Genomic DNA, 57671 nt, shown 5'->3' on the forward strand with positions numbered 1-57671 from the left:
TGGCGATATGCGCATGCGGAAAGGGCGAGGGGTGCATACCCGCAGCGACCAGCCCGGCGAAATGGGCCATATCAACCTGAAACAGCGCATTGACCGAATCCGCAATGGCGCGCATGCGGGCAAAGTCGATGATCCGCGGATAGGCGCTGCCGCCCGCGATGATCAGCTTGGGCTGGTGCTCTTTCGCCAGACGCTCGACTTCGTCGTAATCGATCTGGTGCGTGTCCTTGGTCACGCCATATTGCACGGCGTTGAACCATTTGCCCGACAGGGCCGCCCGCGCGCCATGGGTAAGATGGCCGCCCGCGTCGAGGCTCATGCCAAGGATCGTGTCGCCCGGCTTCACAGTCGCCAGCAGCACCGCGCCATTGGCCTGCGCGCCCGAATGGGGCTGCACATTGGCGAATTCGCAATCGAACAGCTGCTTGGCACGATCGATGGCCAGTTGCTCGACCGAATCCGAAGGTTCGCACCCCTGGTAATAGCGGCGACCGGGATAACCCTCGGCATATTTGTTGGTGAACACCGAACCTTGCGCAGCCAGCACGGCCTTGGACACGATATTCTCGCTCGCGATCAATTCGATCTGCTTGCGCTCGCGCTTCAGCTCGTGATTGATGGCATCGGCGACGGCGGGGTCCGAGGCGGCAATTTCATCGGTGAAGAACCCGCTGCTGCGGATCGCGGTGTCGACGGTCATGATGTCTCTTTCAAGTCTGTATCGGGATCAGGATGGCGTCTGGTTCGGGAATGCGTTCGGATCAGGACTGTGTTTTCGTGACGAATGGCGGTGCGGATAGTTTGTCGACGCGGCCTTCGTGGCGACCGCCTTCGAAACGGCCGACCATAAAGGCTGCGATGCAAGCCTTGGCCATGTCGATGCCCGTCAGTCGTGCGCCAAGGGCGATCGCATTGGCGTCATTATGCTCACGCGCCAGCATGGCCGACAGCGGTTCGCCTACCAAGGCACAGCGCATGGCGGGGTGGCGGTTAACGGCAATGGAAATGCCGATGCCCGATCCGCAAACCGCGATGCCGAATTCCGAAGCGCCCCCCGCGACGGCAAGGGCCAGCTTATAGCCGAAATCGGGGTAATCGACACGTGCATCGCTTTGCGGGCCGCAATCGGTGACGACGTGGCCTTCATCGGCCAGCCAGCGGGCGATATCCTGTTTCAGGTCAAAGCCTGCATGATCGGAAGCGATGGCAATGCGCATGGACGGCCCTGTTTCAGTTTCGGGACTCGGTGGGTTCGGGCACGCGCATAATGTGAACCGGCGCGAATGGCCACCGCAAACGGGGTTTGTCTGCGGATAGCCCGAATTTGTTGCGGGGGCCCTGCCTTTTCCGACCCCGCCTCATCCTGACCCAATGGCCCCAAACGCAAAGGGCCCCGCCAGATGCAAATCCGGCAAGGCCCCTGAATGCGGCGTAATGAACGGCTTACTGGTCCAGAAAGCTGCGCATCTTGCGGCTGCGGCTCGGGTGTTTGAGTTTGCGCAGGGCCTTCGCCTCGATCTGGCGGATACGTTCGCGGGTCACGCTGAACTGTTGGCCGACTTCTTCCAGCGTGTGATCGGTGTTCATGCCGATACCGAAACGCATGCGCAAAACGCGTTCCTCACGCGGGGTCAGGCTGGCAAGGACGCGGGTAACGGTTTCCTTCAGATTCGCCTGAATGGCCGCATCCACGGGGATGATCGCGTTCTTGTCCTCGATGAAATCGCCCAGATGCGAATCTTCCTCGTCGCCGATCGGCGTTTCGAGGGAGATCGGCTCCTTGGCGATCTTCATCACCTTACGCACTTTTTCCAGCGGCATCGAAAGACGCTCTGCCATTTCCTCAGGCGTAGGCTCGCGCCCTTGCTCGTGCAGGAACTGGCGGGATGTGCGGACCAGCTTGTTGATTGTCTCGATCATATGGACCGGAATGCGGATTGTGCGGGCCTGATCGGCAATCGAACGCGTGATTGCCTGACGGATCCACCAAGTCGCATAGGTAGAGAACTTGTAGCCGCGGCGATATTCGAACTTGTCGACCGCCTTCATCAGACCAATGTTTCCTTCCTGGATCAGGTCGAGGAACTGCAAACCGCGGTTGGTGTATTTCTTGGCGATGGAAATCACGAGGCGCAGGTTCGCCTCGACCATTTCCTTCTTGGCGATACGCGCCTCACGCTCGCCCTTTTGCACCATGTTCACGATGCGGCGGAATTCGGGCAGGGCCATGCCGGTCTGGCTGGCGATATCGGCGATTTCGGCGCGGATACGCTCGACCGGATCGGCTTCCTTCTCGGCGAAGGCCGCCCATTTCTTGTCCTTTTTGGACACGGCCGTCAGCCATCCCTCGTCCAGCTCGTGCCCGACATAGGATTGCAGGAAATCGGCGCGCTTCACCTTGTGACGTTCGGCAAGGCGCAACATCTGACCGCCAAGCGCTGTCAGACGGCGATTGAAGGCATAGAGATTATCGACCAGAAATTCGATCTTGGTCGCATGGAACTGCACGCTCTCAACCTCGGCGGTCAGCTCTTCGCGCAGGTTCTCGTACTTGTCTTCCTTGGCTTTCGAGAACGCGTCGCCGCGGCCCATCGCATCGACACGCTCGTTCTGCAGCTTTTCAAAGCTTTTGAACAGCTTGGTGATGCGTGCAAAGCGTTCCAGCGCGTCCGGTTTGAGCGCGGCCTCCATCTGGGCGAGAGAGAGGGTGTTGTCCTCCTCTTCCTCTTCCTTGCGGCGGCTCGAACCTTCTTCGCCGTCCTCGCCGTCTTCGCTCTCATCCTCGTCGTCGTCGTCGTCGTCCTCTTTATAGGACGGGCCGGCGGTTTCTTCCGAAATCTCGCCGTCGCCTTCGTCGTCGTCGGTCAGGTTTTCCGGTGCGGGTTCCTTGGACAGCATCGCATCGAGATCGAGAATCTCGCGCAGCTGCATTTCCTCGTTATTGAGTGCTTCGGACCACTGGATGATGGCGTGGAAAGTGATCGGGCTCTCGCACAGGCCCATGATCATCATGTCGCGGCCCGCCTCGATCCGCTTGGCAATGGCGATCTCGCCCTCGCGGCTCAGCAGTTCGACGGCGCCCATTTCGCGCAGATACATCCGCACGGGGTCGTCGGTCCGCTCGACCGTTTCCTTCTTCTTGGCGGGCGCCTTATTGTCCTTGGGCGCGGTGCCGTCATCCGAATCGGAATCATCGTCATCGCCCGAATCGATTTCGTCGGGCGTATCGTCGCCATCCTCGGAATCGTCGTCGCTCTCGACGATATTGACGCCCATTTCCGAGATCGCGGACATCACATCCTCGATCTGCTCGGACGACATCTGGTCCTGCGGCAGCGCCTCGTTCAGTTCGTCATAGGTGATCACGCCGCGTTTTTTGGCGCGGGCGATCAGCTTCTTGATGGACGCTTCGTTGAGGTCGATCAGCGGCGCATCGCCATCGTTACCGCCGCCGTTTGTCGTTTTGGTTGCCATTACCGCCTATTCATCTGTCTGATCGCCCGCCCGCCGGTCTGATTTCTGACCCGCCGGGGCAGATGATCGTATGATTTCCTGCCAGCCTGATATTTTACTGACTGCCACCTCGCATGGCCGCCATTTGCATTAGGCGGGCATCGAATTCCAGCTTTCTCTTCAACAAGCGTTGCTGCTCGACAAAAGATCCCTCCGGATCCTCGCCAAATCGCGCCGTTGCCAAAGCGAGGGCCGCCTCTATCGCAGGTCGTTCCACCAGCAGAGAGATAGCCTCCGTCAATTCCTTCGCGGCTTCGGCCTGTATTGTCCGATCGGTCAGAAAGGCAAGTTTCATGCCGCCGATCGCATCCCCATTGGGCAGGGCCAGTCCACGTTCGGCCAATATGGCGGGAATATCGGGACTTTCAAGCGATCCCGCCGTGATATGCCCCGTTTCCACAAGTTCGAGCAGCGCATCGAGCACACGCGCCTGTCCGGCATCGTCGGGGCGAAGCTGCGATATTTGCTCGGCGCAGGTTTCCAGCAAGGCAGGATGCCGCATCAGGCCAAGGATGACTGCGCCCATCAACCGGTTCCGAGCCGAGGCAGGGCCAAGCTGACGCAGCAGGGGCGAGGGCGGGGCGGCCGCGCGATCGTTGCGGGCAAAACCCCGCTTGGCCCCTTGTTGAAAGCGCCCGCCCGACTGGCCGTTGTTTCCGAACTGGCGCGGCGCGCGGGGCGGGAAGGCGAATGCGGAAAAACGTTCGCGCAGGTCGCGGGCATAGAGCGCGCGGATATCGGGATGCTGTATCGCGTCGGCATGCGCCATCAGCCGCTCTTTCAGACCCGCCTTTGCCTCGGGCGTGTTCGACGCGGTCGCTGCCTTCTCGTGCCGCCAGATCACGTCCAGCAGGTTTTCGCCCTTGTCCAGCAGCGCCTTCATCGCAGCGGGTCCGTCGCGGCGGATCAGATCGTCGGGGTCCAGCCCTTCCGGCAGGGTCACGATCGACAGGCTGTGACCGGGCCTGAGCATCGGCAGCGCCCGCTCTGCCGCGCGCATGGCCGCGCGCTGGCCCGCCGCGTCGCCGTCGAAGCACAACACCGGCACAGGCACCATGCGCCACAAAAGCTCGATCTGCTGCTCTGTCAGTGCCGTACCCATCGGGGCGACCGCCTCGGCAATGCCCGCACCGGCCAGTGCGATCACATCCATATAGCCTTCGACCACGACCAGCCGGTCGCTTTGGCGCGAAGCGGCGGAGGCGCGGTGGATATTGTAAAGCGTGCGCCCCTTGTCGAAGACCGGAGTATCGGGCGAATTCAGATATTTCGGCGCATTCTCGACCTTGGACAATATGCGCCCGCCAAAGCCGATCACCCGTGCGCGGCGGTCCTGAATCGGCAGCATCAGCCGCCCGCGGAACCGGTCATAGGGTTCCTTCCCCTCGACCGTGATCAGCAGGCCCGCTTCGATCAGCATGTCGCGTTCGAAACCGGATAAAGCCTCTGCGATCGCGCCCTTGGCATCGGGAGCGTAGCCGAAACCGAATTCGCGCTGCAACGCCTCGCCAATGCCGCGCTGTTTCAGATAGGCGCGCGCCGCTGCCCCGTCCGGTCCAGCCAGATTGCGCACGAAGAAGCCCTGCGCTTCCGCCAATACGTCATGCAGCGATGCGCGCTGCTCTGCGGCTTGCGCATAGCGCGGATCGGGGGCGGGCACTTCCATCCCCGCCTGTTCGGCCAGTTCCTTGACCGCATCCATGAATGGCAGGCCCCGCTGGTCGGTCATCCAGCGGATCGCATCGCCATGCGCGCCGCAGCCAAAGCAGTGATAGAACTGCTTTTCGTCGTTCACGTAAAAGCTGGGCGTATTCTCACTATGGAACGGGCAGCACGCCTTGAACTCGCGCCCCGCGCGCTGCAGCTTTTCCGTACGCCCGATCAGCGCGGACAGCGTGATCCGCGAGCGTAATTCGTCCAGCCATTGGGGTGAGAGCGCCATCGGTTTCTAATGGCGCACGTTGCCCCGCCTCACAAGATCAGGAAAGCGCGGCTTTCACCAGACCGCTCGCCTTGCTCATGTCCAGCTCGGTGCCGTGGCGCGCTTTCAGCTCGGCCATGACCTTGCCCATGTCCTTCATGCCGGTCGCGCCAGTCTCGGCCTTGATCGCCTCGATCGCGGCTTTCGTTTCCTCCTCGCTCATCTGCGCGGGCAGGAATTCCTCGATCACGACCAGCTCTTTCTCTTCCGCTTCGGCCAGTTCGGCGCGGCCGCCTTCGTTATACATCGCAATCGATTCGCGGCGCTGCTTGGCCATCTTCTGCAGCACGTCGATCACCAGCGCATCGTCGTCGCCGGCCGCTTCGCTGGTGCGCAGTTCGATGTCGCGATCCTTGATCTTGGCAAGGATCAGGCGGACGGCGTTCAGCCGTTCCTTGTCCTTTTCCTTCATAGCCTGGATCTGGGCGGCCTTGAGATCGTCGCGAAGCATGGTTTTCTCTTTAAAATGGGGTGATCGGCGTCTTCGCACGCCACATAGGGTTGATTACCGGCGATGCAAACCGAACTTGGGACCAGCATTGCAATTAATAAGGGGTCTATCCGCATTTATGCGGCAACCCCGCTTGACGGTATGCGCTCCCATCTCTAGCGGACGGGTCTTAGCACATATCGCCGGACCCCTAGCTAACGGAGCGCCACATGGCCGACCCCGCTTCTTCGCACGCGCCTATCCCCCAGGGGGCAACCGCCGTTCTTGTATTTGCCGACGGGCATGTCGCTTACGGGCGCGGATTCGGCGCCACGGGCGAAGCCGTGGGCGAGCTTTGTTTCAACACGGCGATGACCGGATATCAGGAAGTGATGACCGACCCGTCCTATGCGGGGCAGGTCGTGTGCTTCACCTTCCCGCATATCGGAAATGTCGGCACTAATGACGAGGACGTCGAAGGCAAGGTCGATTCGGCGCTGGGCTGCGTGGTGCGCGAAGATGTGACCGATCCGTCTAACTTCCGCGCCATGGGTGATTTCCCCGAATGGATGGTGAAAAAAGGCAAGATCGGCATCGCGGGGCTGGATACCCGCGCGCTGACCCGCCGTATCCGCATTCAGGGCGCACCCAATGTGGTGATCGCGCACAACCCCGAGGGCAAGTTCGACATTGACGCGCTGGTCGCCAAGGCGGCTGCATGGAGCGGTCTGGAAGGGCTGGACCTTGCCAAGGGCGTCAGCCGCGAGATCAGCGAAGGCTGGACCGGCGGGCACTGGGTGCTGGGCGAAGGCTATGGCGAACCGGGCGCGGATGGCCGCCCGCATGTCGTCGCCATGGATTTCGGCGCAAAGGATAATATCTTCCGCAATCTGGTGCGGGCAGGGGCCAAGGTCACTGTCGTTCCGGCCGAAGCAAGCTATGACGAGATCATGGCACTGAAACCCGATGGCGTGTTCCTGTCGAACGGCCCCGGCGATCCGGCGGCGACGGGCGTTTACGCGGTGCCGGTGATCAAGGCGCTGCTGGACGCCGATGTGCCCTTGTTCGGCATCTGCCTCGGCCACCAGATGCTGGCGCTGGCTGCGGGTGCCAAGACCGCCAAGATGTTTCAGGGCCATCGCGGTGCCAACCATCCCGTGCAGCGCGTCGGCGGCATCTGGGGCGAGACCGAGGGGCTGGTCGAGATCACCTCGATGAACCACGGCTTCGCGGTCGATGGCGATACGCTGCCGGAAGGCGTGATTGAGACGCACAAGTCGCTGTTCGACGGCACCAATTGCGGCATCGCGATTACTGGCAAGAAGGCGTTTGGTGTGCAGTATCACCCCGAGGCTTCGCCGGGACCGATGGACAGTTTTTACCTGTTCGAGAAGTTCGTGGGTGAGTTGGGGTGAAAAAGCTCATGGCTTTCTTTTCGCTCGCTCTCATCGGATGTGGTGGAAGCAAGCATGCGGAGGCCGAAGATTGTGGCGTCAGCGCGGATGAACTCCGGCGGACGATAGAGGAGGTTAAAGAAATGGCTCCCTACTCCGGACGCACGCTCGGGAACTGTGAAATACTCAATGATGATGCTGGCAATGTTCAGGTCATCACACCGGAAATTCAACAGAGCGTCGACAGCATGATTGCTCGCGAAAAAGCGGAATCGGAAAACTAATGCCCAAACGCACTGACATCTCCTCCATCCTCATCATCGGCGCGGGTCCGATCATCATCGGCCAGGCTTGCGAGTTCGATTATTCGGGCACGCAGGCGGTCAAGGCGCTGAAGGAAGAGGGTTACCGGGTCATTCTGGTAAACTCGAACCCCGCCACGATCATGACCGATCCGGAAATGGCCGACGCGACCTATGTCGAGCCGATCACCCCCGAATTCGTCGAGCGCGTCATCGCGAAAGAGCGTCCCGATGCGCTGCTGCCGACCATGGGCGGGCAGACCGCGCTCAACACGGCGCTGAAGCTTTTCGAAACCGGCGTTCTGGAGAAATACGGCGTCAAGATGATCGGCGCAGACGCCGACGCCATAGACAAGGCCGAAAACCGCCAGCGTTTCCGCAAGGCGATGGACAAGATCGGTCTGGAATCCGCTCGCAGCGGCGTCGCCAACACTTTGGCTGAGGCGGTGGCCGTGCTGGAACACACCGGCCTGCCCGCGATCATCCGCCCGTCCTTCACCTTGGGCGGCACTGGCGGCGGCATCGCCTATAACAAGGCGGAGTTCGAGCAGATCGTGCGCGAAGGCCTCGACGCCAGCCCTACGACCGAGGTTCTGATCGAGGAATCGCTGCTCGGCTGGAAAGAATATGAGATGGAGGTGGTGCGCGACCGCAAGGACAATTGCATCATCATCTGTTCGATCGAGAATATCGACCCGATGGGGGTGCACACCGGCGATTCCATCACCGTCGCCCCCGCGCTGACCCTGACCGACAAGGAATATCAGATCATGCGCACCGCCAGCATCGAGGTGCTGCGCGAAATCGGCGTGGAAACAGGCGGTTCGAACGTGCAGTTCGCAGTCAATCCCGCTGACGGCCGGCTGATCGTGATCGAAATGAACCCGCGCGTCTCGCGCTCTTCGGCGCTGGCGTCCAAGGCCACGGGTTTCCCCATCGCGCGCGTCGCCGCCAAGCTGGCCGTGGGATACACGCTGGACGAGATCACGAACGAGATCACCGGCGCGACCCCTGCCAGTTTCGAACCGACCATCGACTATATCGTCACCAAGATCCCGCGCTTCGCCTTTGAAAAGTTCAAGGGCGCGGAAAACAAGTTGTCGACCGCCATGCGCTCGGTGGGCGAGGTGATGGCGATCGGCCGCAACATGAAGGAATCGCTGCAAAAGGCGTTACGCGGCCTCGAAACCGGGCTCGACGGGTTCAACCGCGTTCAGGAGCTGGAAGGTGCCAGCCGCGACGTGCTGACCGCGCGCCTGTCCGAACGCACGCCCGAACGGCTGCTGATCGTGGCGCAGGCTTTCCGCGAAGGGCTGACGCTGAATGAAATCCACGCGATCACGCAATATGATCCCTGGTTCCTGCGCCATATCGAACAGATCATCGCCGAAGAGGCCGAGATCATGGCCAATGGCCTGCCGCGCACGACCGAGGGTTTGCGCCGCCTGAAAGCCATGGGCTTTTCGGACAAGCGCCTGTCCACGCTGGCCGTGCGCTCGGTCGGTGTCGCGGGCGGCATGGGCGAGACGCAGGCGAAGCGTTCGGGCCTGCTGCACGATACGCTGAAAGCCATGGCGGGCGGCACTTCCGAAGAGGAAATCCGCGCACTGCGCCACAAGCTGGGCGTTCGTCCGGTGTTCAAGCGCATAGACAGCTGCGCTGCCGAGTTCGAGGCGATCACGCCCTATATGTACTCGACCTATGAAGCCCCGTTGTTTGGCGAGGCGGAGAACGAGGCTGATCCGTCGGAGCGGAAAAAGATCGTGATCCTTGGCGGCGGTCCTAACCGGATCGGGCAGGGGATCGAGTTCGATTACTGCTGCTGCCACGCCTGCTTTGCGCTGGAAGAGGCGGGTTTTGAAACCATCATGATCAATTGCAATCCGGAAACCGTGTCGACCGATTACGACACTTCGGATCGCCTCTATTTCGAGCCGCTGACGGCGGAAGACGTGCTGGAAATCCTCGATGTCGAAAAGTCGAAGGGCACTCTGGTCGGTGTGATCGTGCAGTTCGGCGGACAGACCCCGCTGAAGCTGGCGCAGGCGCTTGAGGATGCGGGCATTCCGATCCTTGGCACCAGCCCCGACGCCATCGACCTTGCCGAAGACCGCGAACGCTTTGCCAAGCTGGTCAACAAGCTGGACCTGTTGCAGCCGTCGAACGGCATCGCGCGCAGTCAGGAAGAGGCGCGCGGGATTGCGGCGCAGATCGGCTATCCGGTGCTGATCCGCCCGTCCTATGTGCTGGGCGGCCGCGCGATGGAGATCGTGGATAGTGAAGCGCAGCTCGACGAATATATGGAAACGGCCGTCCGCGTTTCGGGCGATTCGCCGGTGCTGATCGACCAGTATCTGCGCGATGCCGTCGAATGCGATGTCGACGCGCTGTGCGACGGCACGGATGTGGTTGTCGCGGGCGTGATGCAGCATATCGAGGAAGCCGGCGTTCATTCGGGCGACAGTGCCTGCACCATCCCGCCTTACAGCCTGCCCGACGACATCATTGCCGAGATGGAGCGTCAGGCCGACCTGCTGGCCCGCGCACTGAAAGTCGTCGGGCTGATGAACATCCAGTTCGCGGTAAAGGACGGTCAGGTCTATCTGATCGAAGTGAACCCGCGCGCCAGCCGGACCGTGCCCTTCGTTGCCAAGGCTATCGGGCAACCCATCGCCAAGATGGCTGCGCGCGTGATGGCGGGCGAAAAACTGGCCGATCTGCCCGCGATCAAGCGCGACATCGATTATGTCGCGGTCAAGGAAGCGGTGTTCCCGTTCAACAAGTTCCCCGGCAGCGATCCGGCGCTTTCGCCCGAAATGAAGTCCACCGGCGAAGTCATGGGCATCGATCCCGACTTCACGGCGGCCTTTATCAAGAGCCAGCTTGGCGCGGGCGCGATGATGCCCGAAGGCGGCGTGTTGTTCGTATCGGTCAAGGATAGCGACAAGCAGACCATTCTGCCCGCCGTTAAACTGCTGGAAGAAAACGGCTTTACCGTCATCGCCACCGGAGGGACGCAGCGTTTCCTTGCCGAAAACGGCGTGAACGTGAAACCGGTGAACAAGGTGGCAGAGGGCAGGCCCCACATCGTCGACGCCATTATCGACGGCGAGGTGAACCTGATCTTCAACACGACCGAGGGTTGGCAGAGCCTGAAGGATTCGAAATCGATCCGTCAGGCAGCATTGGTCGAGAAGGTTCCGATCTATACCACGGCAGCTGCGGCGCTGGTCGCGGCGCAGGCGATTGCGGCCCAACGCGGCGGCAAGCTTGAAGTGCGCTCGCTTCAGGCCTATTATGGCTGACCGCTAACGTTCCTCCCGCAACGTAAGTCCCCCGATTTTCCTGCTGCATCGCGCGGCAGGGACGGGGAACTCGTTTCGCTGGCGAGGGACCAGGAGGATATTGAATTACAATGGCGAGTGTCGAAAAGGTACCGATGCTGGCGGAAGGCTATGAGAAGCTGACTGCCGAACTGAAATTGCTGCGTGAAGAACGTCCGCGCATCGTCGATGCGATCGAGGAAGCGCGCGCGCATGGCGATCTGTCGGAAAACGCCGAATATCACGCCGCGAAAGAACGCCAGGGCCAGGTCGAGGCGTCGATCGCCGATCTGGAGGACAAGGTCAGCCGCGCGCAGATCATCGATCCGACGACATTGTCGGGCGACAAGGTGATTTTCGGCGCGACCGTCACCCTGCTGGACGAAGACGACAAGCCCGTCCGCTATCAGATCGTCGGCCCGACCGAGGCCGATGCCAAGTCCGGCCGGATCAGCTATTCCAGCCCGCTGGGCCGTGCGCTTATTGGCAAGAAAGTGGATGACGAGATCGAAGTGACCGTCCCGTCGGGCGAACGCTTTTACGTGATCCAGCAGATTGAATTCATCTGATCCAATGAAAAGGGGCGGGGGACGATGGTCATCCCGCCCCCTTCATATTGCTGGCTCAATTCTTCAGATCGGGTTCCAGCAGGCGGTGCAGGTGCACCACCACATACTTCATCTCTGCATCGTCGACGGTCTGCTGCGCCTTGCCGCGCCACGCGTTTTCGGCGGATTCGAAATCCGGATAGACGCCGACAATATCGAGCGCTGACAGATTTTCGAATTCCAGACCGCGCGGGTCCTTTACCCGACCGCCCATTACGAGATGCAGTTTTTGCGCCATCAATCACTCCGCTTGCAAATTGGAAAGCCGCCACATCGGCCAGTGGTGGGCTGGCTTGGATGGGGCGGCCTTAGCGTATCGCTCGGGCGATCCCAAGTTGCAATCAGGCCCGACGCGCAATCGAAAAAATGTTCATCAGGCGGGTTTGACGCTGATCAGCGCCGAAACCTTGAGGTGAGGGTGCGGGTCCTGTGTCCTGCATCTTCACTGGCATGTCGTGCAGCCATGGCGGCCTTTTCGGCGATCTGGCGAGCGGTCAGGACCGTGCCTTCGCCGCGTTCGGCAAATTCATGCGCGATATGGCCACCGGTTTCGGCAACGCGTTCGCCCCATTCGCCCAGTTTGTCGCGCGATCCCTCGGCAGCGTTCTGCGCCAGCGCCATCATCTGGCCGCCATAGGTCGCTGCCAGTTCCGCCAGCAATCCGCCAGCCGACATGACCGATCCCCGTACCTTGCGGCCAGGCTTGCCCGGCAGCGATAACGCAATCAGCGCGCCGATCGCGACCGCGCCCGATACGGCGATCAGCGGGTGTTCCTTTACAAATTTCTTTGCATCACCCGCAGCGGCCTTGGTCTGCTCCATCGCTTTGGCGCGGGCCGGTGCCGTGCGCTCGGCAATGCGGGCCTGTGCGGCAGAAACTTTCTCGGCCAGAGTGGCCTCTTGCGGCGGGGCCAGATCATTATCGGCGGGCACGACGGGCTGCGGCGTTTCCACGGCTTTCAGGGCGGGTTTGGTCTCGGTCACGGGTCAATACCTCGTCTTGATGTCAGTCTTGTCTAATTAATCGCGCGAACCGGATCGGGTTCCGAAGGTGCCGAGCGTTTGTTCGGGTTCGGCGTCAATTGTGGGTTCTGCGTCAACAAGCGGCTCGTCACCGTCCTCATCGCCATATCCCAGCAGATTGCCCGCAAAGGCCAGGATCGGCCCGCGCAGGAACCAGCCGGTCAGGCCTAGCGCACCCAATGTCAGCAGCGTTTTATGCGTGCTTGCCGCATCGGCGGCTTCTTCCGCCATTACCTTGCCGTCGCCGACCAGTCGGGTCGCAACGCGCTTGCCAATGCTAGCGGCACCCAGATCGGCGCGCACCATTTCGCGCTGCGTTTCGAATACGCTTCGCGCGGCGCCACGAAGGCGCTTGGCTTCAAGGACTTCTTCCTCGCTCATCTGTTTAATCGTCCCCGTCCGAAATGACCTGCTTCATCCGCCGCATCTTTGACGCGCCGCGCTGCGCCAGCAGCAGGGCTACGATCGCCAATACGCCGGTCACAAGGGCCGTCGATCCCCAATAGGTGATATGCTGGCCCAGCGACACGATCAGTCCGACGATCAGCGCCATCAGGGCAAAGAAACCGAACACGGCCGCCGCCACGAACATCGCGCCAATGCCCTTGGCCGAATTGGCAGCATAGATGGCGCGCTTTTTATGGAAATCGATCTCGGCCTCGGCCAGCATCTTGCCGTCCTCGACCAAGGCGCGCACGTCTTCCACCAGTGAACGCTCGGCCGCGATGTCGTCGGCACTTTCCGACATGAAGCACTTCCCCCTGTCGCGCCGGACCAATGGACCGCAAACGCGTAGTTCTCATTCATGGCACCCGCTATAGATGCCAATACTTGGGCGGCATGCAGAGCTTGGCTCTCCACGCCGCCCCTTAACCCATGGCGTTAGCGACGGCGGAACAGGCGGGCCAGCAGGAAACCGGCGCCGGCAGCGATGGCAATCGCCGTGCCGGGGCTCTTGCGCACATATTCGCGCGCATCGTCGCCCAGTTGCTCCAGCGATTTTTCGTCGAGCGAGGCAGCGTTCTTTTCAAGGCTGCCTGCCGCGCTGCGCGCATAGTCGCCATATTTCACGCCCAGTTTTTCATCGACGGTGGCGACATTGTCCGTGATCAGCTTCGACAGTGCAACCATGCCTTCGCTGGTCTTCGACTTGGTATCGTTTGCCAGCTCATAGGCCTTGGCCTTCGCCTGCTCGCCATAGGCGGCGGCATCGCCCTTTAGCTGATCGCCCTTTTCACCGGCGCGGTCCTTATAGCTGCCGGATTTCTCCAGAGCTTCTGCCTTCAGCTCGGCCACGCCCGCCTTGGCTTCGTCGAGAGCCTTGGAAAAGCGGCTCTTGGCTTCAGCCTTATGATCGGTTGTTGCGGGGGTGCTATCAGTGGATTTGACCATGTTTTGCATCTCTCGTCGTGACTGGCCCTTGGCGAGGGGCCGAGTTGAAACTGGTCGGGCGGGCGGAAATCCGCCGACCCGGCGGTTCTTCGAAGCCGTCCGGTTGGCGCATTGCTTCCGGCAATGCGAACCGTTGGGCCTGTTTTCGGGGGCAATGCGACCCGCCCCCATTCGCTGATGCAATAACGACTGTTGCCAGCCATTGTTCCGCCAACTAATCCGCGACCATATCACGAAACACGCGACGCATAACGCAGCAATTTTCTAACACCACCTTCAGCCCCGTCCGGGGCGTGCTTGAAAGAAGAGGCACCATATAATGACCGCGATCATTGACATTCACGCGCGCGAAATCCTCGATAGTCGCGGCAATCCGACCGTCGAGGTGGATGTGCTGTTGGAAGACGGGTCGATGGGCCGTGCGGCCGTTCCCTCGGGCGCCTCGACCGGCGCGCATGAGGCTGTGGAACTGCGTGACGGCGACAAGTCGCGCTATCTGGGCAAGGGGGTGCTCAAGGCGGTAGATGCCTGTAATACCGAGATTTCCGACATGCTGCTTGGCCTTGATGCCGAAGATCAGCGCGACATCGATTATGCGATGATCGAACTGGACGGGACCGAGAACAAGGCCCGTCTGGGCGCCAATGCGATCCTTGGCGTTTCGCTGGCGACGGCCAAGGCCGCCGCTGCGGCACGCGGTCTGCCGCTTTATTCCTATGTCGGGGGTGTGTCTGCACATATGCTTCCGGTGCCGATGATGAACATCATCAATGGCGGCGAACATGCCGACAATCCCATCGATTTCCAGGAATTCATGGTCATGCCCGTCGGCGCCGAATCGATTGCCGAGGCTGTGCGGTGGGGCGCGGAGATCTTTCACACCCTAAAAAGGGGCCTGTCGGAGAAAGGCCTGTCGACCGCCGTGGGCGACGAGGGCGGTTTCGCACCGAACCTTGCCAGTACGCGCGACGCGCTGGATTTCATCATGACGTCGATCGAAAAGGCGGGTTTCAAGCCGGGTGACGATGTGGCCATCGCGCTCGATTGCGCCAGCACCGAATTCTTTGCCGATGGCCGCTATGACATTGCGGGCGAGGGGATTTCGCTGACCGGCGTGGAAATGGCCGATTATCTGGCCGACCTGTGCGCCAACTACCCGATCCGTTCGATCGAGGACGGCATGGCCGAGGACGATTTCGAAGGCTGGAAGGCATTGACCGACAAGGTCGGCAACAAGGTGCAGCTGGTAGGCGACGATCTGTTCGTGACCAATCCGCGCCGCCTGTCGATGGGGATCGAGCAGGGTCTGGCCAATTCGCTACTGGTCAAGGTCAACCAGATCGGCACGCTGACCGAAACGCTGGAAGCCGTCAGCATGGCGAACCGCGCGGGCTATACCGCGGTGATGAGCCACCGTTCTGGCGAGACCGAGGATTCGACCATTGCCGACCTGGCCGTTGCGACCAATTGCGGGCAGATCAAGACCGGCTCGCTTGCACGTTCGGACCGGCTCGCCAAGTACAACCAGCTTATCCGCATCGAGGAAGAGCTTGGCGCCAGCGCACTATATGCGGGCAACGGGGCGTTCGGGCGTCTTGCCTGATCGCCATGATGTGATGCGAAAATGCCGTGGCGGAGCGATCCGTCACGGTATCGGCGTATTTGCTTTGGCGCGCGGCTCGGAACGATTTGCGCGGCGGGCTGCAAATCACTAGAACGCGAAGTGCCATTATTTCGCCACATATTGTGCCGGCACCCCGCGCAATCCAAAGCCAGAGCCTGTTCTTGCCACTTCGCAACCTATCCGCCCTGACCCAAGTGACATGCAACTGGGTGCGCCTTGCGGCCGGGTTGCTGGTGGCCGTGGCGCTCTATGCCTGTTCGGCGGCTGACGATCAGGATGTCTCGCCCTTTCAGGGGACGGCCATCGGGATCAGCACGGCCGATATCGATACGGCCATCGATCCCGGCAATGATTTCTATCGTTATGCCAATGGCAATTGGCTGGCCGCTGCGCAAATCCCCGAGGATTCGGATTACATCGCCCGCCAGTCGCGCGCGCAGGCAGAGCTTGACCGGCGGCTGACCACCATTGTCGAGGATATCGCGGGCCGCCCGCAGGACGCGGGCACCCCCGAAGCGGTGGTGCGCGATTATTACCGCAGTTTCATGGATCGCGCGGCCATCAACCGGCAGGGCATTTCGCCAGTGCTTGGCGATATCAAGCGGTTCCAGTCGGTTGGCGATATCGGCATGCTGTCCGAAGTCATCGGCGGCACGCTGCGCGCGGACTTCAATCCGTTGCTGGCGCCAGAGGACGGGACGGGCAATCTCTTCGCCGTTGCCGTCATGCCCGCTCCCGACGACGGGCGAACGGTGGCATGGCTGTTCACGGGCGGGCTGGGCTTGCCCGATCGTGCGACCTATCTGGCGCAGAGCCGTGCGGCACAGGCCGACCGTGCTGCCTATCGCGATCTTGTGGCGCGCACCTTGTCGCTGGCAGGGTTGGATGATGCGACCGCGCGGGCCGACGCGGTATTGGCGCTTGAGGTCAAATTGGCCGAGGCGCAAGGGCCCGTGTTGCAAGGGCGCGCTCTATTGGAAACGGCCACGGTCTGGAGCAGGGATGAACTGGCTGCCAATGCACCGGGCCTCGATTGGGAACGCTTGCTGGTCGCGGCCGGTTTGCAGGACGCGGATCGTATCGCGCTGTTCCAACCTGCCGCCATGACCGCATTGTCGGCGCTGACCACATCTGAACCGATCGAGGCATGGCGCGACTGGCTGGTGTTCCACCGGCTGAACGACCATGCCGCCGTATTGCCCGACGATTTCGGCAGTGCCCATGCGGCATTCTATCAACGACGGCTTAAAGGGCGGCTGCGCATTGCGCCGCTGGAAGAGCAGGTGGTGGACCGGATAGGGGCGCTATTCGGTGAGACCATGAGCAGGCTTTATGCCGAACGCTATTTCTCCGAAGAGGAACAGCGCGATATCGAGATTATTGCCGAACGGGTCCGCGAAGCGCTGATCGCGCGGATCGCCAGTGACGGAGCGCTGGGAGAGGGGACCAAGGCGCAGGCGATCGCCAAGCTGGAAGCCCTGAAGACCGGCATCGGCTATCCCGAAACCTATCGGGAGATCCCGCAGCTAAAGGCAGTGGGCAATAATGCCTATGCCAGAACGGTGGCGGCAGAACGTGCGGCCTATGCGCGCGAAATTGCGTCGGTTGGCGGCTCGGGCAAAGCATTGCGGTGGCGGATCGGTTCGCATCGCATGGTCGCGGCCTACCTTCCGCTGGAAAACGGGATCATCGTCCCTGCGGCGATCCTGCAGCCACCATTCTATGACCCAGAGGCCGATGCTGCCGCCAATTACGGTGCAATCGGCACGATCATTGGACGCGAGATGAGCCGTGCCGTCGATCCGGCAGGCGCGATGGTGGATGACGGGAACCGGATCGCCGACTGGCTGACAGGCGAAGACCGACAGGCGCTGGATCGCCGCGCCGACGCATTGGCACGTCAAATCGGCGATTTCCGGGTTTTTTCCGATCTGCCAATTGATGGGCAGACCGAAAAGTCCGGAAACGCCGCCGATCTGGCGGGCCTGACCGCAGCATACGATGCCTATCGGGCTTCGCTGGGTGGCCGCGAACCGCGCGTGATCGAAGGGTTCACGGGCGATCAGCGCTTCTTCATCGCCTTCGCCCAATTATGGGCGAACCGGTTGAACGAGAATTATGCCCGCCGTCTGGTCGCGAATGGCACGACGATATTGCCGCGCTTTCGCGTGGCGGGGGTGCGCAATGTCGATGCGTGGTATCGCGCGTTCGATGTGCAGGAAAACGACGCGCTCTACCTCTCGCCGGCAGAGCGCGCGGCGATCTGGTGATCAGGCGGCGAAGCGACCCGCCAGTTTGAGCAGGGCGAGGGCGGCCTTCGCAGCCTCGCCGCCCTTGTCTTTCTGAACAGGGTCGGCGCGGACGATGGCCTGATCCTCGTTCTCGACCGTCAGAATGCCGTTGCCGATGGCGATGCCATCCATGGTCAGTGCCATGATACCCCGCGCGCTCTCGCCCGCGACAATCTCGAAATGATAGGTTTCCCCGCGAATGACGACGCCAATGGCGACAAACCCATCATAGCGGCCGCTTTCGGCTGCCATCGCGATCGCCGCCGGAATTTCCAGTGCGCCGGGTACTGTGATGACTTCTGCCTCATGGCCATCAGCCTCAAGCGCGGCGCGGGCACCTGCGATCAGCATGTCGTTGAGGGGCGAGTAGAAGCGGGCTTCCACGATCAGGAAACGGGCCACGAGATTCTCCGAATATGGGGGCTTTTGCAGCGAAAGATCAGGCTGCGACAGGTTTAGCCAGAGGCGCAGCCGACAGCAGGCGTTCTTCGACGATCGACAGTCCATAGCCTTCCAGCGCGATCAGCGAGTGATGCGAGGTTGTGAGCAGGATCATCTCGTGCACGCCAAGTTCGGCCAGGATCTGGGCCCCGACGCCATAGTCGCGCAATTCGTCCATATCGGGCCCGCCACGCCCCTCGCGCTGGTCGAGCATACGGCTGACAGCGCCGCCGCGCAGCTGGCTGATCGCGACGATTACGCCCGAACCTGCAGCTTCGATCTCGCTCATGGCGTTTCGGAAGAGACCGTTGCGCGGACCATCTTCGCCAAAAACATCGGCGAACATGTCCAGTGTATGCATACGCACGAGCACTGGCTCTTCAGGGTTGATTCGCCCGTGTACCAGCGCAATCATCTCGTCACCGGTCGGCTCGTTCCGGAAGGCCATGGCGTTCCAGCGTGCACCATCTGCGGTTTCGAAACTGCTTTCAGACACAATCTTGACGTGGCGGTCATGGCGGCGGCGATAGGCGATAAGGTCGCGGATCGTGCCGACTTTCAGATCGTGCATACGCGCGAAGCGCACCAGATCGTCCATGCGCGACATGGTGCCGTCGTCGTTCATGATTTCGCAGATTACGCCCGACGGATTGAGACCGGCAAGGCGGGCAATATCGACAGCTGCCTCGGTATGTCCGGCGCGGGTCAGGACGCCGCCGTCGCGTGCGATCAGGGGAAAGACATGGCCGGGGGTCACGATATCATCGCGGCCCTTCGATGCATCGATGGCAACGCTGACGGTACGGGCGCGGTCTGCAGCACTGATGCCGGTGGTTACGCCTTCGCGCGCTTCGATCGAGGTGGTGAATGCGGTTTCATGGCGAGTACGGTTGTTCCGGCTCATCAGTTCGAGGCCGAGCTGCTCGACCCGCTTCTTCGCCATCGCGAGACAAATGAGCCCGCGGCCGTGCGTTGCCATGAAATTGATCGCGGATGGCGTCGCCATTTGTGCGGGGATGACCAGATCGCCCTCGTTCTCACGGTCTTCGTCATCGACAAGAATGAACATGCGACCATTGCGCGCCTCGTCGATAATCTCTTCCGGGGAGGCGATTACATTACGGTCGCTGTTCGATCGAAGGAACATGTTGAGTTTGGAAAGTGTGTCGGAGGTCGGGTTCCAGTGTGGCTCGTCACAATCGCGAAGGCTGTTCGCGTGGAGCCCTGCTGCTCGTGCAACCGCACTTTTGGTCATGCGACCCGAATCGACCAACTGGCGAATCTGATCCTGAGTCGAGCTGAGTTGTGAATTTGTCATGCAGCGGCACTGCCACATTCAAATGTTGAATGCAATGTCGATGTGATCACGCTGCTCAATCAGCGAAATTCGGATAGCGTTCGACGGCCGAAATCGCGGAAAACCGTGGATTTAATGACCTGGTCAAATAAAAAACCCCGCCCGATTAGGGGCGGGGCTGATCAATTAGCTATCGATTAGCGGTCGGTCTTAAGACCCCAAAGCCAGTCGATCAGACCGCGTGCAGCGGTGCTCGGCTTACGGTTACGCATGTTAGGCCTCCAGTTACTGAGACCTCTCTGTTAACCTTAAAATGATAGTTAATAAAGAGTTAATTTCTTGGGCTCGGCTGCTTCTGTCGCGTCAAGCATGCCAAGCAGGTCCGCAATCCGCATGGGCCTGCCATAAAGGAACCCTTGTCCTATCACGCAGCCAAGCGAGATCAGCAGGTCCTGCTCCTCTTCCGTTTCGATCCCTTCTGCCACCAGCCGCATCCCTGCTTTGCGGGCTGTGTCGTTCAATGCGCGGATGACAATGCGTGCCCGATCGTTGTGCTGAGCCAGGGCAACAAAGCTACGGTCAATCTTGATCTCGTCGCAGGGCAGGCCGACCAGCAGGGACAGATTAGCTTCACCTGTTCCGAAATCGTCGAGAGAAATATGGAAACCGCGTTTCTGTAGCCGCTCCAGATTGCGCGCAGCGGTGCGGAAATCGTCGATCTTGGCGGTTTCGGTGATCTCGATCGTGATCGCCTCGGGCCTACCGCCCCCGGCAGCGATATTGTCGCAGATCAGCGAAACGAAGTCGTGCTCGGCTAGCAGGGTGGCCGAAATATTCACCGAAATGCGTGCGCCGGCGTTTAGCGCCGCATTGGCAGAGCGTGCGGCCAGACGAAGGGTATGAGCTGTCAGCGGCTTCAAACGACCCGCTTTCTCGATAAAGGGTATGAACTCTGTCGGGCTGATCTCACCCCGCTGGGGGTGCTTCCAGCGGACCAGGGCCTCGGCACCCACAACATGTCCGCTTTCCAACAGGCATTGGGGCTGGAAAAGCAGATAGATATGCTGATGGGCAATCGCATGATCGAGAGAGGAATGGAGCGACAATTGCCAGTCGGTGTCCGATCCACCTTGTTCGCTGACCAGTGCCATCCGGCTGGGCCTTTTCGACGCTAATTCGGCAGCCACAACCGTCGCGCTGATTGCTTGCCGCGGCTTCGCTACATCGTCGTCGAGAATGCCGAAGGCGCACGAAAAATCGAGGGTGCGCTCAGAAACGCGCAACGGTGCACTTGCGAGTGCGAGCAGGCCGGTAATGTGGCTCTTGGCATGCTCCATTTCGTCGAACCATGCGAAATGGCCGGTGGTGTCAGTATAGATGCGGACGTCGTTTCCGACAGACAGTCGCTGGGATATCTGCTGAATAAAGTTACGATGGAGTGAAGGTTCGAGGCTGGCGAGGATCTCCTCGAAATTCTCGACCCGAGCGATGACCAAGCGCCCACGTGCCTTGGGAAAATCGTCGAGCAGGGCATTGAAATTTGAAAGGCCCGATGTCGCATCGACGCTGGCCGCACGCTCGCGCCAGTTGTTGCGGATGCGGACGGCGGCATAGATGGCAAGCAGGGTATAGACCATGCCGGTCGGCAAAAGCAGGTCGAAATGGGCGGCGATGAAGGGAGCCGCCAGTGATCCTATTGCCAGCAGCCCATAAGAGATACGGCGAGGCAACTTGGCAAGAGTGGCGGCAATGGCAAGTGCCAGCCCGCAAACCAGAAATGGCAGATACCAGTCAATCGGTTTCAAGCTGCCCGTCAGCAGTGTCTCGGCAGCGATGACGCCGACTATTGTGCTGGGCATGGATTTGCGCAGCGGCGTGTTGATAAGACTTTGCGATCCGCTGGCAGGTGCCGAGATGAGAATGCGCTTGCCCGCGATCGTTTCGGCGTCTGTTTGCCCGTTTTCCAGATCGCCCAGAGTGACAACCGGTATCGATTGCGGCGAATAGCGGAAGTCTATTGGATATGGAGAGTCTGACTGAACGGACGGCCCTGCAATCGCTGCGCCAAGACGCGGCAGTTCCTTCCCGCCATTTTCGAATGTAAGATCGCCTTCGAAAATAAAGCCCGTCAGCGACGTCCAGTTCGCATCCACCGCTTCGCCGTCAACGGGCAAGTCCGCATTGCGAAGGACTGTCAGCGAATCCGAGGCTGTTATTTCATTGGCAGTCGCCGGCCAAGCGACAATCACTGGCGCTTTAGCATTGGCAATAACGCGGCGCAAAGCGGGAATGCCAGGGTCATCGGCCGGGAAACGGCCTTCGAAAACGATCCTTTCCGGGTTCAACCGGTCGAGAGCGGCAATCGCCTTGGATTGGCGTGAGGCGACGGTTTCGTTATCACCATCGCTACGCTCTGTTGTGACCAGAACAATTTCGCCAGAAACAGGGTGTTGCATTGTGCGCGAGACGACGAGGCGCGGCATCTCGTCGATCAGTTTGGGAATGTCGAGCGCGAACAGCACCACAAGGGCCGCTATAAGCGACAGCAGGACCTGTTGCAGCCGGCGATAGGTTCGCGGCTCGATCCAAAGGCGAGATGTGTGCGCGCGCATCGATGCTTCGATAGCATAGGATAGTTAACAGATCGCTGCTTTCCGCGAGCCGTATGATGTAAGGCGAATTTTTTCCGATTGCTTGCCGCTTTTGCTTAACGTCCCGCCGTATCGCCCGGCTCTTGCGCGGGCAAGTCTGTCTCGACCACAGCATCTTCGCTTGCTTCTGGCGGAGGCGGGGCGATGATGACTTCGACCCGGCGGTTTGTGGCCCGCCCGGCCTCGTCCGGCTCGCCATTCGGCAGCCCATTGGGAGCGATGGGATTTTGTTCGCCCATAGCAATAATCGTGATTTTTTCTATGCTTGCCCCAGATTCCTCTAGTAGTTTGGAAACCGCTTCCGCCCGTCGTTTCGATGCGCGCAAATTGGCTTCGTCATAGCCGCTGGAATCGGTATGACCGCGCAGGGTTATGGCTCCGCCTTTCGCGAACTGCTCGCTATCGATAATGCTGGCTACGATCGCCTTGGCATTATCGTTAAGGGCCGTGCCGCCTTCACCGAACGGAACGGTCATTTCCAGCGGTTCGAGCGGCGGATCGTCGATTGGTCGGGCATCCATGTCAGAACGCAGGATCGAGGTGTTCGCGCCGTCCTCATCCGGTTGCTCGATACTTGATCCGACCGCAGTCTCGGCTTCTTCCGGCTCAGGCTCGGGTGCTTGCGGCTGATTACAGCCGGCCAAGGCCAGCGCCGCGACCGTCAGGGCAAGGAGCGGCGCATTCATGCGGCCGGATTTTATGGTCTCGACGGTGCTCATGCTGGACTGGGCTCCTCTCCCGACGGGCTTTCAGGCCCGTTTTTTTCTCCGTTCTCGTTGGTCTTGGCTGGCTGCGGCGCATTCGCCTGTTCGGCCTTGGCCTGCGCCTTTGCCCGCTTTTCGCGCTTGGCGTGGACCTTTTCAGTCACCGGATCGACGGGCGGCGAATAGGATATGATGACATCGCCCGGGCCCGGCGTGGGGCGCGATGCGTGGGTGAAGAACCGCAGCTTACCGTCTTTCTTGAGCACCAGCACGAAATCCGCATCGTCGGGCAGCGCATCGCGCGCGCGGTCGAAACCGAACTGGTCGGACAGGCGGGTCTTGCGGAATTCCCAGCCCTGCGCCTGCCGCTGGTGCATGTCCTCCATCCCCACGCCCGATTCGAACAGGGATCGGCCGCGGATTGAAGGGGGCAGGGCGCGTGGATCGTCGTGGTGGCTGGCCTCACCCAGCTGATACACGGCATCGCGCCCGATTTCCGGCGCGAATTCGTTGCAGACAAGGGCGTTATAGGCCTCGTTCTCGGTCGCGGCGACCAACACCTGATATTGTGAGAGGTCGAGCGAATGCTCGGTCGCCTCGGCCAAGATCTCGCCGTGATACGTGTCCAGCCCCTGTTGCCGCGCGCGCGACAGGCGCCACCAGCTGGTATCGGCCAGCGTCACCGGCACGTCCAGATCGGCCAGTTCCCGTGCCAGAGAGATCGACCATGGCGTCGCGCCGACCAGCAGCAGTCCCGGCGTGGTCGATCCGGTCACGCCCAGCCAGCGCGCGACGGGCGCCATGGTAAAGCCATGCGCCACGATGGTGGCGACGCAGACCGCGAAGGAAAGGCTGATCAATATGGTGCCGTCGTCATAGCCAAGATCGGACAGGCGCAGCGCGAACAGGCCCGAAATCGCCACCGCCACGATACCGCGCGGCGCAATCCAGGCGAGAAAAATACGCTCGTTCCAGGGCACTTTGGAAAAGGCGAGGCTGATAAGGACAGTCGCGGGCCGTACCAGAAACAGGATTGCCAGCAGGAACAGCGTAAACTGCCATTCCAAAAGGCGCAGCGTATCGTAATCCAGCTGCGCCGACAGCAGGATGAAGATGCCCGACACAAGGATGACCGCGATATTCTGTTTGAACGGGTGAATGTCGCGCAGCGAATCCACATTCATATTGGCAAGCGCGACACCCATCAAAGTCACGGCGACAAGGCCGGTTTCCTGCTGGATCAGGTTGGATATCACGAACAGCCCGACTACGACGACCAGCAGGACGGGCGCCTTCAGATATTCGGGCACCAGCCCGCGTGGAAAGCTCCACGCGATGGCCCATGCGGCGGCATAGCCCAAAACGGCCGCGGCCAGCGACGCGAAGACGAGGGCGGGGACCACATCGAACAGGGTTGCGCCATCCGCCGACGCACGGAAATATTCATAGGCCAGCACCGCGCACATCGCGCCGAACGGATCGTTGACGATTGCTTCCCATTTCAGAATGGCGGCAGGCCGCTGCGCCACGCTGGACTGGCGCAGCAGGGGCAGCACCACCGTAGGCCCCGTGACAACCAGAATGCCCGCAAACAGGATGGCGACCGGCCAGACAAGCCCCGCGATATAATAACAGGCCAGCGATCCCGCGACCCAAGCGACCGGCACGCCGAACACAACCAGCCGCCAGACCGCGCCGCCCGTTCGCCTGAGTTCCCGGAAATCGAGGCTGAGCCCGCCTTCGAACAGGATCAGCGCCACGCCGATCGATATCATCGGCTCCAGCATCTCTCCGAAAGCGTGATGCGGATCGATGATGCCAAGGATCGGGCCAGCCAGAAATCCGGCGATCAGCATCAGCACGATCGCGGGCCAGCCCGTACGCCACGCAACCCATTGCGCGCCTATTCCCAGCACCCCGACCAGTGCGATGACAACTGCCTGTTCCTGCATGCCCGTCCGTTGCTGCCACATCTGAAGGGTGATTGGCAAACCCGTCCCTGTTAATGCGGGGCAGCGATTGGTGTTCCGCCAGTAGCCCTACTGCGCCTTTCCGTAACCTCCGCCGCCGGGTGTGCGGATCTCGATCGCGTCGCCCGGCTGCATCGTCACGCCCGCGCAGGCAGCCAGCTTTTCCCGCGTACCGTCGGCACGGATCACGGTATTCTCACCGATCGCTCCGTCCTTGCCTCCACCCAGTCCAAAGGGCGGTACGCGGCGGCGGTTCGATAATATTCCCGCTTCCATCGGCTCGCGGAAACGAATGCGCCTGACGATTCCGTCGCCGCCGCGCCATTGCCCTTCGCCGCCGGAACCGCGCCGGATCGCGAATTCCTGCAGCACCACGGGAAAGCGGCTTTCCAGTATTTCGGGATCGGTCAGGCGTGAATTGGTCATGTGCGTCTGCACCGCGTCGGCGCCGTCAAACCCGCCATCGGGCAGCGGGCCAGCGCCAGATCCGCCAGCAATCGTCTCGTAATACTGGTAATTCTCGTTCCCGAAGGTGAGATTGTTCATCGTCCCCTGCGCGCCCGCCATTGCGTCCAAAGCGCCGAAAATCGTGTCGGTGACGACCTGGCTGGTTTCGACATTGCCTGCCACCACGGCAGCAGGCGATTGCGGGTTCAGCATCGACCCTTCGGGCACGACCAGTCGGACCGGCGCAAGGCACCCCTCGTTCATCGGCACATCGCCGTCGATCATGGTGCGGATCGCGTAAAGGACGGCGGCCTTCACAATCGGCAGCGGCGCATTGAAATTCCCTGCATGCTGGGGGCTGGTGCCGGTGAAATCGAACACAGCCTCGCCCTTGGCGCGGTCGATGGCGACAGCCAGCCGGATGACCGATCCGTCATCCATTTCATAGGCGAATGCACCATCATGCAGCCTGCCCAGCAAGACGCGAACGGCTTCCTCCGCCTGCGCCATGACATGCCCCATATAGGCATCGACCACGGCGCGCGATTGCGCTTTGGCCAGCCGGTTCAGCTCGCTCGCTCCCTTGATACAGGCGGCAAGCTGGGCTTTCAGATCGGCAATGTTGCGATCGGGATCGCGCGCCGGATGCGGGCCGGTGCCCAGCATGCTGCGCATGCCCGCCTCCAGAAAACGCCCTTCGTCGACCAGCAGCACATTATCCAGCAATATGCCTTCGTCTTCGACGCTGGTGCTGGATGCGGGCATGGAGCCCGGCGCGATGCCGCCAATGTCCGCATGGTGCCCGCGCGCCGCAGCCCACCACGCGGGCGCGCTGTCGTCGCCATCGGCAAATACCGGCAGCACGACGGTTATATCGGGCAGATGGGTGCCGCCGTCATACGGAGCGTTAAGCGCATAGGCATCGCCCTTGCGGATGCCGCGCCCGTCCGCGCCGCGCCGCCGTGCCACGGTGCGAACGCTTTCGCCCATAGAGCCCAGATGCACCGGCATATGCGGCGCATTGGCGATCAGATTACCCTGACCGTCGAATATGGCGCAGGAAAAATCGAGCCGTTCCCGTATGTTGACCGAGCTGGCGCTGGCCTGCAGCGCTGCGCCCATTTCCTCGGCAATGCCCATGAACAGCGCGCCCATGATGGCGGTTCGCACCGGATCGCGCGCGGTGGAGGCGGCCTGTCTGGTGACATTGCCGGTCCGGCGCAGGATCAGATTGCCAATGGTGTCGACCGTCAGGCTCCAGCCCGGTTCGACCACGATGGTCGAGACATCGTCGACCACCAGAGCGGGGCCGGTCGCGGTAAAACCGGCAGCCAGACCGGCGCGGCGGAAAAGCGGAATGCGGCGGGTTTGACCGGCCAGATGGCTTTCCACCATCGCGGCAGGATCGGCTGACCGGTCGGGCAAGGGCAGGGGCGGCCCGTCACGCCGCTGCGAGCGATGGATCGCCTCTACGCGTGCGGTGGCGACCATGATCGCGCCTTCGGGCTCGAAACCGAACCGCTCGCGCCAACCGGAGCGGAAGCGGGTTTTCATTTCGTTCAACGAGAGGAGGGGGATTTCCAGCGTGTTTTCGGTTCCGGCAGGCCGCAGTTGCAAGCTGTGCTCGACCGTAATTCCGGCGCTCTCGATACCCTGATCGGCCAGTTCGCTGCGGGCTTCCCGCGCCAGAATACCGGCCTGTTCCGTGATCTCGGCCTCGTTATGCGCAGTCAGTTCCACGGCCATGCTCGCCTCGCGCATGGCGCGGCGGTCGGCAAGACCCATGCCATAGGCGGAAAGCACGCTGGCCAGCGGATGGCATTGCACGACATCCACTCCCAATGCCTCGGCAACAAGGCACGCGTGCTGGCCGCCCGCTCCGCCGAAAGCGGCAAGCGCGGCGCCGCCGATGTCATGACCGCGCCTGATCGAGATTGCCTTGATCGCTTGCGCCATGTCCTGCACCGCGATGGCGATAAAGCCCTCGGCAGCGTCGAGGGGTGACAACTTGCGACCCGTTTCGGACGCGATTTGTGCGCAAAGTGACGCCAGCTTGGCCATCACGATGTCGCGATCGGGGGGTAGATTGCCCTCCGGCCCGAACACGGTCGGAAAATGGCTTGCCTGCAATTTGCCCAGCGCCAGATTGCAATCGGTCACCGTCAGCGGCCCGCCATTGCGATAGCAGGCCGGGCCGGGGAACGCGCCTGCCGATTCGGGCCCGACATGGAACCGCCCCGCCTCGAACCGGCAGATCGAACCGCCGCCCGACGCGACCGTATGAATGCGCATCATCGGGGCAGCGATCCGCACGCCCTCCAGCCGCGTTTCGCTGTCACGTTCATATTGGCCCGAATACCACGACACATCGGACGACGTTCCGCCCATGTCGAAGCCGACAACGGCGGGAAAGCCCGCTTCTTCCGCCGTGGCGGCCATGCCGACGATGCCGCCCGCCGGTCCCGAAAGGATCGCATCCTTGCCGTGAAACTGCTCGCGCGCGGTCAACCCGCCGTTCGATTGCATGAATAATGCATCGCCTGCGTGGCCCAGTCCCCGCGCCACGGTGGAGGTATAGGCCCGCAATGGCGGCGAGACATAAGCGTCGAGCACGCAAGTATCCCCGCGCGATACCAGCTTGATGAGAGGCGCCAGCGCGTGACTGACCGAAATTTGCGCGAAACCGGCTTCGCGCGCGATCCGGCCCAATGCCTCTTCATGCGCATGATAGCGATAACCGTGCATCAGGCAGATCGCGATGGCATCGATGCCAACGGCTCTGGCCTGTTCCAGCGCCGCGCGGGCCTGTGCCTTGTCCAGGACGCGTTCGACCGTGCCATCGGCCAGCACGCGTTCGTCGATCCCGATCACGCGGTCATAGATCGGTTCGGGAAGCACGATCTGACGGGCGAACAGGTCAGGGCGTTCCTGCGATCCGATCCGCAGCGCATCCTCGAACCCCGCCGTGATCGCCAGCGCCACCCGCGCGCCCTTGCGTTCCAGCAAGGCATTGGTGGCGACCGTGGTGCCGATCCGCAACTCGCATGGCGGCAATGGCCCTTCGGGCGTCGCCGTGATGGTCCGGATTGCGTGGATCGCGGCATCTTCGGCGCGTGCCGGGTCTTCGGACAGCAGCTTGGTGCGTTGCAACGTGCCATCGGGGGCGATGGCCACCACATCGGTAAAGGTCCCGCCGCGGTCGATCCAGAATTGCCATTTGTCCATGGGGACAGCGCCTAACGAATTTTACGCTCGATGGCACGGGTTGAGATATGACACCCTCTCGTCTAGCGGGCGCGGAGAGGAAGGACCCCCGTGATGACCAGCACCAAGGCCGCCGAGCGCAGCGGCCCCATCGAACCCGAATTTCCCGAACCCAAGGCCCATAGTCTGGCCGAGGATGTCTATGGCCTGTTGAGCGGCGCATTGCTGATGTCATTGGGTCTGGTGATCATGAAGGCCAGCGGGATCGTCACGGCAGGTATGGGCGGCGTGGCGCTGCTGTTCAGCTATCTTTTCGGGATGACGGTGGATTTCTGGTTCTGGTCGCTCAATGTGCCGTTTCTGGTGCTGGCGTGGAGCGCGATGGGGCGCGGGTTCTTCGTGAAAACCGTCTGCGCGGTCGCCGCCGTGTCGCTTACTGCCGCCCTTACGCGCATATCGCTTGATATCAGCGATGTGCATCCGGCCTTTGCTGCCATCGCAGGCGGAACCGCCGCCGGGGCAGGGGTGATGGCCATGTTGCGCCACCGTTCGGGCGTGGGCGGGGTGACGATCGTGTCGGTCTGGCTCAACCGCAAAAAGGGATGGAGCGTCGGCTGGCTGACCTTTGCGCTCGACGGTGTGATTATCCTTGCCGCGATTACGACGCGCCCGCCTGAACTGGCGGCGTGGTCGGTGCTGAGCGTGGTGGCGATGAGCGCAGTGCTCATCGCTTTCCACCGCCCGGGGCGTTACACCGGCTATTGACCAGCTAAACGGCCGGTTCGGCAATCCGGTCGCGTTGCGTGTTGGGAACCGCGACTTCGCGGATCAGCACATTGAACAGCACTTCATAATGGATCATGGCCTGACGCAGATCCTCGGTCGCCACTTCCGTACCGCTGGGATCGCGGCCCTGGCGCATCGCGATATCGTGACCCTCGCGGTAATGGCGCGCGACATCGGGATAATCGACGGTCAGATCGGCATGACGCTGGTCGAAATCCGACACCGGAAAGCCGCGGGCCTGCATCAGCGCGCCAATGCTGCGGTCCGCATGCAGGACTGCTTCGGCGGGGCTATTGACGAAGATGCTTTTTACCTCGGTCCATTCCTCGGCAAAGCGGTCGTGTTCTTTCGCAGTCAGCGGGCGAATGTCGAACGCGGCCACGCGGCGCTGGCGGTCTTCCAGATCGTGCTCGGCCTTGCCGGTGCTGCCGGTGACTGCGACCGTACGGTCATATTCGTCACCGAATCGCTGGCGTAGCCGGTTGGTGCGGCTGCGCGCGATGAAATACCAGATCAGCAGTGCAGCGATGACCGCGCCCGCGATGGCAAGCCAGACCAGTGGATTGACGGTGTCCATAGTACATCCTCAATTACCTGTCCCGTCGGGCGGATAACGAGGGAGCGTGCGCGCCAGTTCCCGATGCGCTCTTTGGCAAGCGCGTTTACCGCTTTGCTGCCACCTGTGCCGCCGCGATACAGCGGGCGACAAGTGCTTAAGAAACAAGGTTACCGAAATTGAAGATTCGGGCTGGCGCGGTCAAACAGGCGTCAGTCACCCGCTGGGGGCAGGGGTGACAATTATTTATGCAGGGGCGGCCCCGCCAAACGGGGCCCATTAACAACGGTAAGGCCAAGTCGTCCGTGGTGACGGGCAAAACGGCCAGCATTTGCAGCAAAGAGGTCTGGGAATGTCGAACACGAAAGATCAGTTTCGGATGCTTGAGCGGCACGAATTCGTGGCGCAGTGCCGTCTGCGGGCCGCAGGCTGCCTGGCGCGGATTTCGATCGTTCGCAATCTCACCAGCGAGGGGTGCGCGGTAGAGTGCATTCCCGTCACCCTGCAACGGGGCGACACCATCTATCTGCAATTCGGCAATGTCGGTCCTGTCGAAGGGCGCGTCATCTGGCTGCGCAAGGGTGTCGAGGCGGGCGTGCAGTTCGAACAGGGGCTGCATCCGGCGGTGTTCGATCGCCTGCTGCATATCGCGCATCGCAACATGATCCTCAGCGACGATCCGCAGGAGATGCTCGACGATCTGCCAGCCTATCGCAAGACCGGCCCGCGCGTCGCCGCTTGCTGATTGGCCAGGCTTTCCGCGCCGCCATTGGGGAGAGCCGGCGTGGATTGGATCGGGGATGCCAGCAAGGCGTGTTTGCGCCGGAAAATTGCAAATGAAACCGGTTCGGGGCGCGCTGCACCATTGCGGCGCGCCCTTTGCTCTGCCATCGTCGCGCAATGAATACGGAATTTCGTGTCGAGAGGACTGCTTGCCGGATGCCCCCCCGCTCCAAATCCGCCGCGGGATTCACCCGCCGCGCCTTCGCCGCCTTGTCACTGATGTTTTCCGCCGGCCTGCTGGCGGCCTGCGGTTCGGGTGAACGATATACCGATCAGGCTGCGCGCGACGGTATCCTGCTGTTCGGCAATGGCAGCGAGCCAAAGGGCCTCGACCCGCATCTGGTCACCGGCGTGCCCGAGAACAAGATCATCTCGGCTCTGCTGGAGGGTCTGATCGCCTATCATCCGACCGACGATCTTCAGCCCGAACCCGGCATGGCCGAAAGCTGGGAAAGCAACGAGGATTATTCGGTGTGGACCTTCCATTTGCGCGAGGCACAATGGACCAATGGCGATCCGGTCCGGGCCAGCGATTTCGTCTATAGCTGGCACCGCATGCTTACGCCCGAACTGGGCGCCGAATATGCGGAGATGCTCTATATCCTGAAAGGGGCAGAGGCGTTTCATCAGGGCAAGACGACCGATTTCTCGACCGTCGGGGTCAAGGCGGTGGACGACAAGACGCTGGTCGTCACGCTGGAAGGGTCGGCGCCATTCTTCCTCAACATGCTGAAACATTACAGCTGGTTCCCCGTAAACCCCCGCGCGGTCGAGGAAAACGGCGGAATGGCCAACCGGCAAAGTGGATGGTCTACGCTGGAGAATTATGTCGGCAACGGACCGTTCGTGCTGGACGACTGGGTCACGAACCAGATCATCAAGGTGCGCAGGAACCCGAATTACTGGGACGCCGACAGGGTCAAGCTGAACGGCGTGGATTTCTATCCGGTCGAGAATGTGACGACCGAAGAGACCATGTTCCGCGGCGGGCGGTTGCATCTGACCAATACGGTGACACCTGACAAGATACCCGTCTTCCTTGAGAAAATGCCCGGCGAGATGATGATCGAGCCCTATCTGGGCAGCTATTTCTATCGCATCAATGTCACCCGCAAGCCGTTCGACGATGTGCGCGTGCGCAAGGCATTGGCCTATTCGATCGACAAGAAGCTGCTGGTGGACAAGGTGACCAAGGGCGGGCAGATTCCCGCCACCGGTTTCACCCCGCCCGGCATGGTGGGCTTTGATGCGTCGACCGCGGCGCAGTTCCAGCCCGATCTGGCGCGGCAATTGCTGACAGAAGCCGGCTATCCGGGTGGCAAGGGCTTTCCCGACGTCGAAATCCTGATCAACACGAACGAAGCGCATCGCAAGATCGCCGAAGCGTTGCAGGCGATGTGGCGCAAGGAACTGGGCGTCAATATCGGCATCTATAACCAGGAGTGGAAGGTCTATCTCGATAGCCAGAGCAATCTGGATTACGACCTTGTCCGCGCGGGCTGGATCGCCGATTACGCCTATCCCAATACGTTCCTCGACATTTTCACTACCGGCAATGGCAATAACGATACCGGCTGGGCCAACCCGCGTTACGACAGCCTGATAAATCAGGCCCGCACCGCGAAAACCGATGATCAGCGTCTGCAACTGCTCCACGATGCCGAGGAGGTGCTGATGGAGGATATGCCGATTATCCCGATCTATTGGTATACCCGCACCTATCTGAAGAGCCCGCTGATCGAAGGCTGGTACCCCAAGGCGCTGGACAACCATCCGCTCAAATATGTGTCGCTAAAGGCCCCTGCGGCCCCCGCCGCCGAATAAGCCCGCCCGAAAAGCGTATAGGGAGAGCAGAGAAATGTTCCGCTTTGTCGCCGTCCGGCTGGTTCAGGGGCTGTTGGTGCTCCTTGCCATCTATGCGGTCACCTTTTTCCTCGTGGCGGCAACGCCGGGCAGCCCGTTCAGCACCGAACGCGCCATCCGCCCCGAAATCCTCGCCCAGATCGAGGCATTTTACGGATACGACAAGCCGGTGGGCGAGCGTTTCGTGACGTCGGTCACCAATGCGCTGCGCGGCGAATTCGGGCCGAGCGCGGTCTATGCCAACCGATCGGTGACCGCGATCATTGCCGAAAGCTTTCCGGTATCGCTGAAGCTGGGATCGATCTCGCTGGGGCTGGCGCTGTTTCTGGGCATCCCGGTCGGTACTCTGGCGGCGGTCCGTCAGAACAGCTGGCTGGACTATGTGCCGATGTCGGTGTCGATGGCGGGTATCTGCCTGCCCACCTTCGTCATGGGGCCGCTGCTGGCGCTGGTATTCGGCCTGATTTTCGAAGTGCTGCCGGTCGCGGGCTGGTTCGGGCCCGAATATGTGATCCTGCCCGCGCTGACGCTGGGCCTGTATTACGCGGCCTATTTCGCGCGGCTGACGCGTGGCGGCATGCTCGAAATGCTCAATCAGGACTGGGTGCGGACCGCGCGCGCCAAGGGCGTGTCGGAAACGACCATCGTGTTCAAGCACTGCCTCAAAGGCGGGCTGATCCCTGCCATCACCTTCCTCGGCCCTGCGCTGGCCGGGATTATCTCGGGCAGTTTCGTCGTTGAAACGATCTTCCAGATTCCGGGGCTGGGGCAATGGTTCGTGAAGGGCGCGCTCAACCGCGACGACTTTCTGATCCTTGGGCTTACGGTCCTTTTTGCGGCGCTGATCGTGGTGATGAACCTTCTGGTCGACATCGTTCAGGTCGCGCTCAATCCGCGACTGAAATACGAATAGGCGCTGGGTAGAATTTATGAGCGATCATTCCGAAACCGCCGTACTGGCCAACGAACCCGTCCCGCCGCCGACCGAGGCGAGCGAGATTGCCGCCGAAGAGCTGGAGGAGGGCTCCTCCCTCTGGCGCGATGCATGGCACCGGCTGAAACGCAATCGGCTGGCGGTGACCAGCCTGTTCATCTTTATCTTCATCACCCTGTTCTGCGTGGTCGGGCCATGGCTTTCGCCTTATGACAGCCAGACGCAGGACCTGTTCCTTGGCGCGGTGGGCCCGTCGGCGGATCACTGGTTCGGCACCGACACGCTGGGCCGCGATCTGATGGTGCGCGTGATGGAAGGCGGGCGGATTTCGCTGCTCGTCGGGCTGGTCGCCACGCTGGTCGCATTGTTGATCGGCGTGATGTATGGCGCGGTCGCAGGCTATCTGGGTGGCAAGGTCGATAGCGCGATGATGCGCTTCGTCGATCTGCTCTATGCGCTTCCGTTCACGATCTTCGTCATCCTGCTGATGGTTGCTTTCGGGCGTTCGCTGTGGCTGATTTTCGTTGCCATCGGTTGCATCGAATGGCTGACCACGGCGCGTATCGTGCGTTCGGGCGTGATCAGCCTGAAGAAACAGGAATTTGTCGAGGCTGCCAATTCGCTCGGCTTTTCGCATATGCGGATCATCGTGCGACACCTGATCCCCAATGTGCTTGGCCCCGTGATCGTGGTCGCTACGCTGACGGTGCCCGCTGTCATGCTGCTGGAGGCTTTTCTGTCCTTCCTTGGCCTTGGCATCCAGCCGCCCAATGCATCGTGGGGCGTGCTGATTAACGAGGGGCAGCAGAACATGGAAATCTTCCCGTGGATGCTGATGTTCCCTGCATTCTTCTTTGCGCTGACGCTGTTCTGCCTGAATTTTTTGGGCGACGGACTGCGCGACGCGCTCGATCCCAAGAGCGCGAAGGACTGATCTGATGGCACTTCTCGAAGTTTCCGACCTGCGCACATCGTTTTACACGCGCGGCGGTGTGGTGCGTGCCGTCGATGGCGTATCGTTTACGCTGGATCGCGGCGAGACGCTGGGCATCGTGGGCGAATCCGGATCGGGCAAATCGGTCACCTGCTATTCGCTGATGAAGCTGATCCCCGAACCGCCGGGCCGGATCGAAAGCGGAACGGCGTTTTTCGACGGGCAAGACTTGCTGCAGATGACGCCAAAGCAGCTTCGCAAGGTGCGCGGCAACCGGATCAGCATGATCTTTCAGGATCCGATGACCTCGCTCAATCCCTATCTGCGGATCAGCACGCAGCTGGTGGAAGCGCTGCAGATCCATCGCGACATCGACAAGAAGGCCGCGCTTCACAAGGCGATCGCCGCCTTGGAAGAGGTGGGCATTCCGGGCGCAGCGCAGCGCGTGACCCAATATCCGCACGAGTTTTCAGGCGGCATGCGCCAGCGCGTGATGATCGCCATGGCGCTGATCACCGAGCCCGACCTGCTGATCGCGGACGAGCCGACCACCGCCCTCGACGTGACGGTGCAGGCCCAGATCCTCGACATCATCAAGGAGCGGCAGGAACGGCTTGGCACCGCAGTCATCCTCGTCACTCACGATCTGGGCGTGGTGGCGGGCACCTGCGACAAGGTGAACGTGATGTACGGCGGCAAGCTGATGGAAAGCGGCACCGCCGAACAGGTCTTTTACGATCCGATCCATCCCTATACCCGCGCCCTGCAAAAGACGATCCCGTCGCTCCAGACCAAGGGTGAGCAGCTTTACACCATCCCCGGATTGCCGCCGGACGTGTCGAAGGACATCAAGGGCTGCGCCTTCTTCCCGCGTTGCCCCTATCCCAAGTTGGCCGTGCCCGAAGGCGCGCGCCCGCAGCTGGTCGACAAGGGCGATGGTCATTGTTTTGCCGATTGCCGCTTTTGCGACAGCAGCGCGCCGATCGAGAGTGTGCTGCCGCAGCATGACGCCGGCGATCTTGCGGGCATCGAAACCGCTGCCGAAGGGGAGGGCGCGGCATGAGCGATTTCCTCGTCCTGAAAGATGTGAAGACCCATTTCGACCTAGGCAACAAGCCGTTCAGCCGTGCAAGCAAAGGGGTGGTAAGGGCCGTCGACGGCATTTCGCTCACGATCCACGAGGGTGAGATCCTTGGCCTGGTCGGCGAATCCGGCTGTGGCAAATCGACGCTGGGCCGCACGATCATGCAATTGATCCGCCCCACTTCGGGCAGCGTGTTTCTGGAAGGGCGCGAAATCAGCGCCTTGTCGGACCGTGAATTGCGGGCGGCTCGGATCGATTTCCAGATGATCTTCCAGGATCCCTATGCGTCGCTCAATCCGCGCATGACGGTTCTGGATACGCTGGCAGAAGCGGTGCGGACGCGCCATCCCGAGCTGAAGGGTGACGCATTGCGCGCCCGCGTGGGCGATCTGATGCGCACTGTCGGCATGAATCCGGCACAAATGCGCCGCTATCCGCACGAGTTTTCGGGCGGACAGCGCCAGCGCATCGCCATCGCCCGCGCTCTGGCGCCCGAGCCCAAGCTGATCATCGCGGACGAGCCTGTATCCGCGCTCGACGTGTCGATCCAGTCGCAGATTTTGAACCTGCTTAAAGATCTGACGAAACGGATGGGCCTGACGATGATCTTCATCAGTCACGATCTGTCCGTCGTCCGCTATATCGCCGACCGCATCGCGGTGATGTATTTGGGCAAGATTATCGAATTGGGTAGCGCGGAAGAGATCGTCGATAATCCGCTGCATATTTACACCCGCGCTTTGATGAGCGCGATCCCGATGCCCGATCCCAGGTTGGAGCGAACGCGCAGCCGCATCGTGTTACAGGGTGATCCGCCAAGCCCGTTGAATCCGCCGTCGGGGTGCAATTTCTGGCCGCGCAGTCCCGTTCCCCATGATGAGCATATGAAGAAGCATGTCCCTGAATTTAAGGAAATAGTTTCAGGCCATTTCGCATCGAACTGCCCGTTCTGTTTGGAGAAATAGTTCACTCCCCTAGCTGTGCCATGCATCTGACGCTTTGACCTGGCAGGTATCATGGATGGCGATAAAGCCTTGAAATTGAGGTCGCCTTCGAAACTACAATCGATTCCAAAGCCATTAGCCATCTTTGGAAATTAATTGCTCTTGATTGTAGCTTTCTGGCAATCTTAATATTAGATTTGCTTTGTTCAATACGGCATCTCGGGGAAACGCATTGAAAAATCGCATTTTAATCGGGCTCATTGCCACATCGATGCTGTCGACAGCAGCGCAAGCACGCGAGGGTAGCTTTTACATCGGTGCCGATGGCGGGCTGATGCAGGCTGAGACGAGTGATGTTTATCTGGACAGTGCCGGTCTTGCAGGGGAGATCGACTGGGATGTCGGTTATGACTTCGACATGATCGCCGGTTACGACTTTGGCGGATTCCGTCTGGAGACCGAAGCTGCGTACAAGGGCGCCAATGACGACGGCGGGATGACCCGCAATGGCGAATTTGAAGACGACGAAGCGGCGATCGATTTCACCACTCTGTCATTCATGGTCAACGGGATAGTCGAATTCGGCCGTGACGAGGGGCTGCAGGGCTTTCTTGGAGGCGGTGCCGGCGTTGCGCGCACTAAAATGCGCATGCCTGGCGATACGGTCTATTTTTCGGATTCGGACACGGGCTTTGCATGGCAACTGATCGCGGGCTTCCGTGCGCCCTTGTCCGATAACTGGGATGCGGGTTTCAAATACCGCTATTTCAGGCATGACGGGATTGAAATGTCGGATGCGGGGGCATTCGACGACGGGTATGAGGTCGATCTGCGCACCCACTCACTCATGGGATCGATAATCTATAATTTCTGGTCTCCGGAACCGGCACCAATCCCGCCACCACCACCTCCTCCTCCGCCACCGCCTGCTCCGCAGGTGGTGTGCAATACGGGGCCCTACATTGTGTTTTTCGACTGGGATTCTTCTGACATCACTAGCGAAGCTGCAGGCATTCTGGATAGCGCCGTCGCGTCTTATGCCGATTGCGACAGCGTGCCGATCATGGTCGCGGGCCATACCGACCGTTCGGGTCCATCGGGCTACAATGTTCGCTTATCCGAAAAGCGCGCCAAAGCGGTCAGTGATTATCTGATCGCTCGCAATATTCCGGCGGGCGAGATCGCGACGCAAGGCTTTGGTGAAAACCAGCTGCGTGTTGAAACGGCCGACGGCGTGCGCGAACCTCAGAACCGAAGGGTTGAGATTATCTATGGATCAGGATCGGGATTGTAGGTTTCGGTCAAGCTACAGATGATTTGGGGGGTGGAGCGATCCACCCCTTTTTTCTGCGCGAAAGACTGCTGTGGCACGCAGCCAAGCAATGCGAAGTTTACGCACACCAATCTGTAAAGGCTTGAAAAATGGTGGACGCACTAGGGCTCGAACCTAGGACCCGCTGATTAAGAGTTTGAAAAAGTCAGTATTCAGACAGGTTCACTACTGTTCATATGCGTTCTCAAGTGTCCATTTTTATCACTTTATAATCATGCAGTTATCGTCGAAATGCATTTGCATTTATGCTCTATTTTGTCCATAGTGGAACAGCCTTAGCTTTTCCGTGGTGGAACCTAAATGGAACCTAGAAATTGGATCGGGCAGGCAGTCCGATGACGAGTTCGATCACAAAACAGGCCATCGATGCCATGGCTGCACGCGCGCACCGGACCGGTGACGCGCAACTGGAGCTGGTCGATGATCGCGAGCCGGGCCTGCGCGTGCGGGCTGGCAAGCGCACGGTAACCTGGTCGCTGCTCGTGCGGCTCAGGAACGGAAAGAGGTCGCGTGTCACGCTGGGCACCTGGCCATTGATGTCGATTGCCGAAGCGCGTGACGCGGCGCGACTGCATCGCCAGCAGGTGATGGAAGGCGTCGATCCCAATGAAGTGAAGCAGGCGGAAGTCGAAACCGCCAAGCGCGAACTGGAATGCCGTTTGACGGTGAAGGACGCTCTCGACAAATACGAGGCGATCAAGCTGGCCCAGCTTCGCCATGGGCCGGAGCGGCGGCGCTCGCTCGACGGCAAGCGTGGCATCATTTCCGATCTGGTTGACCGGGAACTGGCATCGCTGACACGTGCGGAACTGACTTCACGGATCAGGGAGCTGGCCGTCACGTCGCCCACGGCAGGCAACCGCAAGCTGGCGCATCTGAAGGCCTTCCTAAACTGGTGCGTCAACGAGGATTTCATCGAGACCAACGTCATCGACAAGGTCAAGAAGCCGGGCCGCGAAGTGCCGCGCACCCGCTGCCACAGCCTTGATGAATTGAAGGAAATCTGGGCGGCTGCTGGCAGGCTTGGCTACCCATTCGGGCCGATGATCCGGTTGCTGATCGTGATCCCGATGCGGCGCGAGGAAATCGCATCACTCCCGATCGATGAGCTCAAGATCGACTGGGACGAAGAAAGCGGGGAAGGGAAGTGGACCATCCCCGGCGAGCGGGTGAAAAACGGCAGGGCGCTGAACGTTCCGTTATCCCCACTGGCAACGCGCATCATCCGCACGGTGATCGACGATCCCGCCCGGCCCAAGGAAAGCCGCTTCCTGTTCACGACCACCGGCACGACATCAGTATCGGGCTTCCGCAAGGCCAAGGACCGGCTCGACCGCTACATCCATGACGCGCGCCAGAAAGCGGCAACGAAGGCCGGGACTATGGCAACCGAAATGCCACATTGGCGGGTCCATGACCTGCGCACCAGCTTCGCAACACAGGCTGCGGAAATCCTTCACATCGATATTTCGGTGGTGGACCGCATGCTCAACCATGTCGCGACGGCGACAACGTCGAAGGTCGCCCGCATCTACAACATGTCCGAACTGTTCGAGCAGCGCCGCGAAGCATCGAATGCCTGGGCCGACCTGCTTGAGCGGGAAGTGATCGAATGCAAAAAAAAGGGAACGGGTTGATTGACTGGCTTTGGGTCAAGTTTCATAGTAAAAATGCATCGAGCTGCTGTTCTCGGTACTAAATCGTCGACCGGCACTTTCTGTCAACTTTGCAAACGTTCGATCGTTCAACCATAAGCCTTGAAGCGGTCGTTCATTCAGGCGACGAAGACTCGAAGGCTACAGGCGCAGATTCATGCGATTAGCGACCACCGTGGAGTTTTAGAACCTTTGAGATTACAGCGTCATTGCGGATAAAGTTTCGAACCTTTGACGCCGCAATGTCTAGTGCCGCCAGTTGGGCATCTTCCTCCAATGTGGCGTGTTCGTCGAGCGCTTCTGCAGGAGCGAGCGAGGCAAGGAGCTTTCGCTTCTTGAGGATGTCAACCACACGGTCAGCGATTAGATCCCTTGGGTTCGGGATCGCAGAGACCATTTCCTTGACGATCTCTCTGGTCAGTGGTCCGAGTTCATCCACATCGTGCCGTGCAAGCGCTTTGGTCAACTCATCCCGTTCGAACGGAGAGAGCCAGAGCATATTGCCTAGGCCGAGTTCATCGAAAAACTCGGCTTTGTAGGTTGAGGCAGCGGCGCTTCCAACTTCCTCAACTAAGTCCGGCGTCGCTACCCTGCCATAAAGATTGCTGGCTAAGGAACCGATCTTGGCTGCGAATATGGGGCGGGCCTGCGCAACCTTCGCGTTGAGACATACGTCGTAGTGATCGGTCTTGAGAGCTATCGACAGTGGAAGGAACGCGCACATATGCTCATCGACCGTGTTGGCAGAACCCTTTGGAACGAAAAAGAGACCGTCAACAGTGTTGTTGAGGACGCGCTCCAGATATTGCTTCGCGAGCACCTCAGATTGGCTGCTGCCGACAGGCACTGGGCAACCGCCAAGCTGGTCTATCAGCGAGGTGAGTTCTCGGTCTACTGCGATCGTCAGCGGGCGGACCGCGCAGATCGTAATATACGGTGCCTTGCATTTTTTCGGCCGCCGTACGAGGTCGCATGACTGCGTTAGGACTAGGAAATGAGTGTAGCTCGGTGCGTCGGCGTAGTGGGCGTGTGCCTGCCGAATTGCTGCCGCCAATTCGGGTGTGCGATGGAGCAGATCGCCTTGGGACAACTCGTCTTTGTTGATCCCACTTTCACTCTCAAAGATGTAGTCGATGCTGCCCATCGCGCCTGATCGGTCGGTCAGTCAGTCCGATCACCAGCGGCGTCGCAGGTCGACACCTCCAGCGGCTCGTCCCTACGCTTCAGCATGCGGTTCAAATTGCGGATTTCGACACGATCCGGATCGTCCAGTCTGAATATCTTCGTCGCACTCTTAACGACATGGGGCAATGAACTCAGGGCCACAAAATCGGCAGTGACGGTGGGCGCGACAGCCGGGGCTGCGACGACGAGCCTGGCCGCACGAACAGACTTAATGCTCGGCTTCAATTGGTTGCTCATCTGCTTTTTCTCCGGGTTCGACTTCGGTCACAAAGCTCAATTTCTCAAAGGCTTCATACCCAAAAGTTGTAGCTAGTAAATGCGCGGCATGGTCGAGATGAGCCTTCACCATGCCTGGCACGAAATCGGCATACTTCTGGGCATCGGTCTCATCACGATGATAATTGAAACTGAAGTCGCACCCCGCATCAGACAAGGTGCGCGAGAAATTCAGCACCCCGCCCTCGACCTGCAATTGCGTCGTCGACTGGCGGGAGTTGATGGTGAATTCGCCTTCGAGTCCCTCGGGAGTGTCGAACAGCTCGATGATATCCTGCGGCGGCTGCGGATCATTGAATCTGAAGTTACATCCGATCGCCGCGACTGGCGTATGGGGAAGGACTTCCAATAGTTTCGTCAGCCTGTCTTCGGCAGCCTTGAATGAATCAGCGTCACCGTTCTGAACGAGGAGTTCAGTTCGGCCAGGCTGTACGTTGATCGCGACGCCTTCGAAAAATTGAAGCCGCATCCCAACATTACCTAGTTGCATGATCACTTCGAGGGCTTGGACGGCGTCTCCTTCGTCAGCTTCCAAGATATGTTTGGCGATCCAAGGGAACTCGAAAATTGCGGGATTGAACTGCCCGACCACAACAAGGAGCGGGCTGCGTAGGTCGAGCGCTAGTGCCATTGCAACTCTGCCATTATCAATGGACTCTCCTCAGCACGATTCGTGCTGCCGACCTACACGATTTCCAACATATCCCAAATACGCCGATCTCGACATGCCAACCAAAATGTAAGTTCGCGCCTACGATTTGGCGTCCATAGCCCCAACGGCACGGAGGTCCTTCGCCATGTCATCGGCCATGTCGAGTATGTCGCTCATGTGCTGCTCTCCAATTCCAATTTCGCTCCTCTGGCCTTCGCTCGCCGATCACGCCGCCTTGGATCGCAATGGCAGATCGAGCCGGATATCGTCATAGGTGACGCGCGGGGCGAGGGCGCGATTGGGGCGCTTTTCGAAGCGGACCAGGCCATAGTGCTCCATCGTTTTCAGGGTGCGCGAAAGGTTGGACTTCGCGCGCCCGGTTCGCTCGGCAAGGTCCTGAAGTGATTCCGGCTTCTCCTCGGCGATCAGCGCCAGCAGCTCGCGGTTGCGGTCGGACAGCACCTTGGCAAGGCTCTCGATGGAGGTGAACCACACCTTCGGCCCTTGCGCCGATGGCTTCAGTTCTCCCCGCGCAATCGCCATGGTCCGCGCCTTGTAGTCAGCCGGATTGGCAATGCCGATCTTCAACGTCTTCATAGTTTCACTCCTCTTTCCGCCAGCACGGCTTCGACTTCCTTCCAGAAATCGGCCAGCAGACTGGCGGCGTCGGCATAATCGTATGGCCTGATCGTCCGCAGTCGGTGCTTGTGATCGAAAGCCGCAGGCCGTTTGGCTCCCGGCCCCGAACCCGAGGCCACCGGGTGGGCGTTGTCGAAGCCAACCAGACGCTCGCCATCGCTGCCGTGCAGGGTCAGCGAATAACGCAGACCATGCGGCCTTTCGGTCGATGGTTCGACACGCTTGACCTCGAACTTGACCCAGTGATCGCCCGCAGGATCGATCACGAAAATCTCGCCATCGAGCGGGAGCAGGGCATCAAGGCTCGAATCATGCGTTTCGTCCACTGGTCAGTGTTATCATAAACTGATAACAAATGAAAGGGCGTGAGCGGCATGGGGGATGGAATCAATCAAACATCGATCCGGAGCAGGCGTTCGAGTGGCCATCAGCAGCCACTCAGCAAGGCGTCCAGATTGTTCGGCTAAATCTGCAGACCGAGAAATGACGCGCCGGGAACCGGATTGACCGAGATCGGCTCGGCATCGACAAACCCGAATTGTTCGTAAAGCCTGCGTGCGGTGGCGGACTTCTCCATGACGTCGAGCCTGATTTCGCGATACCCAGCCTTGCGTGCTTCTACGATCAAACGGCTGACCAGCGCGTGCCCCAGGCGGTTTCCGCGTGCATTGGGCCGGACATAGAGACGCTTCATTTCGCAAATGTCCTTGCTGACCATCCGAAATGCGACGCAGCCATCGATTCCGCCGTCGCGTTCAGCGAGCAGAACGCACCCTTGCGGCGCAGCATATTTGCCCGGCAGGTTCGCGAATTCGGCGTCATTCCCCTGATAGTCGAGATTGACGGGAGAGTTCGTGATAAACTCGCGCCAGATGTCTAGCAGCGAAGCTGCATCATCCGGGAAGATGGCCTGCCTTATCAGCGTCATGCAAATGATGATTGGCGAATGATTGTGGCGGCATTGCGGCATCTGCCACCTGCATCGATTGCGCACGGCACTGCCCGGCGGTGGAGAAGATGCTCAAGCGGCGGCTCGCGCCGCCGCCCAGCCGGGTACTACTCCCCGACGTCTTCGTCGGCAGGCTTGCCGCTCGCTTTGGCGAGGATCGCCAAGCCATCGGCGATCATGTCCACGCAGTAGTGGGTCGTGCCATCGGTCTCGTAGCTGGTCTGGCGAACCCTTCCGGTGATCCGCACGAGATCGCCCGTCGCGGCGTTGGCGAGGCGATCACGCAACTTGCCGAACAGGGTGACGCGGTTCCAGTGGGGATCGTTCTTCCACTCGTTGCCATCGCGGCGGTTGTAGTTGGCTGCGACCGAAAGGTGGGTGACCTCCTTGGTGGCATCGATCCTGCCGATGCGTCCGATGATGTGGAATTCTGCGATGTTCTGCATGGGTGTTCTCCTGATCGTGCCAGGCAATCTGTCCTGACGGACTTGGAGGGGCCGCTCGCCGCCCGCGCGCAAGCCAAAAGACGGAGGCTCCATTCATGGATACCGTAGGCGCATCGCGCCGGTTTTTTGCTTGCGCGCACAAGGGTGGTGCACAGCGGCCATAGGTCCGTTGATCAAGGGCAGGGCCGACGCGATCTGCCAACACACGACATTGCACGACTTGACATTTGTTGGCAAATATGACTACATACCGCGATGCCTCGCCCCACACTTCGGACGATCTCATGGGTCAAGGCGGCGCGGAAGGATTTCGAGGCGTTTCCGTCCCGTACGATCGATCGGGCGCTTGATGCGCTGACGATTGTGGCCGATGTTGGCACGCCGGATGTGGCCAAGCCGTTGACTGGACTTGGTGCCGGTGTCTGGGAACTGGCAATCAAGGAGCGCGGCGATGCCTATCGCGTCGTTTATGCGCTGCAACTGGGCGACGATATCTGGGTGGTCCATGCCTTCCAGAAGAAATCGACCAAGGGAATTTCGACGCCGCGTCACGAAATCGACCTCGTGCGCGAGCGGATCAAACGATTGAAGGAGATTCTGGCATGACCGACAAAACCGATGACATCGAGCTGGTGCGCGGGTCCGGCAATGTCTTTGCCGACTTCGACGCGCCCGACGCAGGCCTGCGCCAGCTTCGTGCGACGCTTGCCGCCGAAGTGATTAAAACGCTCGACAAGGAGCGGCTGACCGTGCGCGACGCCGAGGCGCGCACCGGCATTGCGGCAGCCGATTTTTCGCGCATCCGCCAGGCCAAGCTCGACCGGTTCACGGTCGACCGCCTGATGCGCATCCTTGACCGGCTAAACCGCGATGTCCGGGTCAGGATTTCAGTCGCGCCGCGCGCCGCAAGCGGGAAGCGATCCGGCCCTTCGCATCTGGCTGCTTGAGGTAGATCGATCCGAATAAGTCGCGGCCCGCCCGTGGGCGGGCCGCAAATCCGGCGCTCCTGTCAGAACATCTCCAGCTGATCGCGCATGGGATCCCAGAACCCAATATCCATCGGCTTTTGCACCCGGGGTGGCAGCATCGGCATATCCGCCCGGCATTGCAGCCGCTCTGCTAGAGATACAGGCTGCACGCCGGGCATGGTGATCTGGTTCGGATCGGGTCCGGCGATGCGAACCGGCTGCTTTCGCCTAGACATAGGTCTGCCTCCCTCAATATTCGCTGGCCAGCATTATCGTGAGCACCCGCCGCGTAACGGCAGGATTGGCCGGCTCCTCACTGCCGAACTGCAAATCGCGGTCGTATGCATCGATCTTCCAGAACACGGTTTCGGCAGACCGCGTGGGTCGCGTCGTCGTCCAGCGACCTTCGCCATCCCGATAGATCGCCCCGAAATCGCGCTCGCCATAAGGATCATTGTCCGGCGTGAAGGCGTCGAAGGTTTCGACCAGCTCGCGCACACGCGACTGATCTTGCTCGGGCAAGGCCCGGAACCCCTCGGTTGCCACGGCAACGCAGGCCAGGCCCATCGCCTGCCGGGCCCTATCATTGAGCCGGGCAATCCGGTCGCTGCGGGAGAGGGTGTCAGCACTCATTGCACTGCCCTCCCGCCGCATTCGCAGATGTGAACCAGCTCGCCGAAATCTTCCCGCTCGCCCAGTTCCTCGGCAAGCCGCCGCACTGTCCCGAACGGCAAGCCGTTCTCGTTTGCCAGCATCCGCAACCAGTCCTCGCGGCATTCGGCCCCGCAAGCCCGGTAGTTCAAGATTTGATCGTCCATCTGCCTAACTCCTTCCGGAAAAGCCGCATCCGACACGCGGCATGCGGCCTGCCTTCCGGCGAGGATGGGAGGGGGAGGGAAAACCGGAATCGATGCCCTGGCGCGGGCCAGCGGGCAAAGCCCGCCACACGGGGGTGTCTATTTCCGGTTTCGGGAACGAGAGGGCAAAGCCTTTGGTGTTCCCGCCAGGGATCGCCCAGCGATCCAGAGAAAATCGGCACCCTTGCAACGGCGCGAAGCCGACGGAGGTCCTGCGCGCGCGATCAGTGCGCCAGCGGGCCTCCGGCAATGAGAGAGGCAAGAGTGCCTGCGGGTTAGCTCAGGAATACCGCGCCCTCAGGAAGCGCGAAGCGCGGGACAGAGCGCGTCCACCAGAAATTCCCGCTCTGCTTCGAACTGCTCCTGATCGTCACCCAGATGGGATGAAACCGCCACGCGGGTTCAGTCGAGCGCAGCGAGGTAGAGCAGGTTGCCCGAAGGGTAGCACAATTCTCATCGCATGAATTCCACGCCGTCTAATTCATTCCACCGAACGCAAGACAGGTGATTGTCTCAATGGAGGCGAAATCGAACCGACCAAGCCAAATAGCAGGCTCTCAAGCTCACTGTCCGGAAGTAGAAGTTCCTTGGCAATATGCGAACGGGACAATCCATCTTTCCAAAGGTCTGTGAGCACCATTTGCCAAACCACTGATCTTTCCGGGGCAATCCCGTCTGGCTCCGACGACCGATAGAGTCGATTGACCTGAATATACTGCCATTCCGTCATTAGACCGAGTTTGTTGAGCCGGTAGGCGAGGGCGACTGCGGCCACACCCCAGCGCTTCTTCGCACTGACGATCTGCTCAACGCTGGAAACATACGGAATAGTGGACAGGAGGTCTGCCTGCGGCATCAGAAAAGCAGAAGCAAAGTTGTTAGCTTCCGCCTCCGCTTCACGGCCTTGGGGCGCGCCGTGACGGTGCAGAACGAGGTGACCTAATTCATGCGCGGCATCGAAACGGCTTCGCTCGCTCGACTTGTAAGTGTTCAGAAAGACGAATGGCTCGTTGCCACGCCAGCATGAAAACGCATCGACATTCTTGGTATCCTCCGCAAGAGAAAATACGCGAACGCCCTTAGTTTCCAGCAGTTTGATCATATGGGCAACCGGCTTTTCACCCATAGCCCAATGTTGTCGCAGCATGCGCGCCGCAGAGGCTGGACTGCGCTCGTGCCCCAGGTCGAGGATATCCGGTTCTGGAAGCGTGAAATGCGAATGAACCCAATCCATGACCTCGAATGCCAAAGAGCCAGCCGCCAATGCAGCATCGCGCTCGCGAGCTGTCATGCCGGTCAGACTGCGAAAGCTGGCAGCTGACTTATCGATTGGATCGAAATCATCCTGCTCGAAAAATTCACGGGGGTAGCCGAGTGCCGCCACAAGAGCGACAACCGTCGCTTCATCCGGCACTTGTTGCCTGTTGACGATGCGAGAATACGTCACGGGCGCGATGCCCGCACGTTCGGCGAGCACCTTCGCAGTGTACCGGCGCCGCTTGCGGGCCAGTTCGAGCCGTTCTATATTGAACATAACTACCGTTTGCGAATGACGACAGGCTCGAAATCCACAGCATCGGAATCGTCGTGGGTTCCAAGCCGAATGCGTTCCCACTCGCCCTTCTTCACGATGAAAATTCGCTCGATAAAACCCTTGAAATTGCCGCCGGAGACGCCGGAGGCCAGCGAAAGCTCGGCACGAACGTCATCGCCGTTGACCGAGACACAGAAGAACCACATTCCCGTATTGATCGGCCCCGCTTTCGGCGTGGCCGAGCGGTCCAGTTCTTCCTTTCTGAAAAGGGAAAGCTGCGCTTCTTCAATCGCACGTTCCGCGCCAGCGCCCTTACCAGAAATGGCCAGAGGCGAGTGATCAACGGAAGCTGCAAGATCGACGCTCTGATAGCTGATGGTCAGGCGGCGTTCGGGATGGCGCACCAGTTCGATGTTGTCTTTGCGATCCAGATGCCAGCCGCGCGTGCGAAACAGGGCGCGGACATTGCGGGTTCCGTGGATATATGCGAACTGGCCCGCTGCCGTGAGAGGATCATTCTCGACCGCGTCGGCACGTGCACCCACCACTTCCTTGACGATTTGAATCAATTGGTCGCGGGTCACACCAAAGGTTTCGCTGAGGCGGCCATCAACCGACCATTCCTCGTCAAAGATACGCGCAACGTCCATGATTCGACCCTCGATAAGATTTTCGACCACAAACGTGGCAGAAAAAATTATCGCCGTCTAGTCCCGCGTTGTCCAACTCGATTATTATTCCTGCTCAATCGTAAGCACCCCTTGGATGCGAGTTCGTAGGCGCTCGCGGCGCTCCGAATGAAATTGTTCAAAGCCTTCGAGCGCTTCGGGCACATCGCCAAGATCGTGGATGGCGCAATAGTGCGCTCGGTCACCAGCGTTTGGATAGTGATCCGCGAGCCATTCGCCGGGCAACTTGTCGCGCTTCTCTGTATTCGCTGTGCCTTCGAGCAATTGTAGATTTGGCAGCTCGTTTGCCATTCGGGAGAGATTCTCGATCCTGTCTTCGTCAATGCCTGCTTTGCGGAGCTTGGCGGCCGTGAACCGCGAAATGGGAAATACGTGGTCCATGTGGAACTGGTTTCGCAAATCGACGAACGGAAACAGCATTGAGAGCAGTGCGAACATGCGTTTGTCGCCATACTGCATCGTGAGCATGTCTTCGACTTCCGCAGGCGAGAATGCGAGCGACTTTCCACGTGCATCCATGACTTGTTCGAGTTCCCGCGCGGGGAAGGACGTTTCACCCTTCTGCTGAATCACTTCGCGCAATGCGGTGAGGAACGTATCAAGGCCGCTGCCCCAGATTCCCGATGCTTTCAGCAACGAGCGGGTCAGCCAGGAATGAATGACATTCCGGTCGGCGGCGAACTGGTTGCTGACGGCATAGTTCGCTGGGGCTCTACGGTGATAAAGGTAGTAGGCGATAGGCAGCAGGGCGCTGTCTGCACGAAGTGTCTGGCCGTTGAGGCCGAAGCTCGCCGCCAATTCCACAGTCCGGACCAAGGCAGCACGAATTTGCGGCCAGTTGCCTTCCAGCTTCTCCATGTTGGCTTGCGTGAAGTTCTCGACCTTGAAACCGACACTTGCGATGTCAGACAGCATCAGGCCGGCCTTCAATACAAAGTCCTGGCTCAGCGAAAAGCCAGTGCCAATTCTGTTGATCTCATCGACAAGGCTGTGGATTTCAGATCGGGCATCCACCTTCTTCCACTGCGCAACTGCGATACTGAGCAGCAGGTCGGAATAGGAAAGCACTGTGCCACCGGAATTGAGGCGAATGAAGATGTTGAGCACCCGCTCAACGTCTTGGCTTTCTTCCTCATAGTAGAAGACCCTCTGGTCCACGTGGACAACCTGATGCAGCCGATCAAGGATTGTGTAGGCGCTATTGAGTGCATCGCCTTCGAGCTTTTTGGCAACCAGCCATGCAAGCATCGGCGGGCCGCCTTTCATCCCGAGAATCTCGGTCACGGGAAACCACAAGGCGGCTTCATCGCGCTCGACCTGTGCGTCATCGAGGAAACGGAAATCGTAAACCGCTCCTTCTTCGTCGGGTTCTAACGGAGCCAAGAGATTGAGGCGCAATGTCCTTTTCGGAAATGCGTCAGGGTTGGTCCACCATTTGCTCGGCAGCTTCATCGCCATCGAACCGCGCAGACCAATGTTTAGCGCGGTCAGCCGCTGCTGCCCGTCCAGAACGGCGGTGACCGTCTGGTCATGCAATGTCGGCAGTTCCGGGCAATGGGCGGCATCACGCTGATGGTAGTTCAGCACGAAGTCGTAGAATTTGAAGCTGCCGCTTGTCTCAGGCTTCACAGTCCAGAACAGAAAGGTGCCGAAAGGGTAGCCTTGCATAAGGCTGTCAAACAGACGCTCGATCTGCTCGGGCTTCCACACGAATTCGCGTTGGATCGCCGGAAGCACGTAGGATTTCTGCTGGATCTTCTCCAGCGCTGCAGCAATCGTTCCCCCGGGCTTGTACATTCATTTCCCCCAATACTCGCCGGACGTTGCATCCTGCGCTCCCAGCCATTTCCGACTAAGAATCAAATTCCTTCGCAACCACAGTGTCATACAGGCCATAATGCGTCAGCCCTTCGTGGCTCTCGATGCCGGTATAGCGAAGCGACGCATCCTCGTAGCGGCGGAACGCGAACACCGCTTCGTTCATCCGCTCGGTGTTGAAGACGCGAAGGCGAACCAGCAGGTGGAAATCCGCTACAGTCAGGCCGGTGACTGCATGAAACAGGTCCGGTTCCAACTTGGTAATCACGTCCTGTAGCTTGTTCTCGCGGAAATCTGTGAGATACATGAAGGCCGGGATGCGGGTGGCGAACTTTATCAGCTTTTCCTGAACCAGCTTGCGCTTGGATTTGAATTCCTTTTCCTCGGCGGTCAGTTCTTTCTTCTCTTTCGGGGTCAGTTCCCCGTCATTGGCTTTGGCCTTGTCCTTGATGTCCTTGATTTTCTCGCTCTTGTTGATGATCGTCTCGATGATGTTGTCGCCCAAGGCGCGCCAACCTTCGATCCGCTCAACAGCGGCCATCGCTTCGGGGTTTTCGAGAACGCGGCGCAACGTGTCGTTGTCCACGTTCACCAGCATGGCCGATTCCCATTTGCGGGCTAGCAGGGTCGCGGACGTTCCCGCCATCGCAATGTCAAGGATGCCGCCCGCGTCGATCTGCATCATCTTCGCGCCGTCATAGGCGAGCACGGGCAGGAACGAGACAAGCTCCTTCACCGCGTTTTCCGGGTTCGCTTCTCCCGGCGAAAGCCCGATGCCGTATTCCGACAATTGCCGCAGCGCCCTAGTCGGGGCGAAATCGAACACGAAACAGACCGGCTTGATGATCTCTTCCTCGTTCGGATTGTCCCCGTTGGGATTCTTGATCGACCAGGGCGACTGCACCCGAAACGCCGCCTGAAAATACGTCTCCGGCGATTGAAGATTGCGCAGCATCAGGATCGATGACCATTGCTTGACCGTAACCCCGGTGGTCAGCTTGCCGCAGGAAAGCGTGATGGTCTTGGTGTCGAACCCGCTGCCAACTTTGTCCCGAACCGGCGGCAAGGCATCGAGGCCTATGCCCGCAGATGCGCCTGCCGCCACGATCACCTGATAATCGTGCCAGAACGTATTGTGCTTCTCTTCCAGCAAATTCGCCATCGCGTGGCAGGCCGCGACATTGGGCAGAAACCAGAAGCTGTGCTGCAAGTGAGGCAGAAGCCGCGTGTCCGAATAGGGCCACGGCGGGACAACGCCGGTTTTGATACTGTCGAATGATCGCGGTGCATCGGGCGAGTTACGAATGACGTTGAGCCATTTCTGCACCTCGTCCTTGTGCTTGAACTGCGCAAGAACGCCCGTGCCGTTCGCCGCGAAAAACTCATTGAGGTCAAATTCGTCCAGCTCGCCGCCACTGGCGATATGGGTAATCTCCGGCGGCATCTGGTAGGTCAGCAAGTGCATTTGCGGCAACGCGCCGTAGGGATTGCGCTGCCCCGGATGCTGCGCAGCAAATTCTTCCTTGGCTCGCTGCTCGTCGGTGTAGGTCCAGTTGAATATCTGTTCCTCAATGAACTCGCCCGTAGCCAGCGCCTTGAAAGGGGTGCCGGAAAGGTAGAGGTAAGCCCGCGTGGTGATCGGCAAAAAATCGGTTTCGCTTTCCGACATGACGCCAAGGTCTTCGTTCACATCGTCAAGACCATTGGCATACTCGGTCTTGGCTGCTTCCTTGGCAATCGAAGCATCCTCGCCCTCGAAAAGCTCCTTGGCCGTCTCGCGCCATGCGCCGAAATGATATTCGTCCAACACGACCAAATCCCAGTTGATCGTGTGGAGCCATTCGTTGCGGGCTTTGATATTCCCGGCTTTGTCGCGCCCCAGCAGGTCTTGGAACGAGCCGAAATAGACCACCGGCTTGTCACCATCGATCTGGCTCGGATCACGCCCGGAATTGCGGGAGAGATACTGCCACCCGTCAAAATCGACATGGGATTCAAGGTCAGTCTGCCACGCATCTTCGACGGCAGGCTTGAAGGTCAGCACCAGCACCCGTTTCGCCCCAAGTTTCTTGGCAAGCTGATAGCTGGTGAAGGTCTTGCCGAAACGCATCTTGGCGTTCCACAGGAAGCGGGGAACGGCATTGGCATCCTGCTGCCAGCGCGAATGGTAATAGGCGTAAGTTTGCTCGACCGCTTCCAACTGCTCCTTGCGCGGCGGAAAATCCTCGTGATGCGTGCCGGTGAATTGTTGTCCGCTGCGCAGTTCGGTCAGCACGGTTTTCACATCGGCCAGCGAACATCGCATCCATTCAAGCTGCGGATTGGCAAAGCCCTTGCGCCTGAGCGCATCGCGCACGGCATGATCGGTGATGATTGACCCGTCATCGGCCTCGCCGGGTTCGTCGAGTTCGATGGTGTAATTGGCAATCGCCGCCGTCTTTAACTGCTCGGCCACGCGCTGCTTTACATCGCGCGTGGTCTGTCCAACCTTGAGCAGCCCGTCATGCGCCTCATCCGCGATGGAGTAGGCATAGATGCGCGGGCGCACATCGGGTTTCGGAGTAAGGATTTCCTCGATTGAAGGCCTATTCATCAGCAGCCGCCATCGGACGGATCATGCTTTCGATATAGGCAATCTCATCCTGATCTATGCCATATTTCTCATACAGCATTTCGTCAGTCCATGCTCGATCCCAAGCCTGTAGCGGCACCCAAGAATATGTTGATCGCAATGCGTGCTGTGTGATCTTCCGAAGCGAGACCAGAAATCGGAATAGCCGGGTGCAATAGTAGCTCTTGAAGTTTTGGGCCTCAAACTCGGATTCAAATGGGCCAGCCACCAAATACGTCTGCGTGCACACAGAGTTGGGAACAGCCACGATAGGCGGGCCAAGCACCATTGCGGGAATTGCTCCGCGTTCGCCGTATGCTTCCGGAAGCAATACTTTCCAACCAGCTATTAGTTGGCGGTTCTTCCTGATGAGGTCGTCATCTACCCAGCCTTGAGTTCGCCGCCCTTTCACTGTCAGGTAAATCGACAGTGCGCCGCCTGTCTCGGACATTGAATAGTCTGCAAAATTCGTCGCAAGCCCGAATGGGGTGTCGCCGCTCACAATCGTTTCAAGGGTGCTCTCATCTTTGGATAGCACCTTATTCAAGATTGCCAGTGCTCGCGTATCGCGGACAAAAATATCGTGTTCGTCTAACTTACGTTCGACGGTGGGAAGTTGCTCGTCCCCTTGAAACAATGTGTAACGACAGGGGCCGGAATTTTCTCGATTCCAAAGAAAATAGCCAACACCACCCTCAAAATCGACACCGGGGAAGGCCGTGCTCATCTTCGTATAATCAACTAGTTCGCGAACATGGCCATCAGTGAACATACGCTGCCTAAAGGCACCCATATCCCTACCACCAGCAAGCCAGCGGGATGGAATAACCATGACAAGAAATCGAGGTTCCAAGTCCATCGCCTGCTCGGCGAACAGTTGATAGATCGACGAGTCATTCGATCCGCCCCCGCCACCCTTCAATTGATATGGTGGATTTCCAATGATTACATCGAACTGCATATCGGCTCCGAACAACTCGCCGAGGCGAGCCTTGATGTCGTTGGTATGGATGAAGGCATAGGCGTGGTTCTCTAACTCCGGCCCTCGGTCAAAGATCGCACGGGGGGCACCACAAAACTCGCATTTGTCATTCTTCCACGAATGCTCGGTGCGCTCGAACCAGATATTGCCATCGTCTTTGGTAAATGCCGTGGCGACGGAATGCCCCCCGGTCGCGTGCTTGGAGCAATAGAGGCTGCGGCGCGCGAGCAGGCTGGTCAGCCGGGTGATGCCGATACCGAAGACCTGCTGCGTCAGGATATGGTCAACGCGGGTCTGCAAATCCGGGATTTCCGTTTCAAGGCCAGCGATCAGCCGCTTGGCGATCTCCCGCAGAAAGACACCGGATTTCGTGAATGGGTCCAGAAACCTGACCGAACTGTCCGCCCAGATGCTCGCGCCACCATTGTCCGCCGCCCATGCCTCTGCCAGCGTATCCAGCATCCGGTTGGCGAACTCCGGCGGCGTGAACACCTCGTCGTTTGACAGGTTGGCTATGCAGGTCAGCACATCGGGGTTACGCCCGCGTAGCGCAAAGCTGGCCTGTTCAATCATGCGCTTGCCCCCGTTCCGTCATTTGCCGCCGCGAGATCGCGCACGCTCATGGGCGGATATGTCTGCGAAGGCGTGAATATCTCGTGCTTACCCAGTGTCGAAAACAAGGAGTCTTCGGCGCTGAAACTCGCCATGCCGGTCAGCACATCAAGCCGGAAATCACGGCGCTGGAATTTTCCTTTGCCCAGATAGCCCCATTCGACCACGCGGATCGGCGCGTCATCAATAGCGCGCATCGTCATCGCATCGCCGTGAACGAGATTGAGCGAAAGGACGTGAGAGGCGGCACGGTAGAGATCGTCGTTCGCATCCAGCGCCAGATAGTCCGCGAATACCTCAAGCATATTGGCGCGGCATTCCGCGATATTGTCGGCCAGTAACTCGATGCCGTAGCAGCACATCAGGCCCAGCAGCGCATGATGCCGCTTCTCGAAGTCCGACTTGCCGAATTTCAATTCCACGGCGGCCAGCTTGCGTTGCAGGATCGGCACGAGGAAATTGCCGCTGCCGCAGGCGGGTTCAAGAAAACGGGAATCAATCCGCTCCGTTTCACCCTTCACAAGGTCGAGCATCTTTTCGACCAGCCAGGGCGGTGTGAACACCTCCCCGTGATCGGCGACACGCTGCTTGGATTTAATGAGGCTCACGAGTTCCTGCTCACAAGGATTAGCGACCGAGATGCTTTTCAAGTGCGGCGTTGATGGCCCTAAACAGACGTTCAAATTGACCTTCGCTTCCCGCTGGCAGCACTGATGCCGGGTCCGTCGCCATTTTCTGCAAGAATAGCTTTGAAGGACGCGTCTTGTGGAAATCGATAGAAAGCGCGTCGAATGCAGCTTCAAACCGGCGGGCTATGCGAGGAATGTGGGCATTCAGTTCCAACTTCTTGCCTTTAAGTTCCTTCGCGTAGGCCTCTCGAACAAGGGCTTCGTAAATTGCCGGGTCCAATATATCTTCAATGTCGGCTTCGGCGGGTGGCGTTTCGAACGCTTCGCTTGCGAAAATGACATTGTCCGACCGTATCAGCTTGCCTTTGACCAAATCGTCGCGCGTGGCCTTTGCGTCCTTTTCATCGTCGAACAGGACAAGCACCTTCAATTGCTCCGACGTTAGCAACGCCACCATGTAATGCACTTTCTGCGCGCCCCCGGCGGGCGTGATGGTTAGGCGTTCATCAAGACCAACTTTGCCTTGGTCGTTCAGATGCGCCGATACCGCCGACAACACCCAAAAATCCGTCACGCCTTCGACGACCAAGTTGTTCGGGCCTACAAACAGACTTTGCGCTAGGTCGTAACCTAATGCGGCCTGCAACGGAAACAGGGTTCTGGCGTCGCCTGTCGGGTCGTTCGATACGGTCGTGCCAGCTTCTTCGGCTATGTTGACCGTGCGAACCCAATCCAATTGATGAGTCGGCACCATGAAGGGGGAGTGCGTCGTATAGACGATTTGGTTGGCAAAGTCGTCTTCAAGGTGACGCAATAAGTCGCCTTGCGAACGCGCGTGGAGATACAAGCCGGGTTCGTCCAACAGCAAAATCGCACCTTCGGCCTCGCCATCGTCGGTATCCGCTGCGAAGACGATATAAAACGCGAAGAACCATTGGAAGCCACGGCTTCGTTCATCAAGGTTCACTTCAACGTCATAGGTGCTGTTCGGGTCGGAAATCAGCGTGTCGAAGTGTTGTGCGTCAAGGTTGAAGCGAACCTTCAATTCTCGGTCTTTCCAACGCTTGCGAATAGCGGTCGTTACAACGGCACCGGCACGATTGGCCAGCTGCCCACGTGTCTCTTGGTCGTTTTGTTGAAGTAGCTCTTGGAGTTGGTCGGGACTTAATCCGGCGACTTTGCAAAGCTTTTCAAAGTTGGTGTCCGCTTGGGTCGGAGTGCCTTGACTCTTGCGCTGCAGGAACTGCGCAATGTCTTGATGACCCTTAATTTCGGGATAGTCTTCAAGATACATGAACACTGGCAGGCGTTCGATAACCCACTTTCGTGCCGCCTTATGTGCTTCCTCATTTTGCGGTATTGCTTCGGCCATTTCCTCAAGCGCAACGACCTTTTGGTCTTGCGCATCGGTCAACTCGGTGTCCGCTGCTGCGAGTGCTTGTCGAAGTGCGGCTAAGGCGGGCGTTGCGGTTTCAGCCCATTTGGCCCCAGTCTGTCCGACGCCAATTGCGCTCACAAACGTGTCCGCCGCCTTTTCCAATTCGGCCTTCGTGTCGTCGGCCAACTTCGCCGCTTTGGCTTTAACGGCAGCGTCGATCTTGCGTGCTTCGGATTTAACGGCAGCTAGGTCAAATTCCGTTGTCGAGCCTGCGATTCCCACGGTTCGGGTTTCATCGTAGCGACGGCATACGTCAACTTCGGTCACACCATCGGCTGCGGGCCAAATTTCTGCAATTCGCTGCTGTTCATACTTGGTGAGTTGCCAAGTGGAATCGACTACTGGCGTCCAATCGCGACATTCCGACAGTTTGCGATGGCGAGGAAAGTCCTTAATCGGGCTAAGTGCTTCAAATCCATCCGCCGGATTCAAACTGTGTAGCGCCCGAAGGATGTTAGACTTTCCGCTCTCATTGCGCCCCAACAGTGCAGTGATGCGCGAAACATCAATTTCGCCACTATCATTGATTGAACGAAAGTTTCTAACGCGAAATGACTTGAGTTCCATTCGGCACCCCCTTTGACGCTCACGCTAGCGCGTTCGATGAATGTTCTCAATAGATTGCTCACCCCAATCCGGCACTGGTCGACTTCCCTGCGGATAACGAGGGTAAGGCCGCCTGCTCGCTGGCTGTTTGCTCCAATCCCGCCCGTTCGCTGATCGCTGAAACCAGCTTTTCCCGGTCGTTGGTGTAGATTGCCACCGATTCCTTCGCCCGCGAAAGGCTGACATAGAACGACTTCTGATCGACCAGATTGGTCGCCTTGCTGTCGGCGTGGATCATGACACGATCTGCTGTGCGGCCCTGGGCGGCGAAGGCGGTTTCGACGTAGGCGTGTCGGATGTGCTGATCGCGGGTATTTTCCAGATTCAGGGTTTCGGTCTGGCCGCGCGGATTGCGGATGGTGGCGGTGCGGGATTGCTGGTCGATGGCTGACACGGTGCCGCGCCCGCCGTTGATCCGTCCAAGCTCGCGGTCGTTGCGGGTGAACTGGATGCGGTCACCTGCTTTCAATTCGAGCGGCTGCGGCGAGAACGCCTGAACCTTGCTCGCGCCCCATTGCCGCAAGCGCCAGTCTATATCGCGGCCATCCTCTGCCTTGAGGGTGATTGCGGCTTTGGCCGGGTCGATTTGCTCGACGCGATAGGTTTGAGCGCGTGCTACGCCTTTGTCGGCATAGTCGCGCGTGAAGCGCACCAAGTCGCCGCGTTCATAGCTCGCGGGGTCGCGCGCCTCGGCACGGGACAGGCCCTTGTTGACCAGACTTTGCATCGTGATCGCGGGGCCTGTCAGCGCTCCGACCTTTGCCAACTCAGTCCGGATTTCTGCGGTGAGGGCATCGCGCCCTTCGCGCGAGGGCTCGATGACCAGTGTTCTCGCTCGCGCCTTTTCGTTGAGGGACGCGTAGGCTCTGGCGATGGCGGCAAACCGGTCTGTGCGCTCATTGTGCTCGAAGATGGTGCCGCCGCCGCGATCAAGCGCGGCCAAGGCCTTGCGGGCATCGCCTTCGATGGAGGCCTGCACCGCGTCTTTCGTTGCGACATTGGTTTGGCGGACAATCTCATCAAGTTTGGCAGTTTGCATCCCTGCATCCTGCAGCTGCTTGAATGCGGCACCGGCATCGACCGATCCGAGCTGCTTCACATCGCCGACCAGCACGATCCGGGCATTGGCCTTTTCGCCAAGCTCAAGAAGCGAAGTCATGTCGCGGGCGGACAGCATCGAAGCCTCGTCCACGATCCATACGCCGCCACGGGTTTTGTCCGGGCTTCCTAGCAAGTGCTTGGCAACGGTTGCGCCGCGCATGCCCAAGGCATCGCTCAGCGTTCGCGCCGCCGATGCAGTTGGCGCGAGTGGT

The 57671-nt window shown here is 59.8% G+C and carries 52 protein-coding genes and 1 tRNA gene (2 of these 53 only partly in view); 17 read left to right on the forward strand and 36 right to left on the reverse strand.

The genetic code is table 11. The annotated features are described in order from the left end of the window. The 5 genes from glyA to LOZ77_RS04535 all read right to left on the reverse strand — a co-directional run. Positions 1–700: the 5' portion of a serine hydroxymethyltransferase gene (gene glyA, locus LOZ77_RS04515; RefSeq protein ID WP_230280997.1), read on the reverse strand. It extends 599 nt beyond the left edge of the window; only the first 700 of its 1299 coding nucleotides appear in the window; the start codon lies at positions 698–700; its stop codon lies off the left edge, out of view. 61 nt (positions 701–761) lie between these two features. Next, positions 762–1217: a ribose 5-phosphate isomerase B gene (rpiB, locus tag LOZ77_RS04520; protein WP_230280998.1), complete on the reverse strand. Its 456-nt coding sequence runs from the start codon at positions 1215–1217 to the stop codon at positions 762–764. 226 nt (positions 1218–1443) lie between these two features. Continuing rightward, entirely contained in the window at positions 1444–3474 is a 2031-nt protein-coding gene (gene rpoD, locus LOZ77_RS04525; RefSeq protein WP_230280999.1) for an RNA polymerase sigma factor RpoD, read from the reverse strand. A gap of 94 nt (positions 3475–3568) precedes the next feature. Next, positions 3569–5455 (reverse strand): DNA primase, encoded by a 1887-nt coding sequence (gene dnaG, locus LOZ77_RS04530; RefSeq protein ID WP_230281000.1) that lies wholly within the window; start codon positions 5453–5455, stop codon positions 3569–3571. A 37-nt stretch (positions 5456–5492) separates the two neighbouring features. Further along, positions 5493–5945: a GatB/YqeY domain-containing protein gene (locus LOZ77_RS04535; RefSeq protein WP_230281001.1), complete on the reverse strand. Its 453-nt coding sequence runs from the start codon at positions 5943–5945 to the stop codon at positions 5493–5495. Between the two features lie 209 nt (positions 5946–6154). Here LOZ77_RS04535 and carA point away from each other — a divergent pair, with 209 nt between their 5' ends. The 4 genes from carA (at position 6155) to greA (ending at position 11512) form a co-directional block, all read left to right on the forward strand. Beyond that, a complete protein-coding gene (gene carA, locus LOZ77_RS04540) occupies positions 6155–7339 on the forward strand; it encodes a glutamine-hydrolyzing carbamoyl-phosphate synthase small subunit (protein ID WP_230281002.1) in 1185 nt (394 codons plus the stop codon). After that, a complete protein-coding gene (locus LOZ77_RS04545; RefSeq protein WP_230281003.1) occupies positions 7336–7602 on the forward strand; it encodes a hypothetical protein in 267 nt (88 codons plus the stop codon). Before carA ends, LOZ77_RS04545 begins: the two co-directional genes overlap by 4 nt. Further along, positions 7602–10925: a carbamoyl-phosphate synthase large subunit gene (gene carB / locus LOZ77_RS04550; RefSeq protein ID WP_230281004.1), complete on the forward strand. Its 3324-nt coding sequence runs from the start codon at positions 7602–7604 to the stop codon at positions 10923–10925. The genes LOZ77_RS04545 and carB overlap by 1 nt, the downstream gene beginning before the upstream one ends. Positions 10926–11035: 110 nt before the next feature. Then, the gene (gene greA, locus LOZ77_RS04555; protein WP_230281005.1) at positions 11036–11512 is read left to right on the forward strand and encodes a transcription elongation factor GreA; all 477 of its coding nucleotides are present in this window, start codon (positions 11036–11038) and stop codon (positions 11510–11512) included. A gap of 55 nt (positions 11513–11567) precedes the next feature. Here the strand turns inward: greA and LOZ77_RS04560 are convergent, their stop codons facing one another. From LOZ77_RS04560 to LOZ77_RS04580, 5 genes are all read right to left on the reverse strand, one after another. Further along, complete coding sequence (locus LOZ77_RS04560; protein ID WP_230281006.1) at positions 11568–11789, reverse strand: DUF4170 domain-containing protein; 222 nt, start codon at positions 11787–11789, stop codon at positions 11568–11570. Between the two features lie 155 nt (positions 11790–11944). Beyond that, positions 11945–12535, reverse strand: a complete 591-nt coding sequence (locus LOZ77_RS04565) for a hypothetical protein (RefSeq protein ID WP_230281007.1) — start codon at positions 12533–12535, stop codon at positions 11945–11947. A gap of 36 nt (positions 12536–12571) precedes the next feature. Beyond that, on the reverse strand, positions 12572–12955 hold the full coding sequence (locus LOZ77_RS04570) for a hypothetical protein (RefSeq protein WP_230281008.1): 384 nt from the start codon (positions 12953–12955) through the stop codon (positions 12572–12574). A gap of 4 nt (positions 12956–12959) precedes the next feature. Beyond that, positions 12960–13322, reverse strand: coding sequence for a phage holin family protein (locus tag LOZ77_RS04575; protein WP_230281009.1), 363 nt, complete (start codon positions 13320–13322; stop codon positions 12960–12962). 134 nt (positions 13323–13456) lie between these two features. Then, positions 13457–13966 carry a hypothetical protein gene (locus LOZ77_RS04580; protein ID WP_230281010.1) on the reverse strand — a complete coding sequence of 170 codons (510 nt, stop codon included), beginning with the start codon at positions 13964–13966 and terminating at the stop codon, positions 13457–13459. Positions 13967–14285: 319 nt separating this feature from the next. On the opposite strand from LOZ77_RS04580, the gene eno reads away from it, so the two are divergent. Both eno and LOZ77_RS04590 read left to right on the forward strand, forming a co-directional pair. Continuing rightward, entirely contained in the window at positions 14286–15569 is a 1284-nt protein-coding gene (gene eno, locus LOZ77_RS04585) for a phosphopyruvate hydratase (RefSeq protein ID WP_230281011.1), read from the forward strand. 215 nt (positions 15570–15784) lie between these two features. After that, entirely contained in the window at positions 15785–17860 is a 2076-nt protein-coding gene (locus LOZ77_RS04590; protein ID WP_230281012.1) for a M13-type metalloendopeptidase, read from the forward strand. Here LOZ77_RS04590 and ribH read toward each other — a convergent pair whose 3' ends face one another. The 6 genes from ribH to LOZ77_RS04620 form a co-directional block, all read right to left on the reverse strand. Beyond that, positions 17861–18283, reverse strand: a complete 423-nt coding sequence (gene ribH, locus LOZ77_RS04595; protein WP_230281013.1) for a 6,7-dimethyl-8-ribityllumazine synthase — start codon at positions 18281–18283, stop codon at positions 17861–17863. 37 nt (positions 18284–18320) lie between these two features. Next, positions 18321–19640 carry a 3,4-dihydroxy-2-butanone-4-phosphate synthase gene (gene ribB, locus LOZ77_RS04600; RefSeq protein WP_230281014.1) on the reverse strand — a complete coding sequence of 440 codons (1320 nt, stop codon included), beginning with the start codon at positions 19638–19640 and terminating at the stop codon, positions 18321–18323. 299 nt (positions 19641–19939) lie between these two features. Next, positions 19940–22231 carry an EAL domain-containing protein gene (locus tag LOZ77_RS04605; protein WP_230281015.1) on the reverse strand — a complete coding sequence of 764 codons (2292 nt, stop codon included), beginning with the start codon at positions 22229–22231 and terminating at the stop codon, positions 19940–19942. A gap of 95 nt (positions 22232–22326) precedes the next feature. Continuing rightward, entirely contained in the window at positions 22327–22989 is a 663-nt protein-coding gene (locus tag LOZ77_RS04610) for an OmpA family protein (protein ID WP_230281016.1), read from the reverse strand. Next, positions 22986–24926: a sodium:proton antiporter gene (locus tag LOZ77_RS04615; RefSeq protein ID WP_230281771.1), complete on the reverse strand. Its 1941-nt coding sequence runs from the start codon at positions 24924–24926 to the stop codon at positions 22986–22988. Before LOZ77_RS04615 ends, LOZ77_RS04610 begins: the two co-directional genes overlap by 4 nt. Before the next feature lie 87 nt (positions 24927–25013). Next, complete coding sequence (locus LOZ77_RS04620; protein WP_230281017.1) at positions 25014–28616, reverse strand: hydantoinase B/oxoprolinase family protein; 3603 nt, start codon at positions 28614–28616, stop codon at positions 25014–25016. A 93-nt stretch (positions 28617–28709) separates the two neighbouring features. On the opposite strand from LOZ77_RS04620, the gene LOZ77_RS04625 reads away from it, so the two are divergent. Beyond that, a complete protein-coding gene (locus tag LOZ77_RS04625) occupies positions 28710–29360 on the forward strand; it encodes a YitT family protein (protein WP_230281018.1) in 651 nt (216 codons plus the stop codon). 4 nt (positions 29361–29364) lie between these two features. Here LOZ77_RS04625 and LOZ77_RS04630 read toward each other — a convergent pair whose 3' ends face one another. Continuing rightward, entirely contained in the window at positions 29365–29958 is a 594-nt protein-coding gene (locus LOZ77_RS04630; RefSeq protein WP_230281019.1) for a hypothetical protein, read from the reverse strand. Positions 29959–30289: 331 nt separating this feature from the next. Here LOZ77_RS04630 and LOZ77_RS04635 point away from each other — a divergent pair, with 331 nt between their 5' ends. The 7 genes from LOZ77_RS04635 to LOZ77_RS04665 all read left to right on the forward strand — a co-directional run bounded on the left by LOZ77_RS04635 (position 30290) and on the right by LOZ77_RS04665 (position 37773). Further along, positions 30290–30682 carry a hypothetical protein gene (locus tag LOZ77_RS04635; protein ID WP_230281020.1) on the forward strand — a complete coding sequence of 131 codons (393 nt, stop codon included), beginning with the start codon at positions 30290–30292 and terminating at the stop codon, positions 30680–30682. 155 nt (positions 30683–30837) lie between these two features. Beyond that, positions 30838–32544: an ABC transporter substrate-binding protein gene (locus tag LOZ77_RS04640; RefSeq protein ID WP_230281021.1), complete on the forward strand. Its 1707-nt coding sequence runs from the start codon at positions 30838–30840 to the stop codon at positions 32542–32544. Positions 32545–32578: 34 nt separating this feature from the next. Beyond that, positions 32579–33496: an ABC transporter permease gene (locus LOZ77_RS04645; RefSeq protein WP_230281022.1), complete on the forward strand. Its 918-nt coding sequence runs from the start codon at positions 32579–32581 to the stop codon at positions 33494–33496. 16 nt (positions 33497–33512) lie between these two features. After that, the gene (locus tag LOZ77_RS04650) at positions 33513–34451 is read left to right on the forward strand and encodes an ABC transporter permease (protein ID WP_230281023.1); all 939 of its coding nucleotides are present in this window, start codon (positions 33513–33515) and stop codon (positions 34449–34451) included. A gap of 4 nt (positions 34452–34455) precedes the next feature. Beyond that, complete coding sequence (locus LOZ77_RS04655; RefSeq protein ID WP_230281024.1) at positions 34456–35514, forward strand: ABC transporter ATP-binding protein; 1059 nt, start codon at positions 34456–34458, stop codon at positions 35512–35514. After that, positions 35511–36500 (forward strand): ABC transporter ATP-binding protein, encoded by a 990-nt coding sequence (locus LOZ77_RS04660; RefSeq protein WP_230281025.1) that lies wholly within the window; start codon positions 35511–35513, stop codon positions 36498–36500. The genes LOZ77_RS04655 and LOZ77_RS04660 overlap by 4 nt, the downstream gene beginning before the upstream one ends. Positions 36501–36711: 211 nt before the next feature. Continuing rightward, complete coding sequence (locus tag LOZ77_RS04665) at positions 36712–37773, forward strand: OmpA family protein (protein ID WP_370638066.1); 1062 nt, start codon at positions 36712–36714, stop codon at positions 37771–37773. Positions 37774–37902: 129 nt separating this feature from the next. Here the strand turns inward: LOZ77_RS04665 and LOZ77_RS04670 are convergent. After that, positions 37903–37996: transfer RNA gene (locus LOZ77_RS04670), tRNA-Ser, on the reverse strand. A 151-nt stretch (positions 37997–38147) separates the two neighbouring features. On the opposite strand from LOZ77_RS04670, the gene LOZ77_RS04675 reads away from it, so the two are divergent. Next, positions 38148–39449: an integrase arm-type DNA-binding domain-containing protein gene (locus LOZ77_RS04675; protein ID WP_230281026.1), complete on the forward strand. Its 1302-nt coding sequence runs from the start codon at positions 38148–38150 to the stop codon at positions 39447–39449. 181 nt (positions 39450–39630) lie between these two features. Here LOZ77_RS04675 and LOZ77_RS04680 read toward each other — a convergent pair whose 3' ends face one another. The 7 genes from LOZ77_RS04680 to LOZ77_RS04710 form a co-directional block, all read right to left on the reverse strand. Beyond that, on the reverse strand, positions 39631–40611 hold the full coding sequence (locus LOZ77_RS04680; RefSeq protein WP_230281027.1) for a hypothetical protein: 981 nt from the start codon (positions 40609–40611) through the stop codon (positions 39631–39633). 17 nt (positions 40612–40628) lie between these two features. Beyond that, the gene (locus LOZ77_RS04685; protein WP_230281028.1) at positions 40629–40889 is read right to left on the reverse strand and encodes a hypothetical protein; all 261 of its coding nucleotides are present in this window, start codon (positions 40887–40889) and stop codon (positions 40629–40631) included. Further along, the gene (locus LOZ77_RS04690) at positions 40861–41559 is read right to left on the reverse strand and encodes a hypothetical protein (RefSeq protein WP_230281029.1); all 699 of its coding nucleotides are present in this window, start codon (positions 41557–41559) and stop codon (positions 40861–40863) included. Before LOZ77_RS04690 ends, LOZ77_RS04685 begins: the two co-directional genes overlap by 29 nt. A 246-nt stretch (positions 41560–41805) precedes the next feature. Continuing rightward, entirely contained in the window at positions 41806–42177 is a 372-nt protein-coding gene (locus tag LOZ77_RS04695; protein WP_230281030.1) for a helix-turn-helix domain-containing protein, read from the reverse strand. Continuing rightward, positions 42174–42545 carry a DUF6516 family protein gene (locus LOZ77_RS04700; protein ID WP_230281031.1) on the reverse strand — a complete coding sequence of 124 codons (372 nt, stop codon included), beginning with the start codon at positions 42543–42545 and terminating at the stop codon, positions 42174–42176. Before LOZ77_RS04700 ends, LOZ77_RS04695 begins: the two co-directional genes overlap by 4 nt. Positions 42546–42682: 137 nt before the next feature. Then, positions 42683–43147: a GNAT family N-acetyltransferase gene (locus LOZ77_RS04705; RefSeq protein ID WP_230281032.1), complete on the reverse strand. Its 465-nt coding sequence runs from the start codon at positions 43145–43147 to the stop codon at positions 42683–42685. 128 nt (positions 43148–43275) lie between these two features. Beyond that, positions 43276–43614, reverse strand: coding sequence for a single-stranded DNA-binding protein (locus tag LOZ77_RS04710; protein ID WP_230281033.1), 339 nt, complete (start codon positions 43612–43614; stop codon positions 43276–43278). Between the two features lie 255 nt (positions 43615–43869). Here LOZ77_RS04710 and LOZ77_RS04715 point away from each other — a divergent pair, with 255 nt between their 5' ends. Both LOZ77_RS04715 and LOZ77_RS04720 read left to right on the forward strand, forming a co-directional pair. Further along, positions 43870–44220 (forward strand): type II toxin-antitoxin system RelE/ParE family toxin, encoded by a 351-nt coding sequence (locus LOZ77_RS04715; protein WP_230281034.1) that lies wholly within the window; start codon positions 43870–43872, stop codon positions 44218–44220. Continuing rightward, the gene (locus LOZ77_RS04720) at positions 44217–44561 is read left to right on the forward strand and encodes a helix-turn-helix domain-containing protein (RefSeq protein ID WP_230281035.1); all 345 of its coding nucleotides are present in this window, start codon (positions 44217–44219) and stop codon (positions 44559–44561) included. Before LOZ77_RS04715 ends, LOZ77_RS04720 begins: the two co-directional genes overlap by 4 nt. A gap of 62 nt (positions 44562–44623) precedes the next feature. Here the strand turns inward: LOZ77_RS04720 and LOZ77_RS04725 are convergent, their stop codons facing one another. The 11 genes from LOZ77_RS04725 to mobF form a co-directional block, all read right to left on the reverse strand. Next, positions 44624–44818 (reverse strand): hypothetical protein, encoded by a 195-nt coding sequence (locus LOZ77_RS04725; RefSeq protein ID WP_230281036.1) that lies wholly within the window; start codon positions 44816–44818, stop codon positions 44624–44626. A 13-nt stretch (positions 44819–44831) separates the two neighbouring features. Continuing rightward, a complete protein-coding gene (locus LOZ77_RS04730; RefSeq protein ID WP_230281037.1) occupies positions 44832–45215 on the reverse strand; it encodes a DUF3768 domain-containing protein in 384 nt (127 codons plus the stop codon). Further along, complete coding sequence (locus LOZ77_RS04735) at positions 45212–45400, reverse strand: hypothetical protein (RefSeq protein ID WP_230281038.1); 189 nt, start codon at positions 45398–45400, stop codon at positions 45212–45214. The genes LOZ77_RS04730 and LOZ77_RS04735 overlap by 4 nt, the downstream gene beginning before the upstream one ends. 520 nt (positions 45401–45920) lie before the next feature. Then, positions 45921–46973: an ImmA/IrrE family metallo-endopeptidase gene (locus tag LOZ77_RS04740; protein ID WP_230281039.1), complete on the reverse strand. Its 1053-nt coding sequence runs from the start codon at positions 46971–46973 to the stop codon at positions 45921–45923. A 2-nt stretch (positions 46974–46975) separates the two neighbouring features. Continuing rightward, positions 46976–47623: a hypothetical protein gene (locus tag LOZ77_RS04745; protein ID WP_230281040.1), complete on the reverse strand. Its 648-nt coding sequence runs from the start codon at positions 47621–47623 to the stop codon at positions 46976–46978. Between the two features lie 84 nt (positions 47624–47707). Next, positions 47708–49459, reverse strand: coding sequence for a DUF262 domain-containing protein (locus tag LOZ77_RS04750; RefSeq protein WP_230281041.1), 1752 nt, complete (start codon positions 49457–49459; stop codon positions 47708–47710). 55 nt (positions 49460–49514) lie between these two features. Further along, on the reverse strand, positions 49515–52073 hold the full coding sequence (locus tag LOZ77_RS04755) for a GIY-YIG nuclease family protein (RefSeq protein WP_230281042.1): 2559 nt from the start codon (positions 52071–52073) through the stop codon (positions 49515–49517). After that, entirely contained in the window at positions 52066–53646 is a 1581-nt protein-coding gene (locus LOZ77_RS04760; RefSeq protein WP_230281043.1) for an Eco57I restriction-modification methylase domain-containing protein, read from the reverse strand. Before LOZ77_RS04760 ends, LOZ77_RS04755 begins: the two co-directional genes overlap by 8 nt. After that, the gene (locus LOZ77_RS04765; protein ID WP_230281044.1) at positions 53643–54293 is read right to left on the reverse strand and encodes a DNA methyltransferase; all 651 of its coding nucleotides are present in this window, start codon (positions 54291–54293) and stop codon (positions 53643–53645) included. Before LOZ77_RS04765 ends, LOZ77_RS04760 begins: the two co-directional genes overlap by 4 nt. 19 nt (positions 54294–54312) lie before the next feature. Then, positions 54313–56319, reverse strand: a complete 2007-nt coding sequence (locus LOZ77_RS04770) for an AAA family ATPase (RefSeq protein ID WP_230281045.1) — start codon at positions 56317–56319, stop codon at positions 54313–54315. Positions 56320–56377: 58 nt separating this feature from the next. Beyond that, positions 56378–57671, reverse strand: the 3' portion of a protein-coding gene (gene mobF, locus LOZ77_RS04775) for a MobF family relaxase (protein ID WP_230281046.1). The gene runs 1457 nt beyond the window's last position; the window shows 1294 of its 2751 coding nt (coding positions 1458–2751); the start codon falls outside the window, past its right edge; it ends in the stop codon at positions 56378–56380.

Origin of the sequence: Croceicoccus sp. Ery15, from assembly GCF_020985305.1 — a bacterium.
Taxonomy (GTDB): Bacteria; Pseudomonadota; Alphaproteobacteria; order Sphingomonadales; family Sphingomonadaceae; genus Croceicoccus.

Excerpts from the sequence above, each read along its gene's own strand:
- LOZ77_RS04725 (WP_230281036.1), bottom strand. The coding sequence starts at position 44,818 with ATGTCTAGGCGAAAGCAGCCGGTTCGCATCGCCGGACCCGATCCGAAC.
- LOZ77_RS04635 (WP_230281020.1), top strand. The coding sequence starts at position 30,290 with ATGTCGAACACGAAAGATCAGTTTCGGATGCTTGAGCGGCACGAATTC.
- LOZ77_RS04735 (WP_230281038.1), bottom strand. The coding sequence starts at position 45,400 with ATGGACGATCAAATCTTGAACTACCGGGCTTGCGGGGCCGAATGCCGC.
- dnaG (WP_230281000.1), bottom strand. The coding sequence starts at position 5,455 with ATGGCGCTCTCACCCCAATGGCTGGACGAATTACGCTCGCGGATCACG.
- LOZ77_RS04560 (WP_230281006.1), bottom strand. The coding sequence starts at position 11,789 with ATGGCGCAAAAACTGCATCTCGTAATGGGCGGTCGGGTAAAGGACCCG.
- LOZ77_RS04620 (WP_230281017.1), bottom strand. The coding sequence starts at position 28,616 with ATGGACAAATGGCAATTCTGGATCGACCGCGGCGGGACCTTTACCGAT.
- LOZ77_RS04730 (WP_230281037.1), bottom strand. The coding sequence starts at position 45,215 with ATGAGTGCTGACACCCTCTCCCGCAGCGACCGGATTGCCCGGCTCAAT.
- LOZ77_RS04535 (WP_230281001.1), bottom strand. The coding sequence starts at position 5,945 with ATGCTTCGCGACGATCTCAAGGCCGCCCAGATCCAGGCTATGAAGGAA.
- ribB (WP_230281014.1), bottom strand. The coding sequence starts at position 19,640 with ATGACAAATTCACAACTCAGCTCGACTCAGGATCAGATTCGCCAGTTG.
- LOZ77_RS04745 (WP_230281040.1), bottom strand. The coding sequence starts at position 47,623 with ATGGACGTTGCGCGTATCTTTGACGAGGAATGGTCGGTTGATGGCCGC.
- LOZ77_RS04655 (WP_230281024.1), top strand. The coding sequence starts at position 34,456 with ATGGCACTTCTCGAAGTTTCCGACCTGCGCACATCGTTTTACACGCGC.
- rpiB (WP_230280998.1), bottom strand. The coding sequence starts at position 1,217 with ATGCGCATTGCCATCGCTTCCGATCATGCAGGCTTTGACCTGAAACAG.
- LOZ77_RS04580 (WP_230281010.1), bottom strand. The coding sequence starts at position 13,966 with ATGGTCAAATCCACTGATAGCACCCCCGCAACAACCGATCATAAGGCT.
- LOZ77_RS04690 (WP_230281029.1), bottom strand. The coding sequence starts at position 41,559 with ATGGCACTAGCGCTCGACCTACGCAGCCCGCTCCTTGTTGTGGTCGGG.
- LOZ77_RS04625 (WP_230281018.1), top strand. The coding sequence starts at position 28,710 with ATGACCAGCACCAAGGCCGCCGAGCGCAGCGGCCCCATCGAACCCGAA.
- carB (WP_230281004.1), top strand. The coding sequence starts at position 7,602 with ATGCCCAAACGCACTGACATCTCCTCCATCCTCATCATCGGCGCGGGT.
- LOZ77_RS04615 (WP_230281771.1), bottom strand. The coding sequence starts at position 24,926 with ATGCAGGAACAGGCAGTTGTCATCGCACTGGTCGGGGTGCTGGGAATA.
- eno (WP_230281011.1), top strand. The coding sequence starts at position 14,286 with ATGACCGCGATCATTGACATTCACGCGCGCGAAATCCTCGATAGTCGC.
- LOZ77_RS04750 (WP_230281041.1), bottom strand. The coding sequence starts at position 49,459 with ATGTACAAGCCCGGGGGAACGATTGCTGCAGCGCTGGAGAAGATCCAG.
- LOZ77_RS04685 (WP_230281028.1), bottom strand. The coding sequence starts at position 40,889 with ATGAGCAACCAATTGAAGCCGAGCATTAAGTCTGTTCGTGCGGCCAGG.
- LOZ77_RS04650 (WP_230281023.1), top strand. The coding sequence starts at position 33,513 with ATGAGCGATCATTCCGAAACCGCCGTACTGGCCAACGAACCCGTCCCG.
- LOZ77_RS04720 (WP_230281035.1), top strand. The coding sequence starts at position 44,217 with ATGACCGACAAAACCGATGACATCGAGCTGGTGCGCGGGTCCGGCAAT.
- LOZ77_RS04575 (WP_230281009.1), bottom strand. The coding sequence starts at position 13,322 with ATGTCGGAAAGTGCCGACGACATCGCGGCCGAGCGTTCACTGGTGGAA.
- carA (WP_230281002.1), top strand. The coding sequence starts at position 6,155 with ATGGCCGACCCCGCTTCTTCGCACGCGCCTATCCCCCAGGGGGCAACC.
- LOZ77_RS04675 (WP_230281026.1), top strand. The coding sequence starts at position 38,148 with ATGACGAGTTCGATCACAAAACAGGCCATCGATGCCATGGCTGCACGC.
- LOZ77_RS04770 (WP_230281045.1), bottom strand. The coding sequence starts at position 56,319 with ATGGAACTCAAGTCATTTCGCGTTAGAAACTTTCGTTCAATCAATGAT.
- LOZ77_RS04645 (WP_230281022.1), top strand. The coding sequence starts at position 32,579 with ATGTTCCGCTTTGTCGCCGTCCGGCTGGTTCAGGGGCTGTTGGTGCTC.
- LOZ77_RS04710 (WP_230281033.1), bottom strand. The coding sequence starts at position 43,614 with ATGCAGAACATCGCAGAATTCCACATCATCGGACGCATCGGCAGGATC.
- LOZ77_RS04660 (WP_230281025.1), top strand. The coding sequence starts at position 35,511 with ATGAGCGATTTCCTCGTCCTGAAAGATGTGAAGACCCATTTCGACCTA.
- LOZ77_RS04705 (WP_230281032.1), bottom strand. The coding sequence starts at position 43,147 with ATGACGCTGATAAGGCAGGCCATCTTCCCGGATGATGCAGCTTCGCTG.
- greA (WP_230281005.1), top strand. The coding sequence starts at position 11,036 with ATGGCGAGTGTCGAAAAGGTACCGATGCTGGCGGAAGGCTATGAGAAG.
- rpoD (WP_230280999.1), bottom strand. The coding sequence starts at position 3,474 with ATGGCAACCAAAACGACAAACGGCGGCGGTAACGATGGCGATGCGCCG.
- LOZ77_RS04695 (WP_230281030.1), bottom strand. The coding sequence starts at position 42,177 with ATGAAGACGTTGAAGATCGGCATTGCCAATCCGGCTGACTACAAGGCG.
- LOZ77_RS04715 (WP_230281034.1), top strand. The coding sequence starts at position 43,870 with ATGCCTCGCCCCACACTTCGGACGATCTCATGGGTCAAGGCGGCGCGG.
- LOZ77_RS04680 (WP_230281027.1), bottom strand. The coding sequence starts at position 40,611 with ATGGGCAGCATCGACTACATCTTTGAGAGTGAAAGTGGGATCAACAAA.
- LOZ77_RS04610 (WP_230281016.1), bottom strand. The coding sequence starts at position 22,989 with ATGAGCACCGTCGAGACCATAAAATCCGGCCGCATGAATGCGCCGCTC.
- LOZ77_RS04605 (WP_230281015.1), bottom strand. The coding sequence starts at position 22,231 with ATGCGCGCGCACACATCTCGCCTTTGGATCGAGCCGCGAACCTATCGC.
- LOZ77_RS04760 (WP_230281043.1), bottom strand. The coding sequence starts at position 53,646 with ATGATTGAACAGGCCAGCTTTGCGCTACGCGGGCGTAACCCCGATGTG.
- LOZ77_RS04755 (WP_230281042.1), bottom strand. The coding sequence starts at position 52,073 with ATGAATAGGCCTTCAATCGAGGAAATCCTTACTCCGAAACCCGATGTG.
- LOZ77_RS04630 (WP_230281019.1), bottom strand. The coding sequence starts at position 29,958 with ATGGACACCGTCAATCCACTGGTCTGGCTTGCCATCGCGGGCGCGGTC.
- LOZ77_RS04570 (WP_230281008.1), bottom strand. The coding sequence starts at position 12,955 with ATGAGCGAGGAAGAAGTCCTTGAAGCCAAGCGCCTTCGTGGCGCCGCG.
- LOZ77_RS04740 (WP_230281039.1), bottom strand. The coding sequence starts at position 46,973 with ATGTTCAATATAGAACGGCTCGAACTGGCCCGCAAGCGGCGCCGGTAC.
- LOZ77_RS04640 (WP_230281021.1), top strand. The coding sequence starts at position 30,838 with ATGAATACGGAATTTCGTGTCGAGAGGACTGCTTGCCGGATGCCCCCC.